Origin of the sequence: Nitratireductor arenosus (assembly GCF_009742725.1) — a bacterium.
Classification (GTDB): domain Bacteria; phylum Pseudomonadota; class Alphaproteobacteria; order Rhizobiales; family Rhizobiaceae; genus Mangrovimarina; species Mangrovimarina arenosa.
This window is the reverse complement of record NZ_WPHG01000001.1, coordinates 1,370,333-1,425,695: the sequence shown is the minus strand read 5'-3', so window position 1 is coordinate 1,425,695 and position 55,363 is coordinate 1,370,333. Positions and strand designations below refer to the sequence as shown.

Below are 55,363 nucleotides of genomic sequence, written 5' to 3'. Positions count from 1 at the left end.
GGCTGCCGGACATATAGCCCCCGCCGTGGAAGTAGAGGATGGTCGGTTGCCGGCCGTCCTGTTTTGGGCGGTAGATCCTGATCGGGATTTCGCGTCCCGGCGCTGCGACGAACCAGTTTGTGACCTCGATGGTCTCGGGATGGGGCTGTTTGAAGACATCGGCATAGGCCTCGAACTGCACGCGCCGGATATTGGGGTCGGTCGGCCTCGGTCCGCCGCCGACGGCGCGCACCGCCGCCACCCGCTTCTTGTACTCGCTCATGGCGTTGTCAGTCATGGATGCCTGTCTCCGTGGCTAGGGTTGGATGGATAAGTTTATCGTATAACGATAACTAAAGCTATACAAAGGCGCTTTCCAATTATAATTCCATTGAAAATACCATAATGCAATATATGATAGCGTAATTCGATAAAATGAGAAATCCCATGTCCATCTACGTTGACGACGTTAAGTTCACCCCCTTTTGGTGGGAAGCCGCGCCCCTTGCCGACGAGCCGCGTCGGGCGCTGCCGAAAAAGGCGGATATCGTTGTGGTCGGCTCGGGTTATGCCGGCCTGTGTGCCGCGCTTCGCCTGGCCGAAAGCGGTGTCGACGTCCTGGTGCTCGAGGCTGAAGAGCCCGGCCGTGGCGCGAGTACGCGCAATGGCGGCGCAATCGGGGCGACGCTGCGCTACTCGCTCGCCGTTCTGATCGGCAAGGTCGGTCTGTCGAGGGCGCTGGCTCTTTATCGCGGGGCCGTGGCCTCGCGGGAATTCGTCTTCGACCTGACGCGCAGGCAGGGCATCGACTGCGGGATCGTACGGTGCGGTCGCTTTTATGGCGCCCACAAGCCGGGCGATCTTGCCGGTCTCCAGGCCGATCTGGAGCAGCGGGCGCAACATCTCGGTTCCGAGGCGATCATGGTCGCGCGCAAAGACCAGCGTGCCTATATCGGTTCCGACGCGTATTTCGGCGGTCGCTTCCATCCCGAGGACGGACACTTGCATCCGGGCCTGTATCACCGTGGTCTGCTGGCGAAGGTGCGTTCCGCCGGCGCTGCGGTGATCGGCAAGACCCGGGTCTGCGGCGTGCGCCCGCGACCGGGGGGCTATTTGGTCGAGACCGTCCACGGCACGGTCGCCGCGCGCCAGGTGATCGTCGCCACCAACGCCTATACCGACCGCGCCTTCGGATGGTTTCGCAGGCGGTTGATACCGATCCAGAGTCAGATCATCGCCACCCAGGAGCTTCCCGCCGAACTCCTCGACGAGGTAATCCCGAACGACTATCAGATCGGCGACACGTGCAAGCTGCACAATTATTACCGGCGCTCGCCCGATCGCCGCAGGCTGCTGTTCGGCGGCCGGTCCGGCGCCTCGCAGGTCAACGATTTCGCCAAAAGCGGCCACTCCCTGCACCGCCGCATGACCGGCATCTTCCCGCAACTGGCCGAAACCAAGGTCACTCACAGCTGGGGCGGGTTCATCGCCTTCAGCTTCGACCATATGCCGCATATCGCCGACAAGGACGGGATTCACTATATCGGCGGCTGTTGCGGCAGCGGCGTGGCGATGATGTCGTATCTGGGCGATATCGCCGCCCGCAAGGCGCTCGGCCACGCCTACGACCCCACTTTTGAGGTTCCCTTCAAGAGGCAGCCCTTCTACACCGGCGATCCCTGGTTCATGCCGGCCATCATCGCCACCCTGGAACTGCGCGACCGTCTGCGCATGTGAGGCCGGTCGAGGCTCAGGGGTCATCCGCGCGCGGCACCCCGCGCACCTTCGTCGGCAACAGCGGCTGGATCACCGGCCACTCGAAATCCGTCAGATCAAAACGCGCCATGTTCACCTCCTGCTCATCGCAGGGAAGGAACCACATGAGGCTTCGATCGGGAATCTCGTTTGTGGGTATGTGGCCTGGCGAAATCGATAGGGGGGCGCTAAAGCGCGCATTGATCGCCTGGACTCGGTCGGGATCTTACCGAGTTTGGGAACATGCACATCGACAGCATCAGCTTGTTGATGCGATCTCGTACGTCCATACCCTAAACCCCTTCAGGACATGCGGGCCGAACGAGTTGATGAGGGGTATGTCGGCTGCATCGCGGCCGCGTGCGACAACGATCCTGCCGATCCGCGGCGCATTGTTGCGGGGATCGAACGTATGCCAGGCGCCATCGAGGAAGACCTCTATCCATGCGCTGAAATCCATTGGGTCGACAACCGGTACCCCGATGTCGCCAAGATGGCCGTTGACGTAGCGTGCGGGGATGTTGAGGCAGCGGCACAACGTTACGGCGAGGTGCGCAAAATCGCGACAGACACCGACGCGTTCGTGGAAGGTCTCGAAAGCCGTCCGTGTCGACCGGGCCTGCATGTAGTCGAAGTGGATATGGTTGTGGACGAAATCGCAGATCGCCTGCACCCGGCCCCAACCAGGTGTGAGCGCACCGAAGGTGTCCCATGCCATCTGGCTCAGACGGTCGGTCTCGCAGTAGCGGCTGCCCATGAGGTAGACGAGGCAGTGGTCGGGCAATTCCGATACCGGCATTTCCCGTGCGCCCGGCACCATCCTGTCAAGCGCGCCGTCATCCTCGATCGTGGCGTCGCCCCACATCGTCAGGTCGCCTACCGGCGCAACGAGCCGCCGGCACCGGTTGCCGAATAGGTCACGGTAGGTCGACACCGCAGCGCCGGGAGTGGTGAATGTCGTTTCGGGAACCCTGATGTCAGCGGCGCGATCCTCGTGGACCGAAAGCAGGCATACCAGCGCCGTCGGCTGCTGGCAGGTCAAAATGATCTCATAGCCGTAGCGGATCAGCATCGCGAGCCGCCTAGCGGAAATCCGCAACGGTCAGAGTGTAGGACGGCTGACGCCCGCGCGAATAGGCTTTGCGTGCGATATCGTGGATGGAACTGCGCGCTGCGTCGAAAGCGCTGAGGAAATCCGCTTCGGATCGTGAGGTCGTGACAGCTCGATGCAGGGCGGCAGTCTCGACAAGGAACGGCACCTCGAACATGCCGTCATGGCCGATGAACCGAACGGCGTGGCGCGCTTCATCGAAGCTGCGGCTTCTGTTGGGAAACTCCAGCGTCATAGCTCGCAATCCTCGATTGGAGAGCGTTCGATCGGTGTGCGTGGCCGGACGCCGCCCTCAGCCATGAGACGTCCCTGGTTGCGACGGTTCAGGGACAGCATGCTTTCGGTTGCGTCGACCCGACTGAGGTTGGTCATGTTCTGACCCCCTGCCCTCACAGGAACACCACTGAACACATGGTAGACGGTCCAGGAACGATCGGGTTCAATGCGACGGCCATATTGGTCGTCCAGAGCGTGGCGACCGGCAGCGCCACCTTCATTGTCCCAGACGCTAATTGCCAGAAGATTGCGCAGACGTTCGGTATTATCATCCTGTGGGTTCATGATCGCGAAGGTCCTTCGTTCGTCGCCTCGGCATCAAGAGCGCCGGTATAGAGCACCGCGCCGGTCACGCCGGTGATCGTCATTGCATCCGGTCGTTGCGGCATGGCGAGGGTCTGCGAAAGCTGCCGCGCGAGTTCCATTGCGTCATCGAGATCCGCGGCCTCCATGGTCTCGCGACCGACGACGGCATGCGCGTCGTCAGTGCCCCGCGTGCGGTAGAATTCGATTACGATCCGCATCACTATCCTTCTTCGTTCCGCAGAAGCGTCATTGTTGTCAGCTCTTGCCTTTGCCGCGTGGGGCGTTGGCCTCCGCGGCGAGCTTGATCTGGTTGCCGAAGGTGCTTTCAGGCTTGGGCGGAGCCTTTTCCTGCTTCGGCTTTCTGATCTCGCGATTGCTTCGTTTCTGTCCCTTGGCCATGGTCAAACGTCCTTTCGATGAGAGTTGCGTCATCACCGGACCGCGTCATGCCTGCCGGCTGGAGACTGTCCTGTGTCGTCACCCGCTCATGACGTTCGTCGTCATTGCGGATGCGGTATTGGGGTGAATCGCCCGCAGGCGGCAGCGTGGCTGTCACGTGGTAGATGTCCGCGGGCAAGGCCGAAGTTCCAAAACCGCCCTTCAGGCGGACGCTCTGCCCGATGGCAAAGAGATGCGTCGGGGCCTCGCGCCGGGTCGGTCGGGCGGTGCGTCGGATAGGGCTCGTAGAGGTCATGGCTGTTGTTGGTCCTTTTCAAGTACTGCTTCGAGATCGGCGGGGTCGATCGGCACCATCTGATGCGTCTGACCATTCATGCAGATGGCGGGCAGGTGGACAAAGGCGCCGACACGTCGCCAGGCAAGACGGGACAAGATTTCGATCAGTTCCTCGTCCTGGTCGACGCGATAGTCGCCTGCAGGCTGCGGGGCGTCGAAGCCGGGCAACTGGAAGGGCGAGGAGAACCGGACGACGGTCTGCGTGGTACGGGTGGTCATGGTCAGATGTCTCCGCAGGAGCACGCGGATGCGCCGCCTGCATTATTCCCACCCGAACCGGAACACTCTCGATGCTGCCAGTACATCCGTGGTCAGCGCCGAGTTCATTCCAGGGTTCGAACGGGCGGCATGGGCGCCGGATTGGCACCATGCACATGCTCTCGAGAATCTGGGCGGTGATTGGCGGGTCGAAGTCTCTGACACCGCGTAGCCAAATCGGCCAAATCAACGTGCCTTATAGATACGCTTCAATCTTGCTCCAAACAAGGGGCCTTCCCAGTTTTATTTACATTCCGGTCATGAACGCCTTGAATTTTGGTATTCTAGAAAAGTTTTCGTTGAAAAAATAGGCCCAATCCACCAGAAAAACACATGGTCCGGCCAAAAATTACTGAACTCTATATTATTGGGTTCCCAAGAATAAATTCTGGCACTCCTATCATTCGAGTGCCAAAGGCGCTATATTGGTGAAGTGGTCGCCCTAAGCGCCGACCTCAGAAAGAATCCGATGAAATTGCGGCCACTCCACGATCGTGTCGTCATTCGACGCGCGGAAGGCGATTTGACGTCCAAGGGCGGCATAATCATTCCCGACACGGCGAAGGAAAAACCCCAGCAGGGCGAAGTGATAGCCGTCGGTCCCGGCTTGCGTGATCAAAACGGAAAGCTGATCCCGCTCGACGTAAAAGCAGGCGACACGATCCTGTTCGGCAAATGGTCCGGCACCGAGGTCAGGATCGATGGCGAAGACCTTCTGATCATGAAGGAGGCCGACCTGCTGGGCATCGTCGAGAAAACCGAGACAGCCACCCGAAAAGTGGCCTGACTAATCCCCGATCTCAACACCGAACTGGGTGAACATTCATGTCTGCCAAGGAAATCAAATTCTCCACCGACGCGCGTGACCGCATGCTGCGCGGCGTCGAATTGCTCAACAATGCCGTCAAGGTGACGCTCGGCCCGAAAGGGCGCAACGTCATCATCGACAAGGCCTATGGCGCGCCGCGCATCACCAAGGACGGTGTAACCGTCGCCAAGGAGATCGAGCTTTCCGACAAGTTCGAGAACATGGGCGCGCAGATGGTGCGCGAGGTGGCCTCGAAGACCAACGACCTTGCAGGCGACGGTACCACCACGGCGACCGTGCTCGCCGCTTCCATCCTGCGCGAAGGCGCCAAGCTCGTCGCAGCCGGCATGAACCCGATGGATCTGAAGCGCGGCATCGACCTGGGCGTTTCCGCTGTCGTCAAGGAAATTCAGGCGCGGGCTAGCAAGGTCAAGTCGTCCGGCGAGATCGCACAGGTCGGCACGATTGCAGCCAATGGCGACGCATCCGTCGGTGAGATGATTGCCAAGGCAATGGGCAAGGTCGGCAATCAGGGCGTGATCACCGTCGAGGAAGCCAAGACCGCCGAAACGGAACTCGACGTCGTCGAAGGCATGCAGTTCGATCGCGGCTATCTCTCGCCCTACTTCGTCACCAATCCCGAGAAGATGCGCGCGGAGCTCGACGACCCCTACATCCTCATCCACGAAAAGAAGCTCGGCAATCTTCAGGCCATGCTGCCGATCCTCGAAGCGGTTGTGCAGAGCGGCAAGCCGCTGCTGATCATCTCCGAGGACGTCGAGGGCGAGGCGCTCGCCACGCTGGTCGTCAACAAATTGCGCGGTGGCCTGAAGGTCGCCGCTGTAAAGGCTCCGGGTTTCGGCGAACGCCGCAAGGCCATGCTGGAGGACATCGCCGTGCTGACCGCCGGCCAGATGATCTCGGAGGATCTCGGCATCAAGCTCGAGAACGTTACGCTCGACATGCTCGGCCGGGCCAAACGCGTGGTGATCGAGAAGGACACGACCACGGTGATCGATGGCGCCGGCGACAAGGCCGGCATCGCCGCCTGCATTGCCCAGATCAAGGCGCAGATCGAAGAAACGACCTCGGACTATGACAAAGAGAAGCTCCAGGAGCGGCTCTCCAAACTCGCCGGCGGCGTCGCGGTGATCCGCGTTGGCGGGGCGACCGAAACCGAGGTCAAGGAAAAGAAGGATCGCATCGATGATGCACTCAACGCCACCCGCGCGGCGGTCGAAGAAGGCATCGTTCCCGGTGGAGGCGTGGCGCTGCTGCGCGCCAGGGCTGTCCTGGCCACGCTGACCGGCGGCAATGCCGATGTGACCGCCGGCATCTCAATCGTGTTGAGAGCACTAGAAGCCCCGATCCGGCAGATCGCCGAGAATGCCGGCGTCGAGGGTTCGATCGTCGTTGGAAAACTCACCGATAGCAAGGATCGCAGCCTAGGCTTTGACGCCCAGACTGAAACCTATGTCGACATGATCAAGGCCGGCATCGTCGATCCTGCCAAGGTCGTACGAACCGCCTTGCAGGATGCCGGCTCGATCGCGGCTCTGCTGATCACCGCCGAGGCGATGATCGCCGACATCCCGCCAAAGGATACGACCCCAGCCGGTAACGGCGGGGGCATGGGCGGGATGGGATACTGAGCGATGCCGAAGCCCATTCGGTCATCGTGGCCGGAAGGTCGATCCTCAAGAGCAATCAGGAAGGAATATGGCCATGCAAAACAATAGCAAGAAATCGGTCACTCAACGCTGGGACGAGTACCAGCCGACAAAATCGACGATCCTCTGGGCATGTGCCGGGGCGGCTGTCGCCACCATGATTGTCGGATTTACGTGGGGCGGCTGGGTCACCGGCGGCACATCGCGCGATCTTGTCTCGACGGCGGAAAACGCGGCGCGCGGCGAACTGGCAGGCGACATCTGCGTCGAGCGCTTCAATGCCGCGCCCAACTCGGCTGCACGCCTGGTCGAACTGAAGGCGATAACCAGCGCATCCGCCAAGCGGCAGTTCGTCGAGGCCGGCGGCTGGGCAACGATGCCCGGACAGACCAATCCCGACAGGCGCGGCGCCGAAGCTTGCGCCGGCGCTCTCGCTGCTTGACGGTCGCCAGAACTAAAACGGCCACCGCCGGGGCATCCGTCCCGGCGCACATATCCGACCAACTGAACAAGGAGTGCGATTGATGATCACCTTCATAAAGAAAGCCGAGTCTCAACCTGCGCCTGACGAAAGCGAACAGAACCGTTTCGAACAGATCCGCAAGGCTGCAAATGAGAGGCATCGGAAATCCGACGCCGACGGCACCCGGCGCCGCGCCCGCCAGACGGCCGAGGACAACCGGCTGATCTGAGGTGTCCGAATTTTCGGGATGAGCTCCCTAGCGGCATAACCTTCGACCTCACTCGCACGGCTCCCGATAGACAGAATACTTCCGGTGAGTTCGGCGCGGCAAAGGATCGCTCCATGCACCTTAAAGCTGGCGCCCGACAGTGCCGTTCGTCATCGGAGGTGATGTCGCTGCTTTCCTTTCGCTCGGAATAGCGATCCGTCAGGCGCGCCGAAGCGTCGCGCGTCAGCAGCGCGAACTTGACCAGTTCCTCCATCACATCGACCACCCGATCATCGTAGGAGGAGGACGGTCTCATCCGGCCAGCCTCATTGAACTCCTGATATACTTTGGCCACGGAGGACTGGTTGGGGATCGTGACCATGTGCATCCAGCGGCCAAGCACGCGCATCTGGTTAACGGCATTGAAGCTCTGTGAACCGCCGGACACCTGCATTACCGCGAGAGTTCGGCCTTGCGCGGGCCGGATCGCGCCTACCGAGAGCGGAATCCAGTCGATCTGGCCTTCATGACCGCACTCATCGCGCCACGACGTTCGGGAGTGGTCCAGACTTGCCCTTCGGACCACAGCGATAGTTCGCGCAGTTCCTGAACCTTGGGATAATTGACATCAGCCCCATCAGGCAGCGGCAGGCCGTGCGGATCGAAGATGCGTGTTTCCGCTCCGAAGTGCTTCAGCAGCCGCTCGGCCTCGAATGTCAGAAACCGGCTGTGGGATCGCTTTCGGAGCGATCCATAAAGCAGCAGAATACGCGGCGGATAGGTACATGGAGTGGCATCGCGCAGCCGGTCAATGCCGGGAATATCAACGCAGCCAGCATCGAGATTGGGAAGATCGTCCGGCATCAGCGCTACGCTTCCCCCAGTTTGGATACTTTGCCCCCGCGCTCATACCAGCCTTTCGAGCGATCCACGATCCAGACAACCGAGAGCATCACGGGCACCTCGATCAGCACACCCACCACCTTGGCGAGCGCCGCGCCCGAGTGAAAGCCGAACAGGCTGATGGCGGCAGCAACCGCCAGTTCGCAGAAGTTCGATGCGCCGGTCAGAGCCGAAAGGTCGGCGACGCAATGCTGCTCACCCGCCAGCCTGTTCAGCAGATAGGCAAGGCCAGAGTTGAAATAGACCTGAATCAGGATTGGCACTGCAAGCCGGCCGATGATCATCGGCTGCGCGAAGATCCGCTCCCCCTGAAACCCGAACAGAAGAACCAATGTCGCCAGCAGCGCAACGAGAGAGGCTGGACCGAGCCTCGCAAGAAGTCTGCCGAGTGCAACCTGCCCACCGCCTGCCAGAAGCCGGCGACGAATGAGCTGCGCGGATAATGACCGGGATGACGATATAGAGCACGACGGACAGAACCAGCGCGCCTATGGCACGGTGATGGCCGACAGGCCCAGCAGCAGTCCGACAATCGGCGCGAAGGCGACAACCATGATCGCGTCGTTGAGCGTGACTTGGCTCAATATGAAATGCGGCTCGCCTTTCGTCAGGTTCGACCGGACGAACACCATGACCGTGCAGGGCGCGGCGGCAATATAGCTGTCGATCTGATCCGCTGGCAGATAGGGCCGGAACAGCAAGTCCACGAACAGCCAACCCAGCAGAGCCGTCGAGAACGGCTTCACCGCCCAGTTGATGAACAGCGTCAAGCCGATACCGCGCCAATGGCGGCCGACTTCCCCGAGCGCGGCGAAGTCGATCTTGAGCAACATGGGGATCACCATCAGCCAGATCAGCACCGCCGCCGACAGGTTGACGCTGGCGATCTCGGTCGACCCAATAATCTGGAACACACCCGACAGCAGATGGCCGAGCGCGATGCCGACGACGATACACAGTGCGACCCACAGGGTAAGATAGCGTTCAAAGGTAGACATGAAATTCCCTCAGGCCGTTGCGACACACCGACCGTGTTCGTCGATCAAGCGCTCGCCATCTTCCTTGACGAATTCGCCGCGTTGCGGGGGCAACAGATCGAGCACCTCCTCAGAAGGGTGGCAAAGCTTCACTCCCTTCGGACTGACGACGATGGGACGGTTGATCAGGATCGGATGCGCAATCATCGCGTCGAGCAATTGCTCGTCATTCAGAGCCGGGTCGCCGAGGTTCAGATCGGCATAGGGCGTTCCCTTCTCACGCAGCCTCGCCCCCGCCGACGTCTACTTCGGGCGCGGCGACATCATCATGCTGGAAAGGGAAAGGATCAAACGCGAAACCATCACGCGACGTCGCTTGCTTCACCGGGAAGCAGCCGCATAAAATGACAACCCTGATGGGCCAAAGCCTCTGTTAGCTCAACACGCCACCGGTCCGAAAAACTCTGACGACGGACACTTCTTCGATTTCATAATCTCTGCCATCGAGGCCGTGAGACCGGTCCTGACAGGACGGCCTTGCTCGCGCCACCGATCGCCATGCACGGGGAAAGTCTTTTTTGTTCTCCGCCTCGCATTCGCGCCTGCGCGGGGGCGCCGAGCCCTCGGCTTTGCTAGCCGGCCAGCAACCCGTTGATCCCTTGCCGCACCAGTTTCTCGGGATCGGCCCACGGATAGCCTCCAATCGTGATCAAGGTATGCGCGATCCCGTTGAGCATGCATGCAAGCAATTGGGACTTGTGCTCCAGGTTCTCGGCATCGACGTCTCCGCCCAACGCGGCATGCAGGGTCTCGCCAAGCAAGTCGAACCGGGCAAGTGTCTCGTTGCTGGAGACGAAGCCGGTCACATCGGTCTGGCTGACCCCTCCCGACATGAACACCATGAAATAATGGTCCCGGTGTTCGAGCCAGTAGGTGACGTAGTTCAGCGCAACCGCCTTCAACCGCGCTTTCGGGTTGCGTTCCGCTGCAGCCGCGCGGTTCAGGTCGTCAAACAGCCGGGCGAACACCTCGGCCCACAATGCGCCCAGGATATCGAACTTGCTGTCGTAGTAGCGGTAGAGCGTCATGGCCGTGCACCCCGCCTCCCGCGCCAGCCGGCGCATGGATATGGCTTGATAACCTTCCCGCAGGAACAGCTTCAGGGCGCACGCGGCGATGTGGGCGCGCATGTCGGCGACCTGCTGGCTCGAGCGGACCGGCCGCCCACGGGCTATGCGCTCGGGTTTCTTTGGTGGTGTCATGGTCGGAGCTGAATCTTCGAACGCGCGGAATTGACAAGTTGATTTATTTATAACACGTATATTTAATTAAAGCCAACGTGGCGGCGTATCTTTTTGGAGTGGCAAGCGATGACGACAGACAACGACCCCAAGGACATGGCCGGGCGCGAGCTGCGACTCTTCCGGAGCTTTTTCACGATCGCCGCATTGTGGAATTTCGCCGGAGCCGTGCCGGGTCTGTTCGATACCGCGGGCATGTTCGCACGCGAATTCGGTCGTGACCTGTCGGATCCCGTAATGATTGCCGTCTACCGTGGCGCGTGGGGCACGGCGCTGCTTTATGGCTTCGGCTTTCTAGTAGTCGCCTGGAGCCCGGTTCGACAATCCGGCGTGGTCCTGATGGGTGGACTGGGCAAGGCGCTTTTCGCGCTTAATCTCGCCTATTTGTTTTTGAATGGCTGGACGTCCGACTTCGCAATCGTCGTCATTGGCGGCGATGTCATCTTCTGCTCGCTGTTCGTTGTCTATTTCGCGCGGCTCCGGCGCCTCGGTCATGGCATCATCTGACCATCAAAAAACCTTCGCCGAGGCAGGCAGGCCCCCGGAGACCCGTCCCTTTTCGCAAGCACCCCGAATTTCGTGACGGACGTGACCCGGGCTACCAGCGATACGCGTTCTCCGCCTAGGCGACGAAACGCATATTCGTAAATTTCGAAGCTGACTCTTAGCCGGCTTTCGCCGCGGCCGGGTCAGCAACCGCGAGTTCGCCGCCGAACGCACTGCCGATCAGGAAGCGACTGGCGTCGCGGTCGACGACGGTGCGGCCATTGAGCATCACCCGGCGGATGCGCGAGGGTTCACGCAAGATCGCGATGTCGGCGAGCGGATCGCCGTCAACGACGACGAGGTCGGCCAGCTTGCCAGCCTCCAGCGAGCCGACCTTGCCTTCGAGCTTGAGCATGCGAGCGCTGTCCAGCGTCGCTACCCGGATCGCCTCAAGCGGCGCGAGCCCCATCTCGACCAGATAGGCGAGTTCGTCGAGATTGTTGCCGTGGCCGGTGAATGGAACGCCGGAATCGGTTCCCATTGCCAGTTTCACGCCCGCTCGATGCGCCGCCTTGAAACCCGCGACATGCGCCTCTATCGCCGAGCGCGCCTTGGCCACGGAATGTTCGGGTATGCCAGCGGCGGTGCCATGATGGACAACATTGCGCACCGCCGCCGAGGTGGCGACCAGCGTGGTGCCGTGTTCCAGCATCAGATCGATGCCCTCGGGATCGATGAAATAGGCGTGCTCGATCGAATCGACCCCGGCGCGCGCGGCGTTTTTGATGCCCTGCGTTCCATGGGCATGGGCCGCCGCGATCTTGCCGGCATTGTGCGCCTCCTCGACGGCGGCCCGCATCTCGGCGACGGTGAGTTGGGGGCTGCCGATCTCGGTACCCTGGGTGAGAATGCCACCGGTCGCGATCAGCTTGACATTGTCGGCGCCGGCCTTGAGCTGCGCGCGGGCCGCGCGCCGCGCCGCGTCGGGGCCGTCAACCTCGAGCCCGAGCAATTGCCAGCCGTGCCCGCCCGTCATGCACAAAGCGCGACCGCTGAGTACCAGGCGCGGCGTGATGCAAAGCCCGTCGGCCGCAGCCTCGCGCAAGGCGAAATCGATTTCCCCCGGCGTGCCGCAGTCGCGCACCGTCGTCACGCCGCCATGCAGCGACCGCAGCGCGTTTTTCGACGCCGTCATCAGACCGACAAGTTGCGCGCGCCGCGTGCCCAGCGCCACCGGCGCGGCGAGCGCGTCCATCGACAGGTGGACGTGGCAGTCGATGAAACCCGGCATTACGGTGCGACCCGCCAGGTCGACGACCGCCGAGCCGGTGTCCGCCACCGTTCGCGGCGCCTGGCCGGCGCCGACGGCGAGGATGTGCGCACCCTCGACCGCCACATAGCCGGAGAAGGCGCCACCGCGGCCGTCGATGATTTGGCCATTGTGAAAGACTGTGCGCTTGGGAGACTGCATCGACCGTCCTCGCAGGTTGGCGGCTTCGTGGAATCGTGGATCATTGTGCTGCCCGGCCCGCATGCGGCCGGGCGGGGGGCGCTTATTCCAGCATCTGCGACGGCAACCACAGCGACAAGGCCGGGATGGCTATCAGAAGCGCCATCACGATCAGATTGCAGATGATTATCGGCACCGCGGCGCGCATGATCGCGCCCATGCTGGTATCGCGCAGGATACCTTTGGCGACGTAAAGCAGCACACCGAAGGGCGGCGTTATTTGCGCAAGCTCGACATTGATCAGCATCGCCACGCAGAACCAGATCGGATCGTAGCCGAGCGCCATGACCACCGGGATGAAGATCGGGATGGTCATCATGATCAGCGGGATGCCGCCGATAGGACCGCCCAGGAACAGGGTGATCAGATGCATCAGCACGATGATCCAGATCGGCGGGATCGGCAAAGCCGTCGCCCAGCCAATGAGTTCGCGTGTCGCCCCGGTATAGGCGAGAAGCTGCGTGAAGGCCTTCGACGCGGCAAGGATCGCCAGCACCATCACCGAGATGCGCAACGTCGAAATCAGCGCTTCGCGCGTCACCGCCCAGGTAAGCTGCCCGTAGCAGGCGGCCAGGCCGAACGCACCCGCCGTACCGAGCGCGGCCGCCTCCGTCGGCGTGGCGATGCCGAGGAAGACTACGCCGATGACCAGGAAGATGATGATCGACAGCGGCAAGATGTATTTGACCGTCAGCACGAGGCGCTCGCCGAGCGGCACGGTCTCCTCGCTATAGCGCGGCGCGGCATCCGGATTGATGCGGCAGGCAATCACGACATAGGCGATATAGGCGAGCGCCAACATAATGCCGGGAATGATGATGGCGATCAGTAGCTTGCCGACCGACACCGATGCGACCACGGCCAGGATCACGCCAAGTGCGCTCGGCGGAATCATGATCGCCAGGCCACCGCTGCCGAGCAGCGGGCCGATGCTGAGCGAGGTGCTGTAGCCGCGTTCCCGCATCACTGGCGTCAGCGTGCGGATCAGCATGGCGGTGGTGCCGATGCTGGCGCCTGAAAGCGTGGCGAGCAGCGTGCCTGAGCCGATCGCCAGCAACGACAGCCGGCCGGGTATCGCGCCCATCCACGTGTCGAGCGTGTTGATCATCTTCATGGCTATGCCGGTGCGAAACAGCACCTCCCCCATGAGGATGAACAGCGTGATCGGCAACAGCACGAATACCGAAAGACTGCCGTAGACGCCGTCGATCAGGAGCTCGAAGCCGGCATCGCCCATGAAATAGCCGAGATAGATGATGTTGACGCCGAAGAAAGCGAACACCACCGGAACCCCGAGCAGGATAAAGAAGAAGAAGGTGCCGATCAGAAGAAGAAACGCGGTGTACCACTCCATGAGGCTCACATGTCCGATGGGTTCTGGGGATCGTCATCCCGCTTGCCGGAATGGGCTTGCAGGATCGAGCGCAGCACCTGGATCAGCCACAGGAAGCCGCCGAAGGGTATGACCGCGTAGATGTAGAACAGCGGCACTTCCCTGATCTTGAAGAAGTCGTAGGCGTTGCTGAGGTAGTTTTGCCAGGTGACCCGGACGCCATACCAGGTGAGCACACCGCAGGTGATGAGGGCCAGGGCCCAGGCGACGTAGCGCGCGATCAGCCGGATCGGCGCCGGAAACATCTGGATGATGGAATCGTCGCTGGTGTGACCGCCCTCGCGCTGCAGCCACGCCGCGCCAAGAAATGTCAGGAAGACCAGGCTCCATTCGTTGAGTGAGGTCACCCAGCCGAACGAAATGCCGAGGAAGTAGCGCGCGGTCACCTCCAGGGAGACGCTGATCACCTGGAACATGATCAGCGCGCACCCCAGCAATGCCAGGCAATCGAGCAGGCGGTCGAAGCCGCGGCCAAGGCGCGCGCCGATACCCATGGGTTCCCCTCCCTCGCGGTCGCGCCGGCGCTACTGGCGCAGGATCAACGCCTTGATCTCGGCGACGCGGTCGGCACCGAGCACATCGTCGAGAAACTCGAAGCGGCTGTCGGCGGCCATGCGGCGAAAGCGCTCCGCCTCCTCGGGCGGCAGATGCGTGAAGGTCATGCCGGCATCTTCCAGCCGCTTGCGCTCCTCGCCGGCCATCCTGGCGACGATATCGGCCATCTCCGCCTCGATCTCGATCTGCGCGTCGATCAATACCGACTGCAGCTCCGGCGTCAGGCTTTCGAACTTCTTGAGGTTCATCAGCGTGATTGTGGTGTGCGAGGGCCAGAACGCATCGGCAAGCCCATAATCAGTGACCTCGTGCAGGCCAAGATCGTAGACGAAGATATTGTAAGGCGCGGCGGAAACCACGCCGCGTTCCAGCCCGCCATAGATCTCCGAGATATTCATGCCGACCGGATTGGCGCCGAGCTTGTTGAAAAAGCTCTCGTAACCGGAATGCGAACGGATCTTCATGCCTTCAAAATCGGCCAGTTTCTCGATCGGTGTCTTGGAGAAGATGTAGAAGCCGGAATTGGTGGCGGTGCGGCCGATAACCTTGATATTGATCTTCTTGTGCGCCTCGTCGAGCAGTTCCAGATAACCGTCCGCACGCTCTTGCGCCGGCGTGATGCCGGACAGCCCGAGCGTGTCGATCTCCGGCACCAGCGCGGCATGCGCGGTAAAGGTCATGGTGATGTCGGCCAAGCCCTTGCCGACCGCGTTGACCTGGTCGCCGACCGGGAAGACCTCCGGACCGCCTAGTATCTCGATGCGCAGCTTGCCTTCGGCCTTGGTGTTGACCTTGTCGATCCAGGCGTTGAACACAGCCACGCTGTCCTCGACCTTGGACGGCTGCGAGAAGGTCAGCGCCTTCAAAACGATTTCTTCGGCATTGGCGTAACCGATGCCGGCCAGCACGACCGAAGCGGCCGCCAGCGACTTGATTGTCAGGTAAATTCCACGCATGTCGATAGTCCTCCCTTTTTGCAACAAGTATCGCGGCGCGGCGTGGCGCCGATCCTCCTCAGGTCATCTTGAACAATGTGCCCGTCCCCGCGGCGGCCGCGCGCCTGAATATCTCCCAGCCGATCACGACATCCGTGCTGGCAATGCCGCACACACCGACCAGCGTGCGCGCGGCCGGGTCGGCCCTGGCGCCTCCGCCGGCGACGATCTCCTGCAAGCGCTCGACCCGCGCCGGATCGAAGGCTGCGCGCGGACGCGCGCGGGCGAAAAGCCCGGTCAGATTATCCGGATTGTCGGCAACGATACGGTCCATGGCGCCCGGCACGTCGTCGTGCCAGGCATTGGTCAGATCGAGCGGCACGTAGAAACTGCCCGGCGCCAGGCAATCGGCCGTTACCGGCCGTGCCTCGCCCGGCGGGACCGACGACACGACGATGTCGCTCTGCGGCCCGACATCGCGAATGTCCTCGACGGCAACGACGGAGAACGGTCCCTCCCCGGCCATGTCGGCGGCGAAACGCTCGCGCGTCTCAGCGCGTCTGGAGGACACGTAGACCGTGCGAAGCGAGGGAAAGGCGGCCGCCATCACCCGGAGCGACCATTTGCCGAGCCCGCCGCACCCGACCAGAAGCAGCGTTTCAGGGTCGCGCCGGATCAACGCGCGTACCGCCACGGCCGCGCAGGCCGCCGTCCTCAGGAAGGTGACATACATCCCCTCCATGATGCAGACCGGATGGCCGTGATCGGGATCGTTGAGGACGATGATGCCGGTGGAATCGGCCAGGCCGCGGTCGAAATTGCCCGGGAAATACGAAACCCATTTCATGCCCAGCGCCCGAGTGCCATCCGCCCAGGCCGGCATGGCATGCAGGAAAGAACCGGGGTAGTCGGGATGGACGCCGATCTTGGTCGGCACTTCGACCCGGCCCTCGGCATCGAGACAATAGGCCTGCTCGGTCAAGCGCAGGGTCTCGTCGAGAGACAACCCGACCGAGCGGACGTCATTTTCACTGAGCAGCCGGATCGTCGTCACCGTTCAATGCACCTCAAATAGTCGCCAATGGGGGATGTCGGACATGATCTCGGGTCCCGCGGCCCGCACGACCACCTGTTCTTCCGGATTGACGAGGCCATCCTCGCTCTCGATCTTGGGTTCGGGCGTCAGCACCATGTTCTCGGCCAGAACGGTCATGTCGGTGCCCGAGATCGACGGCGGCTCGTTCTCCAGGCCGATGCCGTGACCGATACGCTTGGCGGGGTGGTCGGAATAGTTGCGCCATTGCGGCCGCGCGGCGAGCCGCGTCTGGGAAAATTCGAACAATTCGCGCACCGGCATTCCCGGCACCATCCGCTCGATAATCTCGTTGAGCAGGTTCCACATGCCGTCATGTTCGGCGAGCTGACGCGCCGACGGTTTGCCGAACACCGCCCGACGGGTGATGTCCATCTTATAGCCGGCAAAACTGCAGCCGCCGTCGATGTAAAGAATGTCACCCTTCTGGAAGGTCCGTCCGGCACCGGTGGCGCCAAACACCATCGGCGGCTCTGAACTGAGGTCGGCACCCTCCTCGGCGTAGAAGGCCAGCACCTGGCGCTGGACCTCGGGCACGGATATGCCGGGCCGTAACGCCTCGAAGACGCGCTGCCAGGCCCTGCCGCCGATGGCGCAAGCCTCGCGCATGCAGTCGATTTCCCATTCCGACTTGATCAGCCGGCATCCCCACAGGACGGGACCGGAATCGACAAAGCGGGCCTGCGGCAACTGCTCGCGCAACAGCTCGTAGTCGACCAGCGAAATGCCGAGCCAGGTCTCGCGCCCGAGCTCGATGCCGAGTTGACCGCCCGCCAGACCACGTTCGCGCACGATGTCGGCAATGCCCCAATCGACGCGCGGCGCGGTGGTGAACGGGACTTCCGGATAGATCCGCCGGTCCTCCACCCATGACGGAAAGGGCATGTGGTAGAGGCGCGAGAACATCTCCGGACCGGACCAGGTGATCAGCGCCGGCTCGCCCTCGAGCGGCAGCACGAGGATCGCGGGACGCGACTTCATCCAGCCCGGCACCTTGTGGGCGGTGAAGTAGCCGTAATGCACCGGATCGGTAACGATCAGCCCGTCCATGCCGTGCTCGCGCATCAGCGCGCGGGCGCGGGCGACCCGGTTCGTGTACTCGTCTGACGGTATCGTCGACATGCGGCCGCTCGCCTCCTTTACACGTATGTCAGCCACTCCGGGCGGCTTTTGCTGCGCCCGTAGACCGTATCGAAATAGGCGTCCTGGACCCGCTTGGTGATCGGACCGCGCTTGCCGTCGCCGATCCTGCGGCGGTCGAGCTCCACAAGCGGGGTGACTTCCGCCCCTGTGCCGACGAAGAACGCCTCGTCGCTGGTCAGCACGTAATCGCGCGAAAACAGTTCCTCGCGCACCTCCAGGCCCATGTCGCGGGCCAGAACGATGACGGTTTCGCGGGTGATGCCGGCGAGCAGGTGGGTGAGCGGCGGGGTCACCAGGCTCCCCTCGCGCACCAGGAAGATGTGCTCGACCGAGCCTTCGGCGACATGTCCGTTGGCATCGAGCAGCAGCGCCTCGTCATAACCGTCGCGCCGCGCCTCGGTGCGCGCCATTTGAAAAAGCATGTAGTTGCCGCACGCCTTGGCCTTCGACATGTTGGTATTGATGTGGTGTCTTGAATAGGTCGAAACGCGGGCCCGGCTGCCGTTCTCGATGGTCCCCCTACCAACATACTCGCCCCAGTACCAGACGGCGATCGCGACATTCACCGGGCATTCCTCGTAGGCCAGCCCCATACCCCCCTCGCCGATATAGGCGAGCGGCCGGATGTAGCATTGCTCGAAGGCGTTGGCCTTGATGATCTGCCGCGTGGCCGCGACGAGTTCGTCCACCGAATAGGGAACTTGAAAGCCGAGGATCTCGGCCGAATTGGCCAGCCGCGCGAGGTGCTCGCGCAGGCGGAAGACGGCCGGGCCATCCTCGGTCTTGTAGCAGCGGATGCCTTCGAACACACCGAAACCGTAATGCAGCGTGTTGCTGACGAGATGGACCTTGGCGTCGTCCCACGGGACCACCTCCTTGTTGACCCAAATCTTGTCGGCTTTCTCCATCGGGTATACTCCGGTCTGTCGTATTTGGTCTCGGGAGATGGCCGGCCTCAGCCGGCGACGCTTCTGTCCACGACGGCGTCGCCGTCGATCACGACGAGCCGGATACGGGACCTGTCCTGCAGGATCGAAATATCGGCCAGCGGATCGCCGTCGACGACCACGAAGTCGGCACGCTTGCCTGCCTCAAGGCTGCCGATCCGGTCGTCCATACGCAAAAGCCGGGCGCTGTTGAGCGTGGCGATCGAGATCGCCTCCATCGGCGGGACGCCCATCTCGACGAGGTAGACGAGTTCGTCGAGATTGTTGCCATGATCGGTGAAGGGCACGCCCGAATCCGTGCCCATCGCCATCCTGACGCCCGCCTTGTAGGCGCGCTTGAACCCGTCGATATGGCGCTCGATGGCCGCCTCGGCCTTGGCCACCACTTCGGGGCGGATGCCGGCGGCCACGCCGTGGCGCACAACGTTGCGCACCGCCGACGAGGTCGCCACCAGATAGGTACCGCGCTCGAGCATCATCTGGATACCCTCGTCGTCGATCAGGTAGCCGTGCTCGATCGAATCGACACCGGCCCGGATCGCGTTCTTGATCGCCGTCGTGCCGTGGGCATGGGCGCAGGATGTCTTGCCGGCGGCGTGCGCCTCCTCCACCGCCGCCGCCATCTCCGCGATACCGAGTTGCGGCGCGCCGATCTCGGAACCCGGCGTCAGGATGCCGCCGCTGGCCACCAGCTTGACGTTGTCGGCGCCCGCCTTCAACTGGCCGCGGGCAGCGCGGCGTAGGCCGTCGGCCCCGTCCGCCTCCAGACCGAGGCTCCAGCCGTGCCCGCCGGTCATGCAGATCATCACGCCGCTGAGTACGAGACGCGGCGTGACGCACAGGCCCTGGGCGGCGGCCGTCCGCAGAGCGAAATCGATACCGTTGCGCGAACCGCAATCGCGGATCGTCGTCACCCCGGCCTCCAGCGTGCGGCGGGCGTTGCGCGCCGAGCGCAGCACCGCGACCGCGTCGGTGTCGGCGGCGGCCTGGGCGCGCGGATCGGCGACACCGTCATTGCGCAAATGAACGTGGCAGTCGATCAAGCCCGGCAGCACCGTCCGCCCGCCGAGATCGCGTCGCTCAAGCGACGCATCAGCCTGCGTAGGAAATCCTTTGGCAATTGAAGAAATAACCCCGCATTCTACAACAAAATGCCCTTGAAAATCTCCGCCATTACCATCGATAATCCGGCAATTGTCATAAATAATCGGCAAATTAGGCTCCCTTCGCCAAAATAAACTTGACGTTGTTTTTTCTTATGCTTTTATCGAGTATGTCGGAAAGCCGGCACGCTGCCTAATGCGTTTTGCCCCCGCGCTCATACCTTTTGCGCATGGCTTCGTGTCGCGGGGCCGGCGCGCCGGCTCTTGCAATTTGCCGCACAAGCCATGACTATTCCGCATGGACTTGAATCTACGAGAGATTTCCTACTTTTTGAAAGTCGCGGAGTTGGGCAGTCTCGGCAGCGCCGCGGCGGCACTGGCGGTCAGCCAGCCGGCCCTGAGCCGCGCCCTCAAACGACTCGAGGACAGGCTCGGCGGCGAATTGTTCGTCCGCCACACGCTCGGTATGGATCTGACGGCGTTCGGCGACGCGTTCGTTCCGCACGCGCGCATCCTGCGCGCCGACGCCAACCGCACGATCGAGGACCTGAACCTTCTCAAGGGGGCGGCCAGGGGTGTGGCGCGCATCGGCATCGTACCAAGCGCGGCGAGCTATCTGCTGCCTCCGGTGTTCGACAACGCGCTGCGGAAATCGCCCGACATCCAGATTCATGTCGTCGAGGCGGCAAGCAGCCAGCTCGTTGCCGAGCTCGAGTACGGCAATGTCGACTTCGCCATCGCCAGCGCCATGCCGGCTCAAAACAGCGAAAGCATCGCCGCCACGGACCTGCTGAGGGAGCAGATGTTCGTGGTCGGCCGCCCAGGCCATCCGATCACCGCGGCCGGACGGTGCGCCATCGCCGATCTTTTGGCCTATCCGTGGATTGTGCCGGAAAAGGGTAACGCCATCCTCCTCAAGCTGCGCAGAATGTTTCTGCGCGCCGGGATGGAGCCTCCGCGCGCCAGCGTGTCGGCCAACTCCGTGCACACGCTGAAACTGACCGTCGCCTCCTCGGACTTCCTGACCATGCTGCCCGCCATGGGGTTCCGCCGCGAGGAGGAAAGCGGTCTGCTGCAGTCAATCGACGTCAACGTGCCGGCCGCGTTTCGCGATCTGAGCGTGCTGCGGCGCGCGGCCCGGCCCCTGCTGCCCGCCGCGACACTCGTCCTGTCGGAGCTCCGCAAGGTCGTCGCGCCCGCCACCGGCTCGGTGCAATCTCTGATCAAGCCGACGGCTCCGTAAGATCCGGGGCCGTTTCCGGACCCGACACGGTCCCGATCACGCCGGGGCGTCAGGAGGCCGCGCGGGGGTCGGCTGACCGCGCGGCTGTGCCCGTCGCGGGAGCCGGCATGTTCGAACTGACGGCGGTGCTTGTCGCCTTTCTCGTCCCGCTCGCCTACAGCCCCACCCGGGCAATATGCTTTGTGGCGCCTGCGGTGCGCGCTTCGGCGGGCGGGCCACCCCCTTACCCGCCCCGACAGGCTGCCATGTCGCGACCTGGCCGGTGACGGTTGTGATCGGCGACGCCGCCACGCTTGCCCCACCAGTCGAGTGCCGGCGCGATCAACCTCGTCTTCGGCACCGTTCTCGCCGCGATGGCGATCTGGATGGTGCCGCCATCGGCTGCAAGACCAGTGTACCTCTTGCGGAACGGCGCGGGTTTTCGTCCTATGCGGGTGCAGGACGCATCGGGATTTTCGCATGACGGACGATCGGGAAACGGAGATCGCGACCAGTTGGGAGCGCAATGCCGGGCACTGGTCGCGGGCGATCGCGGAAAACCGGATCGCAAGCAGGCGGGCCGGCACCGACCGGGCGATGGTGGAGACTGTCGCGCGACTGCGACCACGACGCATGCTCGACCTCGGCTGTGGCGAGGGCTGGCTCACGCGCGCGCTCGTCGAAGCCGTTGGCTGCACGGTCGTCGGCGTCGACGGAAGCGGCGATCTGGTCGAGACCGCGCGGCGCCTCGATGCCGGCTCGGCCTATCTTCATCTTTCCTATCAGGCGATCGTCGCCGAGCCTGGACGCCTGCCGGGGCCGTTCGACCTGATCGCATGCAATTTCGCGCTTTTCGGCAAGGCGGTCTCGCCGCTGCTTTCGGCACTGACGCATGTGCTGGAACCGGGCGGCGCCATCGTCATCCAGACGCTGCACCCCTGGCGGAGCCGCCCCGCCGAGGGCTATCGCGACGGCTGGCGAAAAGAAACCTTTACCGGTCTGGGAGACGAAGCCTGGGATGCGATGCCCTGGTATTTTCGCACGCTTTCGTCCTGGACCGGCGAACTCGGCGCGGCCGGGCTCGCCCTGGTCGAGATCGCCGAGCCGCTCGACGCGGATGGCGGCGAGCCGTTGTCGCTGGTCATGGTCTGCAAACCGGTCGCCGGCTAGCCACGCCACCCACGCCGCCATCCGGCCTCCGTCCATTCGGAACATTCGTGTCGGTCGGACGTTTGCAAGGCGAAAGGAGGCACAACATGGCACAATCGAAAACAGCCGCCACCAGAACCGGCAACGGCTCCGCGCAGCCCTCGGCCGAACAGATCGAGGAACAGATCGCGCAACTGAAAACGGACATTTCCGAACTCACCAGAACCATCGGTGCCCTCGGGACGCGCAAGGCCGATGCGGCAAAAAGCCGTGCGGTCCAGACCGGCGAGGCGATCGCCGCGCTGCCTAAGGAAGCCGTCAACATGCTGCGCACCGACATCGACCTTCTCGAACGCAAGCTCACAGCGAGCGTGAAGCGCAGTCCGTTGCGCGCGCTCGGCCTCGCGGTCGGCGCAGGGTTCCTGCTCGCACTCGCCGCCAGGCGCTCGTGACAAGCTGACGGTCGCGTCGGGCGCCGGGCGATACGCCGCCGGCGCTTGACGACCGGACCTTTAAACCCCTTTCGCAAACCGCACTCGCGCGATTTGCGTCATTCAACAAAGGAGACGGACATGGCCCAAGTCGCCACGGTGCTGAAACCGGAAGCCCATGAGGAAAAGATCAATACCGGCCTGAAAGACGCCTATCGCGCCGAGATGGCCAAAGCCCTTACATCGATCCTCGCATCGACATACAAGCTCACGGTCAAAAGTCACCTCTATCATTGGAACGTCGTTGGGCCTCTGTTCAAGCCGCTGCATGAGCTGACGGAGGATCACTACAACGCGCTGTTTTCGGCGGCCGACGTGATTGCGGAGCGCATCCGAGCGCTCGGCCATCTCGCGCCGGCCGGGCTCGGCAAGGCCGCGAGCTTTGCGCCCGATTCCGACGATGTCGACCATACGTCGGCGATCGGCATGATGAAGGACCTGATCAGGGACCATGAGGCGGCGACGCGCGAATTGCGCAAAGCGGCGACCAAGGCCGGCGACGCCGACGACGTGGTGACGGAGGACATGCTGACACAGCGCCTCACTTTCCACGAAAAGGCGATCTGGATGCTGCGGGCGACGGTCGCAGACTGAGCCGGCGCGTCGGCGGTGCTTGCCGGCTTATCCTTGCCCACGCAACCAGTTTGGAGGACGCCGGCCGAACACTCTAGGGAAGGCACATCATGACCGAGACATCGATGCATACCGAACTACGCGAGATCATGGCCGACGAGAAGCTGAGCCGGGACGAGCGCGTCTCACGCTTGGAGACGCTGCGCCGCGAGGCACGCGACAGGCAGCGCGCCGCGTCCGAGGCCGACATGATCCCCGATGACGGCCTGAACGACGACCTGCACGAAATCGAGTTGGCGTTGCAGCGGCTCGGCGTGGAGACCGTTTCGCGCGAGGACGGAGGCGCGGCGACGCTTTGAACCGTCGGCGCGGCTATCAGCCCCCCGACGACGATTGTCGACGGCCCGACGATGACCTTCCGGTCGCCGTCGGGCCGTTCGTTTGCCAGCGCCCAGTAGGCCGTTTCGTGGTCAGATGAACGGGCGCTTGCCTGAGGTGGAATCCGTCCAGCCCGCGATCTTGCACAGTCCGTCTTCGTCCAGAACCTCGCAGCCGCGGTCGAGCCAGCGCACAAGCCCGCGCGCCGCGATCTTGCGCAAGGTTTTGTTGGTATGCACGATCGACAGGCCAAGCGTATCGGCGAAATGTTGCTGCGAGACCGGCAGCATCTTCTTGCGCCCGTTGTCGAACAGGCCGGCAGAGCGCGCGCGCCGATTGAGGAAGGCGAGCAGGTAGGCCGCGCGCTCCAGAGCGGAGCGTCGGCCGAGGCTGAGCAAATGCTCGTCCAGGATGCGTTCCTCGCGCGCCGCGATCCATGTCAGGTCGAACCCGAGGTCGGGATAGCCGGAAAACAGCGATCCGAGCCGCCCGCGCTCGAATACGCACAGGGTCAGCGGTGTCAGCGCCTCGACGGAATGCTGCATTTCCCCCATCAGCGAGCCCTGAAGTCCGGCGAGATCGCCCGGCAGGATGAAATTCAGGATCTGGCGACGCCCGTCATCGAGGATCTTGTAGCGGAAGGCCCAACCGTCGAGAACGGTGAACAGATGAGCGCTATGCGTTCCTTCGACCAGGATGGTCGCCCCGGCATCGGCCGTCAGTTCTCCCGTCTTGAAGGAAGACACAAAGTCAAGTTCATCCACCGCGAAGTCGCGAAAATGCTCGCGTTTGCGCAGCGGACAGGCCGAACACTTCGTCCGCGGGGCACTCAGCTTGCCGTTTTTTGCCATGGAACCCCGCTGACTGCGCACGCACCCTTACCGATATCGCCCGCAACCGTGTCTTTTTTAAATGACATCGCGCGCCGCGGGAGGCAGTTGAAACGGTCAAAAACCGGCTGACCGTCGTTCGTGGTGAGGCCGAAAACAAACTGGACATATGCCTTGCCCGACCAAAAGACCAACATTCTGGTGATCGATTCGGAATATCTGATAGCCTTCGATACGGCGCAAATCCTGGCCGAGGAACTCGGCTGCGCCGTGGAGACGGCGACGCCGGAGACCGGCCACGATATGCTGCTTGCGCGACGTTTCGACATCGTCGTGATCGAGGTCCAGGACGACCGGGCAATGACCGAGAGGCTAGTGGCTGCCGCGCGCGCAGCCGGCGGCGCGGTGGTGTTTACCTCCACCTCTGATGAAGACCGCGACGGCGTTGACGGCTTTGCAGAATGGCCGGTCGTGCTGAAACCCTTTCCCTCAGCACAGATCACCCGGTCCGTCACCGCCATGCTGCCTGCCAGGCGCCCCACCCCCTGTTAGCCGGCGAATGCGCGCGAGACGATCGATGCCGAATCGCGATCGGGCCCGTAGTCGGCCTCGCCGGATACCGCCAGAAGCTCCTGCAGGCGCTGGCGAGCCCGGCTGACACGGCTCTTGATGGTGCCGACAGCACAGCCGCAGATCGCGGCTGCTTCCTCATAGGCGAAGCCGGACGCGCCGACCAGGATGATCGCTTCGCGCTGATCGTCGGGCAATTCCGCCAGCGCCTTGCGGAAATCGGCGAGGTCGAGCGAGCCGTATTGGGCCGGATGGGTCGACAGCCTTTCGGTGAAGACGCCGTCGGTGTCCTGCACCTCGCGACCGCGTTTGCGCATCTGGCTGTAGAATTCGTTGCGCAGGATGGTGAACAGCCAAGCCTTCAAATTCGTGCCGGGCTCGAAGCTGTCCTGTTTCGCCCAGGCTTTCATTATCGTGTCCTGCACGAGATCGTCAGCCCGGTCATGCCGACCGATGAGCGAAACGGCGAAAGCCCGCAAATTGGGCAGTGAGGCCAGCAGTTCGCGTTTAAAAGCCGGCTCCTCGCTGGAAGAAGAACTCATCTGCGGTCCTTTCTTCCCATCGGGGTGGAAGCCGATTTTTCGGCCTCGTCCAGTTTCTCAAGTAGGTCGAGGAACCGATCGGGGACCGTCTCCTCCTTGATGGAGTCGTAAAGTTCACGCAATTTCAACGATATGCGACCGCCCGTTTCAGACGATCCGGCAAAATCGGCTTGCACTGGATCGATTGCCGGCATCTTTTTTCTTTCCTTCATTTTCGACGGTTTCCCAAGCCCTGGTTCGATCTAAAATGCAAAAGCCGACAAAAAGTTCCATTACCGGGAACTTTTTTGTTCATCATGCGTTGACCAGCACTTTGAACGCCCAACCAATGTCATGACAAGGGAGACCCGTCACGATGTCGCTTTCAACCCGCATCGCCCCCCACCTGCCACTGCTGCGGCGTTACGCGCGCGCGGTAACGGGCTCGCAGACCTCGGGCGATGCCTATGTCGCTGCCGTGCTCGAAGCCTTGATCGCGGATGTGTCCGCCTTCCCCGACACCTCAAGCGACCGGGTTGCCCTTTATAAACTCTTTTCAACCGTTTTCGGTTCCACCACGGTGGAGATAGCACCGCCGCAGTCGCCGTTCGCCTGGGAGCAGCGCGCCGCGTCCAACCTGGCCACGATTCCGCCGGTGGCGCGCCAAGCATATCTCCTGGTGGCGGTCGAGGGGTTCAAAACCTCCGAGACGGCCGAGATACTCGATCTCGACGAAGCCGAGATTGGCGTCCTGCTCGAAGCCGCCGCCACCGAGATCTCGCGCCAGATGGCGACTGAGATCATGATCATCGAGGACGAACCGCTGATCGCGATGGATATCGAGCAGATCGTCGAAGAGCTCGGTCACACGGTGACGGGCATCGCGCGCACCCATGGCGAGGCGGTTACGCTCTACCGCAGCAGCAATCCCAAAATGGTGCTTGCCGACATCCAGCTCGCCGATGGCAGCTCCGGCATCGACGCCGTCAACGACATCCTGAAGACGGCGAGCGTGCCGGTGATTTTCATCACCGCCTTTCCCGAGCGCCTTTTGACCGGCGAGCGACCGGAACCGGCCTTTTTGATGACAAAGCCCTTCAATCCGCAGATGCTCAAGGCACTGATCAGCCAGGCGCTGTTTTTCAACGAAAATGCCGAAGCCGCCGCGTGATAGCGACTTCGTGAGCCAGGTTGACAATAATTTCAACGCGTTCAGCGGAACATAACGCGACCAGAGCCGTTTCTTCTCCGGCCAATTCGAAGGAGAACGTCTATGCTTTATTATGCCCTGGTCTTTCTCGTGATCGCTATCATCGCCGGCGTCCTCGGTTTCGGGGGCATCGCTGGTGCCGCAACGGGAATCGCGCAGATTTTGTTCTATCTGTTCCTGATCTTGCTGGTTATTTCATTGGTAGCGAGCTTCATTAGGCGGACATGAGACCGATCCGAAACCGGTCCGGCCGCGACATGGGTGGCCGGACCGTCTGCGGGGAATGGCGTTGAATAGAAAAGAGACCGACGAAACGGGCCGGAACTGGGAACGGCCGGATCAGGATGGCCAGAAATTCCAGGGACATCTGGTCACCGCGCTTCTGCGTTCGGGCGTCTGCCTGACCCTGCAGGATGCGCGCGGTCGGTATGTCTTCATTACCAATCTTCCCGATAGCTGGGCTTTGCCCGACCGGTCAGAACCGCGGGACGTCGACATTTACGGCGCCGAGTTCGCCGGGCGTCTCGACGAGGCCAAAGCCAGGGTACGCAACAGCGGCAATGCAGAGCGCGTCCACGCCGAAAGGGCGGACGGGCGCTTTTTCGAGTTTTTCATCGAATCCTATCCTGACGGCGCGGATATCGCGATCCTGACAACCGTGACGGAGCTGACTGAGGAACGCCGGCGCGAAAAAGTGCTGAAAAGCCTGTTGCGCGAGGTCAGCCACCGATCGAAGAACCTGATGGCGATCATCCAGAGCATCGCCTCGCAGACGGCGCGCTCGTCCGGGTCGCTCGCCAGTTTCCTGCCCAATTTCTACGGCCGGCTGCACTCGCTGTCGAAATCGCAGGACCTGATCACCGATTCGAGCTGGCGTGGCGCCAAGTTCCGCGATCTGGCCCATCAGCAGGGCGCCAAGTATTTTCGCGACGTCGCCAAGGCAATGCATCTCAGCGGCGACAATCCGAATCTGTCGCCGAACGAGACGGTTCATGTCGGCCTGGCCCTGCACGAGTTGATCGTCAACGCTCTGGCGGCGTCCCGGCTGAATGGCGGTACGCCGCGTATCCAGCTCGAATGCACGGTCACCGACAAGGCCGGTGTCGAAACGGCATCGATCGACTGGCGAGAGCTTCGGAATTTGCAAGACATCCAATCCGACAACGAAGAGGAACAGGATGCCTTCGGCAGCGCCGTCCTCAATCGCATTGCCCCGTCCGCGCTCGACGGAACGGCGCGCTACGGCGATGTGGAAGGCATCATTTCCTACACGCTGACCTTTCCGCTACATGCGAACCATTGAAGCGATGGGCGCGAACGTGGCGGACCACGGTCGCCGACGGGATTCCGCGCGCAAAAAAGCGGACCCGACCGGGTCCGCTCCTGAGCAACCGAAACGCCCGCGTGCGTCCGGTGGCGGTGCCCGGTCAGTGGCGACCCAGCCAATCATCGATTTCGCGTTCGGCCTCTGCCTCGGCCTTGCCGTAACGTTCCTGCAGCTTACCGGCGAGCTGCTTGCGGTTTCCCGCCACTACATCAAGGTCGTCGCCGGTCAGTTTGCCCCACTGTTCCTGCACCTTGCCCTTGAATTGCTCCCAGTTTCCTTCAACCTGATTCCAGTTCATGCCAGTCTCCTTTTTTCGTTTGACAATCGACCGTGTGATCGTCGTCCTTAAAACGCCCGGCGGGCGACGCGGTTCCACCGCCGACGTCGAAATGGACTGGCCAGAACAGCGTGGCCGAAAAACGCCGCGTTCGGCGCGCATGAAGGGACCGGCAGGGACCCGACAAGAATCAAGCCGTTGCAGCGGCCTGTAACGATGCTAACACTCACCGGCTGCGAACGCGGATGCATTACGTGAAACGATACCTGCCATTAATCGCCTTTCTCCTGGTCACCCTGGTCGGAGCCGGCGTCGCCTCCGCAGTCTACCGGACCGAGGAAGCGGCCAACCGCGCCCGTTTCGAGGTCATCGCCAACGAGGCGGTCGACCGCATCAGCAACCGCGTTAATCAGCATATCGCCCTTCTGGTCGCAACAATGTCGTTCTTCGAGGCAAATGGGGGCAAGGTCACCCAGCGGGCATTCGCCCGGTTCGTCAACGGGCTCGATCTCGACGGCGAGTTCGACGGTATCCACGGCATCGGCTTCGCACGATTGGCCACGCCGGCCGACGATGTCGAGATCGCCCGAGAGATCGAGCGCAATTACGGCCTTGCCCGCGTCGTAAGGCCCGAGACCGACCAAAAGCTGCGCGCGCCGATCATCCTGCTGGAACCGCAGGACGCGCGCAACCGCGAAGCTCTCGGCTACGATATGTATGCCGAGACCACGCGACGCGACGCGATGGAGCGCGCCATGGCCAGCGGCAAGCCGCGCGCCAGCGCACCGGTGGAACTGGTGCAGGAAATCACCAACCAGAAGCAGGCCGGGTTCCTGGTCTACCTACCCCTGCCGGCGAAAGCCGCGCAGGGCGCGGGCCCGCGCGACGACCATGCCGGCTTCGTCTACGCGCCGTTCCGGGCCGGGGACCTGCACGTGGCCGCGTTCAACACGAGTTACCAACTGCCGGTCGAGGTCGAGACGACCGACACGACCGGCGACGACGCCCGGTCTCTCTATCGCTCGAAGGCTTTCGGCAGCGACGAGACGTCCGCCCAGTACATGATCAGCCGCTCGATCGAGGTCGCCGGCCGGCAATGGACACTGAGAATGCACGAGAGTCCCGGCTTCCTGCGCGGCCGGACCAATTTTTACACCTTCATCGTCGGCGCGATCTCGCTGCTTCTGGCCGCCGCGATCGCCGCCTCGGCCCGCTGGCAGATCAGGGCGGTCGAAAACGCGCACGCGCTTCATGCGCTTTCCGAGCAAGCGGTTAAGGAAAAGGAGCTGATCCTCCAGGAGATGAAGCATCGCCTGAAGAACGCGATCGCCCGCATCCTGGCCATGGCGCGCCAGACCGGCGCGCGGGCGGCCTCGGTGGAGGAGTTTTCGGACTCCTTCACCGCCCGCCTGCAGGCCATGGCCAATGCCCAGGACATGCTGACGCGCTCGCGCTGGCAAAAGGCGGATCTGCGCGAATTGCTGTGTACCGAACTCGACCAGGTGTTCGGCGAGGCGCTGGGAGAGGATCGTGTCGCCGGCCCGGCCGTCGAGCTCGACGAAAAACAGAGCCAAGCCTTCGCGCTCACCTTCCACGAGCTGGCGACCAACACGCTCAAATATGGCTCGGGGGCGGAACGGCAAGGGCGGCTGAAAGTGACATGGCGCGTCGAAGGACCGCCCCGCAGCCGGTTGCTGCGCCTGATATGGGCCGAACAGACGGAAAGTGCCGTCCACGAACCGGAAACCCGCGGCTTCGGCAGCCGCCTTATCGACGCCAACATTATCGGTGAACTCGGCGGCCGCGTCGAGCGCAGCTATGGCGAGGCCGGGTTTTCGGTCACGATAACGGTTCCGTACCGCCGATCGCGGCGATGATGCCGGCCGGTCGTCCGTAGGGCCGGCGCGCCCTGTCGAGCGGGGTTGACGGCGAAGGCGTTGCGCCCCCGCACCACGAAACGTTTCGCCACGACCATTCGCACCCGATACCGGCGATACGCGACGCATAAACAGCGAAGCATGATAGATTCAATGCCCCTGTTCCAGGATAATGCCGCCAAAAGCTCCGGCTTGACAAGCGCATAGCCCGATAGTTATTGATGCGATCAATAGCCAATGAGTTATCAATTGAAATGCCACAGCCGTACGAGATTCTTTTCAAGACGCTCGCCGATCCGACCCGTCGGGCGATTTTCGAGCGGCTGTGCCGCGACGGGGAGCAGACGGTCAAAACCCTGACGGCTCGGGCAGGAGTCTCGCAACCGGCCGTCTCGAAACATCTGGGCGTTCTACGGCGGGCAGGGATGGTGCGCGATCGCCACGAGGGTCGCCAGACGCATTATAGCGCGCAGCTTGGCGCGCTTGCCCCGCTCGTCGACTGGACACAGCAGATGGCCGGCTTCTGGCAAAGCCGGTTCGACGACCTCGAAGATCTGCTCGAAAGGATGGACCAATGAGCGACACCGCGACGGGCACGCAAAGCATCGTCGTCGAGCGCGAGATGCCGCATCCGCCCGAAAAGATCTGGCGCGCGCTGACCCAGCCGCACCTGATCGCCGAGTGGCTGATGACAAACGATTTCTCGCCTGTCCTGGGCCACCGCTTCGGTCTGCGCGCCGACTGGGGCGCCGTCGCCTGCCAGGTTGAAGCTATCGAGCCCAACCGGACGCTGTCCTACACCTGGGACACCAAGGATCTTACGAGTATCGTCACCTGGAGCCTCACACCGACATCGGTCGGCACACGGCTGCGTATGGAGCAAACCGGCTTTCGGCCCGAGCAGCAATCCTACTATCGAGGCGCCAAGGCGGGGTGGCCGCGGTTTCTGGCCAATCTTGAACGGGTGCTGGAAGGGCTCGACTGAAAACCGCCGACCGGCCCGCTAGCGTACATCTTCAAAAAGGAGGTTTCCTTGGCCTGGAGCATATGGATCAGACAATTGCACCGCTGGTTGTCGATCGCCTTTACAGCAGGCTTCCTCGTCAACATATACGCCATGAGCGGCGGGCAGGAGCCGGCCTTCTGGGTGTACCTGTTGGTGCTGGTTCCGCTCTTCCTGCTGCTGCCGACCGGATTGTATATGTTCGTGCTGCCCTACGCCGCCAAATGGCGCGGCAGGCGTGGCGCGGCGTGAACGCGACGGGCCCGGCTGGCAGCGCGATGTCGCATACGCCCGGTCCATCCGCGAGGCGGTCGGGCGACTGAATATCAGGCGACAGGTCCGCAACGGAACTTCGAGGTACGATTATCCAATGAACCCATCGCAACGTATCGACCGGATGATCGCGGACCTCGCCGACTGGCGTGGCAGGACATTGGCCGAAATCCGCAAAGCCATTCTGGAGGCCGACCCGGAGATCGTCGAGGAATGGAAGTGGATGGGCAGCCCGACCTGGTCGCGCGACGGGCTGATCGCGGTCGGTAACGCTCACAAGAACAAGGTCAAGCTGACCTTCGCCCACGGGGCCGGCCTGCCGGATCCCGACGCGCTTTTCAATGCGGGGCTGGAAGGCAATGCAAGGCGGGCGATCGACCTTTTCGAGGGCGACAGCATCGATGCGCCCGCGCTGACGGCACTGGTGCGCGCGGCCATCGACTATAACTGGACCAAATTGAAGAAAAACGCTTCCACAGGCGCGACCAGACATGGCGGCAAGAAGGCATGAAGAGAACCGGGCCGCCCGCTGGCCCGGCCATTCACCCCCGTCATCCGCTAATCGCTTTCGCCGTCGAGCACGGGCACGCTCAGCCCGGCCAGTTCGGCATTGGTCAGCCGCGCCGCGCCGGCGCGCGCGAAACGCAGCATCAGCGCGCGGCGGGTCGCCGGCGCCAGCCGATGCTCGGGTGCCTCGCGCAGGATTTCGGCGCCATAGCCATCGGCGAGGATGAAACCGCATTCGGGCGGAAAGATCGACGCCGGCACCTCGGGATGGGTGGCGAAGAAGAACCGGTCGGAATGGGCCCGATAGTCCGGCCATTTGCGGTCGACCCGGAAATCCTCCACCGATGATTTGATCTCGATAATCCAGAATTCGCCATTGCGCATTATCGCTACCAGATCGGCCCGGCGGCCGCTGGCCAACGACAATTCGGGCAGGACATGCGCGCTCATCTGGGCGAGCATGCGTTGCACGCCGCGCCTGACGAGAAGCGCGTTGTGCGACTGGCGGCCGTCGGCCAGCGGGTTGGATGGGACGGGGGTCACGATCGGCATGGCGGCACAATGCCATGATCGTGCCGGCGCGCAAACCGGCCAAGCGTAGGGGACCATTCACTCCCGACAGGACAAGCCGACCGGCAATTTTCTATCACAACCGTGTGAAAATGTTGCCGAAATGCAATGATTGCGCACACAAATGCTTCTCAAGGCGGGTCGGGCGCGTTTCCCGACTTGGCAAACATGCTTGATAGCAGTTTAACGAACGTGGCATAAACATGGCTTGAATCGGGCGCAATTGCGCATGGTGGGGAACGCGCGGATCGTGAGCATGACAATCAGATCATTTGTAACCGCCGCCGGGCTGGCATTGGTCGTCGCCCTGGCCGGGTGTACGAGTACGTCCTTCCGGGTGTTCACGTCGGACTACGGATCGAAGCGCGACGCCGGCTACAGCCTGCCGTCGATCCCGATCAGCAAGGTCCCGCGCAAATATCACCGCCAGATCGTGCGCTACGACACGAAGGAAAAGCCGGGTACGATCATCGTCGATACCTCGGACAAGTTCCTTTATTTCGTCATGCCCGAGGGCAAGGCGATGCGCTACGGCATCGGCGTCGGGCGCGAGGGTTTCGAATGGAGCGGCACGGCGCGCATCGCCGCCAAGCGGGAATGGCCGGTGTGGACGCCGCCGGCGGCGATGATCAAGCGGCAGCCGGAACTGGCCAAATATGCCGGCGGCATGCCGCCTGGCCTCAACAATGCGCTCGGCGCGCGCGCGCTCTACCTGCATAACAAGCGCGGCGACACCGGCTACCGTCTGCACGGCACGCCGGAATGGGCCTCGATCGGCCGGGCGATGTCGTCGGGCTGCATCCGTATGATCAATCAGGACGTGATCGATCTTTACGACCGGACCGACATCGGCGCCAAGGTCATCGTCAAATAGCCCGCGGACCGTCCAGGCAACACGGACGTCCAAAAAAGGCCGGGTTTCGCAACCCGGCCTTTTTGATCGTGAATGTGGCGGCCAAGCACCGGGGTGCTGTCAGACGACCTGCTCGACCTGCTGTACCTCGGGCACGAAATGGCGAAGCAGGTTCTGGATGCCGTGCTTGAGCGTGGCGGTCGAGGACGGGCAGCCGGCGCACGCGCCCTTCATATGCAGGAAAACCGTACCGTTTTCGAAGCCCCGGAACGTGATGTCGCCGCCATCCTGCGCCACGGCGGGGCGCACCCGCGTATCGAGCAGTTCCTTGATGGTGGAGACGATCTCCTCATCGGCCTGGTCGTAGAACTCGCCTTCCTCGACCGGTTCGGCGCCGGCGGCCGGCGTCGCCATGGCCGGCTGGCCGGACATGAAATGCTCCATGATCGTGCCGAGAATGGCCGGCTTGAGATGCTGCCAGTCGGGTCCGTCCTTGGTGACGGTAACGAAATCGTAGCCGAAAAACACGCCCGTCACGCCGGGGACCTCGAACAGACGCCCGGCGAGCGGAGACGCTTCGCGCGCCTGGCCGGCGTCGCGGAAGTCGGCGGTGCCCTCATTCATCACCACCACGCCGGGTAGAAATTTCAACGTCGCGGGATTGGGGGTCGCCTCGGTCTGAATGAACATGGCGGGACTCCAGCCTTTCCAGTTTTGAATTATTCTAAATAGTGGCAGCGGCCGGTTTGATCAAGCGATGACCGGGCCGCAACGCGCAGGTGCGACGAAAAAGTTTTCTCAGGCCAGGCTTTCAATATCCGCGTCGCTGAGGTTCAGCGGCACAACGGTGACGGGGATGGGGAAGGCTGCGCCCTTGCCGGCGATCGATGACACCAGCGGACCGGGTCCCTCCTTGGCCGCGCCGGCGGCGAGCACCAGGATGGCGATGTCCTGGTCCTCCTCGATCAGCTTGTGGATCTCCTCGGCCGGCTCGCCCTCGCGCACCACCAGTTCCGGTTCGATGCCGAGTTGCTCGCGCACCCGGCGCGCCGCCGTGTCGAGCGCGGCGGTGGCGGCGGCGTTCGCCTCCTCGCGCATGATCTTTTCGACGCCGAACCATTGCTGGAAATCGGTCGGCTCGATCACGAACAACAGCACCAGCACCCCGCCAGTGGCCTGGGCGCGGCGCGAGGCATAGGCGACGGCGCGCTCGGATTCCGGCGTCTCGTCCACGATCGCGAGGAATTTACGCCGATGGCCGGCTTCGCGGCTCAGTCGTTTCGAAACCATTCAGTCATCCCGGAGCACCATGCCCGGGGCGCAATCTGCCATCAGGCGCCAGGCACGGCAAGACATGCCTTCACGGACCCTGAAGCATGGGTCGTCCCGGCGCCCGCAGCGGCGCGGCCTCCGTATCAGTCGCCCAGCAGTCCGACGATCGCGCGCACGGATTTCATCGTCTGTTCAGCGAGTACACCGGCGCGTTCGCCGCCATCGCGCAGGACACCGTCGACAAAACCCGGATCGGCCGAAATCCGGCGCATTTCGGCGGAGATCGGAGCCAGCTTGTCGACCGCAAGTTCGGCCAGGGCCGGCTTGAAGACCGAAAACTGCTTGCCGCCGAAATCGCCGATCACCGCGGCGCGCGACATGCCCGACAGCGCGGCGTAAATGCCGACCAGGTTCTCCGCCTCCGGGCGGGCGGCCAGCCCGTCGACGTCCGACGGCAGCGGCTCCGGGTCGGTCTTGGCCTTCTTGATCTTCTTGGCGATCGCGTCTGCGTCGTCGGTCAGGTTGATGCGCGACAGGTCCGACGGATCGGATTTCGACATTTTCTTGGTGCCGTCGCGCAGGCTCATCACCCGCGTGGCCGGCCCCTCGATCAGCGGCTCGGTGAGCGGGAAGAAGCCGTTGACCGTCTCCTCGCCCATCGCCATCTCGACCCCGAGACCGCGCTCGGCGATGCGCTTGGAAAAATCATTGTTGAACTTGGTGGCGATATCGCGCGTGAGTTCCAGATGCTGTTTCTGGTCATCGCCGACCGGCACGTGGGTGGCGCGGTAGACCAGGATGTCGGCTGCCATCAGGCTGGGGTAGGCGAGCAGGCCGAGCGAAGCGTTCTCGCGGTCCTTACCGGCCTTGTCCTTGAACTGCGTCATGCGGTTCATCCAGCCGATGCGGGCGACGCAGTTGAAGACCCAGGCCAGTTCGGCGTGCTGCGGCACCCGGCTCTGGTTGAAGACGATGTGTTTTTTCGGATCGATGCCGGAAGCCAGAAAGGCCGCGGTGATGGCGCGGGTCTGGCCGGCGAGGTCGTCATGGACGAGCTGAGCGGTGATCGAGTGCAGGTCGACGACGCAATAGATGCAGTCATGGCTATCCTGCAGCGCCACGAATTTCTGCAACGCGCCGAGATAGTTGCCGAGATGCAGGTTTCCGGTCGGCTGGACGCCGGAAAAGACGAGCGGCTTGAAGGACGACATGGCTGTTGGTCTCCGGGGCTTGTGGAGGGCCTCGTGTCTGGCGAGGGCATCGCGAATGCGAGGCGCTTATGAACGAGGCCGGGCGCGCTTTCAAGCCGGATATGGTGCCGGAGCGTCGGCCGGACGCCCCGAACGACATAGCACGCGGCCGAACCAAATCGCGTCCGGCGGGTTATCCCCGCATGGCTGGACGGAGCAGGCAACATGTCAACGACGAACACACGGCCAGGGCCGCGGTCTACGCGCAGCTCGCGCTGGGGATGATCGTTTTCGGCTCGGCCACCCCGGTCTCCAAGATCGTCACCGAGGCGATGCCGGTTTTCGTCGGCGCGACCTTCCGCGTCGCTCTGGGCGCGGCCGTGCTCGCGCCCTTCGCCTGGGGACAGCGCCATCGGCTCGTCGCCTTTAGCCGATACGATTGGCTGCTTTTGTGCCTGATCGCGCTGTTCGGCATGTTCGGCTTCACCGTCTTCATGCTTTATGGCATGCGGCTGGTTTCCGGTGTGGCCGGCGCGATCGTGATGGCGACCACGCCGGCGGTGACCGCGGGCGCGGCCATACTGGTGTTTGGCGAACGGGCCAACTGGCGCAAGCTGCTGGCGATCGCGCTTGCCGTCACCGGCGTGCTGGTGCTACAACTGGGCGGCGGCCGCGACGGTCAACAGGCGTCGGGCGGCGCGCTGGTCGCCGGCTCTTTGCTCGTCCTGGCGGCCGTATGCTGCGAGGCCGCCTATACGCTGCTCGGGCGCAAGATGAGCCGCGATCACGATCCACGCCTGATCGCCTTCCTTGCCGCCGCGCTTTCCGTCCCCGTCTTCCTGCCGTTTGCGGTACTGCAATGGCCAGGCTTCCAGCCCGCCGACATCGACCCCGGCGCCTGGGTGGCGGCAATCTGGTACGGCGCTGGAACCCTGGCGCTCGGCAGCCTGCTCTGGTACGCAGGCATCGCCAAGACGCAGGGCTCTATCGCTGCCGGGTTCATGGCGCTGATGCCGGTTTCCGCGCTCGTCCTGTCTTATGTGCTGCTCGGCGAAGAATTCCGCCTCATGCATCTCGCAGGCTTCGCGGTCGTGTTTGCCGGTGTCGTCGTGATGTCGTGGGAACATGGCCGCATGGAGGGCAACTGAACCGACGACGGCGCCGCGCCCGCCGCTCAGTCCGTTTCGGTCGGAGCGGCGGGCGCCCCGACGCGACGGCGACGGACGAGCCCCGCCAGCTGCTTGCGGTCGAGCGCGCCGGTGGCGATCGCGATGCCGAAATAGACGACCGCGCCGGCGCCGATCACCCCGGCAACGGCGACAAGGCGGATCAGCAGAGGCGCGCCGACGAGGCTGGACGAAAACGTCTCCTGCAGCCGCCAGACCACCCCGCCCATCATCGCGCTCGCCAGAACGATCAGCGCGACGCGGCGCAGCGTCACGGGCGACGGCCTAAACAGATCGCGCCGCCAGAGCGTCACGACCAGCAGCATGACATTGGCCCAGGCCGCGATCGAGGTGGCCGCGGCGATGCCGACATGGCCGTAAACCGGGAACAGGGCGAGGCTGAAGGAAATGTTGAGCGCGACCTCGACGCCGGTGAACCACATCGGCGTCTTCATGTCCTCGTGGGCGAAAAAGGCCGGCTGAAAGACCTTTCTCAACACGAAGGCCGGCAGCCCGACGGCGAAGGCGGCAAGGGCGGCGGCGGTGAGAGCTGTGGTCTCGGCGGTGAAGGCGCCGCGCTCGTAGAGCAGTCCCACGATCGGTGCCGGCATGACGGCGAGGCCGACCGCGGCCGGCAGGGTCAGAGCGAGCGCGAATTCCAGCGAACGGTTCTGCAGGTGCTGCACGTCGGCCGCGTCGCCTGCCTTGAGCGCGCGCGACAGTTCCGGCAACAGCACCACGCCGACGGCGATGCCGATGACGCCGAGCGGGAGCTGGTTGATGCGGTCGGCATAGTTCAGGAGCGCGATCGCGCCGTCCTGGGCCGAAGCGATGATCTGGCCGATCAAAAGGTTGATCTGGGTGACACCGCCGGTCAAAAGCGCCGGCCCCATCAGAACAAGCAGGCGCTTGACCGAGGGCGACAGGCGCGGCCGACGCAGGCGCATGGCATAGCCCTCGCGTGCCGCCGCCCAGACAAGGATACCGAGCTGCGCGATGCCGGAGGCGAGCACGCCCCAGGCAAGCCCCAGGCCGACGACGTCCTGTTCGGCCCCCATGACCAGCGCGGCGACAAGCACGGCGATCAGGATGATGTTGAGCAGCACCGGCACCGCGGCGGCGAGGAAATAGCGGCGCATGGAATTAAGGATGCCCGACAGCATCGCCACCAGCGACATGCAGAACAGATAGGGGAACATGATCCGCGTCAGAACAACGGTCAGATCGAACTTGTCCGGCGTATCGGCGAATTTGGGCGCAATGATCGTCCCGACCAGCGACGGCATGAACAGGATCGCCAGCACCGACAGCACGGCCAGGCTCAGCACCAGCACCGAAAGCACCTCCTCGCCGAAGCGGCGCGCGCCGTCGACGCCGCCGCCTTCCAGTTCCTTGGCGAACAGCGGAATGAAGGCGGTGTTGAAGGCGCCCTCGGCGAACAGGCGCCGAAACAGGTTGGGAAAGCGGAAAGCGGCGTAAAAGGCGTCGGCGACCGGTCCGGCGCCCAGCGTGGCGCCGATCAGCGCCTCGCGCGCGAAACCAAAAACGCGGCTTGCCATCGTGCCCGAGGCCACGCTGGCGAACTTTCTGATCAGGCTCATGCGGGCAGGCACCTTGCGGTCGTGGCGGGGCGTTGAATAAAGCGAGGAAAGAGTGGCCGGCTCATCGGGCGCGCACCTTCTTACCTATTCCGCCGCCGCGGCGCGGCCGCCGCGCGCCGGGCGGGACGGCGCGGACCCCGTAAGCGTAGCGACCAGGCGCTCGCGGATCGCGGCCTGACGGGTCGGGTTTTCGATCTTCTGGCCCGTCAGGTCTGTAACGTAGAACGTGTCGATCACCTTTTCGCCGAACGTGGTGATGTGGGCCGAGGCGATGTCGAGGGAGAGGTCCGACAGCGCGCCGGTGATTTCCGACAACAGGCCCGGCCGATCGAGGCCCGAAACCTCGATCACCGAAAAGCGGTTGGACAGCGTGTTGCGGATCTCGGCCTGGGGCGTGATGCGGAAGGCGCGCGCACCACGCCGCCGCTTGGCGCGCTTTTCGATGATCTCCGGCAGCCAGGACTTGCCCGACAGCGCCTCCTCGATCAGCTTGCCGACGCGCTCGGCGCGCCGGCGCTCGTCCTCGTCGCGGTCGAATTCCCGATTGATCAAAATGGTGTCGAGGGCACGCCCGTCCGAGGTGGTGAAGACCTGTGCGTCGACGATGTTGGCGCCGGCGGCCGCGCAGGCGCCGGCAATCACCGACAACAGGCGCGGATGGTCGGGCGCGAGCACGGCGATCTCGGTCACCGCCTCGAATTCGTGCGTCCGGATCATGGTCGCCAGGCGGCGGCCGGCCGCGTCGGCATCGCGCACGAAGGCCGCGTGGCGGAGCTGGTCGTCGAAATCGACGGTCAAAAGGTAGTTTTCGTAATGCAGACCGACATAACGCCGGCTTTCGGCCTCGGGCCAGTCGTCGAGGGCGGCAGCGAGTTGCGCGCGTGCATGGGCCGCGCGCTTGTCGCGGGCGACCTCGGAAAAGCCGCCCGTCAGAAGCAGCTCGGTCTCGTAGTAGAGCGTGCGCAGCAACTGCCCCTTCCAGCCGTTCCATACGCCCGGGCCGACACCGCGTATGTCGCAGACGGTCAGCACCAGAAGCAGTTTCAGCCGCTCCACCGACTGCACGACGGCGGCGAAATCCTCGATCGTCTTGCGGTCGTTGAGGTCGCGCATCTGCGCCGTGTTCGACATCACCAGATGGTTTTCCACCAGCCAGGCGATGGTCTCGGTATCGGCGGCGGAAAATCCCATATGCGGGCACATGCGCCGGGCGATGCGCGCGCCGGCGATCGAATGGTCCTCGGGCCGGCCCTTGGCGATATCGTGCAGCAGAACGGCCGTGTAGAGCACTTCGCGGTGCGGCCGCAAGCCCGGCATCAGCTTGTGCGACAGCGGATGGACGCGGGCGTCGTCGCCGTGCTCGATCTCCGACAAGACGCCGACACAGCGCACGAGATGCTCGTCGACCGTGTAGTGGTGATACATGTTGAACTGCATCATCGCGACGATCTTGCCGAAATCGGGGATGAGCTTGCTCAAAACGCCGGCCTCGTTCATGCGGCGCAGGTTGAGTTCGGGATTGCGGTCCGAGGTCAGCACGTCGAGGAACAGCCGGTTGGCCTCGACGTCGCGGCGCAGATTGCGGTCGATCAGCTTCAACGAACGGCGCAGCAGTTTCAGCGCCTCGGGATGATATTCCAGCCCGTGCCGGTCGGCGAACCAGAACAGGCGCAGCATGTTGACGGGATCGCGCTCGAATGCCTGCGGGTCGGCGACGTTGATGCGGTCGTTGTCGATGATGAAGTCGGTCGTGCCCGGGACCTTGCGGCGGCGGCGGGAGAAGGACTGGACCAGGCGGTTGAAGCCCGGCACGTGCCTGGCCTGTTCTTCTTCCAGGGCCGCGCACAGGATCCGGGTCAGGTCGCCGACATCCTTGGCGACCAAAAAGTAATGTTTCATGAAGCGCTCGACGGCCGAAAGGCCCGGATGGCTGGTATAACCCAGCCGGTCGGCGATATCGCGTTGTATGTCGAAATGCAGGCGTTCCTCGGCCTTGCCGGCATGGAAATGCATGTGGCAGCGCACGGCCCACAAGAAATCCTCAGCCTTGCGAAAGACGAGATATTCCTTGCGGGTGAAGACACCGCGTTCGACCAATTCCTCGCCGCCGCGCACGCGGTAGTAGTATTTTCCGATCCAAAACAGCGTGTGCAGGTCGCGCAGGCCGCCCTTGCCGTCTTTGACATTGGGTTCGACCAGATAGCGGCTTTCGCCTGCCTTGGCGTGGCGGGCATCGCGTTCGGCGAGCTTGGCCTGCACGAACTCGCCGCCCGACTGACGCATCAGCTCGGTGTCGAAGCGATGCAAAAGCTCGTCATAAAGCGGGGACTCACCGCACAGGAAACGGGCTTCCAGAACCGCGGTGCGGATCGTCATGTCGGTGCGCGACAGGCGCACGCACTCATCGACATTGCGGGTGGCGTGGCCGACCTTCAGGCCCATGTCCCACAGCATGTAAAGCACATATTCGGTGACCTGCTCGCCCCAGGGCGTCTGCTTGTAGGGCAGCAGGAACAACAGATCGATGTCGGATCCGGGCGCGAGCGTGCCGCGGCCGTAGCCGCCGACCGCCACGATCGCCATCTTCTCGGCCGCGGACGGGTTTTTCGAGGCGTAGACATGCGAGACGGCAAAATCGTGCAGCGCGCGGATGATCTCGTCCATCAGATGCGACAGCCGCGCCGCGCAGGCGGTCCCGCCCCCGTCCTTCATCAACATCGCCTCGGCCTTGGTCCGGCCGGCCGCGAGTTCCTCGCGCAGCGCCTTCAACACCGCGGCGCGCACCGCCTGGCCCGAGCCGTCCCCGCCGGCCTCCAACGCAAACGCCGACAGCCGCGCGCGAAGGAGCGGACCATTGATGATTTCGCCGAGCTTGAGGGGTACCTTGGCCATGCCTTAGTGCCGTTCGGGATCGCCGCGGGGCGTCTATAGCCTGAAACGCGCCGCAGCGATACGGGCGACGGCGGCCGGGCGGATTTTCACGAGGCCGCCCGCCAGCGCCTGGCCTGGACGAAATCGGCCAATTCGTCCGCAGGCATGGGGCGGGCAAAAGCGTAGCCCTGTAGCGCGTGGCAGCCGATCTGGCGCAGCATGCGCGCATGCGCCATTGTTTCCACGCCCTCGGCCAGCACCTCGATGCCGAGCGACGATCCGATGTCGATGATCGAGCCGACCAGGTGCCGGCGCTGCTCGTCGTCGACGATTGGCAGGATGAACTGGCGATCGATCTTCAGGCGGCTCGGCTTCAGCTTGAGCAGGCTGACGATCGAGGCGTAACCGGTACCGAAATCGTCGATTTCCACGTCGATGCCGAGCTCCTTGATGTGGTCGACATTCCACGCCACCACCTCGTCCTGCTCGTCGAGGAAGATCGATTCGACCAGTTCGAACGAGATAGTGCCCGGCGCGATGTCGAGGTCGCGCAGGCTGCGAACCAGGTCCTCGTCGCGCAGCCGGCGCGCGGACACGTTGACCGAAGCTTTCGGGACCGCCAGCTCGGCGTCCCGCCAGGTCTTCATGTCGGCGAGCGTCCTTTCCAGGATGATGCGGTCGATCATGTCGACGACGTTGAGTTCCTCGGCAATCTTCATGAATCGATCCGGCGTCAGCATGCCCTCGCGCGGATGCCGCCAGCGCGCAAGCGCCTCGACGCCGATCAACGCAAGCGTGTCCGCGTCGAACTGCGGCTGGTAGTAGGGCGTGAATTCACCCCGCTCGATGCCGGTCAGGATCTCGTCGGCCACGCGCTTGGTCGTGACGATCTCGGCCTGCAAGGCCTCGTTGAAGAATTGGTAGCGGTTGCGACCGCGGCTCTTGGCCCGGTAAAGCGCGATATCGGCATTGACCAGCAGCTTCTTCGGATCGGCCCCGGCTTCGGCCGTAAACGCGATCCCGATGCTGCCGCCGACGCGGCATTCATGGCCTTCGTAGACGACCGGCCGCTGGATGCGGGCGATGATCCGCTCCGCCAGCCGTGACAAATCCTCGATCAGTGCGCCGCCCGCGCGCAAGGGGCGACGGCACAGCACCACGAACTCGTCGCCCCCGACACGCGCGACGAAATCGCCCGCCTCGACAGTGTCGGCCAGAGCTGAGGCCGCATGGGTCAAGATCGCATCGCCGGCGGCATGGCCAAGCGTGTCATTGATTTGTTTGAAGCGGTCGAGATCGATGTGCAGTAGCGCGGTGGCATCGGTCCCGTCGCCGTCCGCGCCAGGGCTTTCGGACAGAATTTCATCGAGATAGCGGCGATTGGCGAGGCCGGTGAGCGAATCGTGCAACGCGTTGTGCTCGATGCGCGCCTTGGTCGCTTCCAGCTCGCTGTTGCGCGCTTCGGTCAGCTGGTTGGCTCGCTTCAGGTCCTCGGTCAGCAAGATATCGCTGGAGACATCCCAATTCACGCCAACGATGCGGGTCGGCTCACCGTCGTCGCGATAGACGACGCCGATCGCGCGAATGTGCCGCACGGAGCCATCCGGCAGGCGCAGCCGGTATTCGGAATCGTAGTGTCCGCGTTCTTCCACGGCGAGGCGAAACTCCTCCTCCGCGCGGGCGAGATCGTCGGGATGGAGCCGCCGCGCCCAATGCTCGTAGCCGCGCGCGCCGCCATCGAGCTCATAGCCGTAGAGTTCGTTCATGCGATCGTCCCAGAACAACTCATTATGGTCGATGTCCATTTCCCACACGCCAACCCGAGACGTGGCCAGTGCCAGCCCGAGGCGACGCGACAGGCGCGCAAGCAGCTTTTCGCGATTGCGCAGCTCGCCAATGTGGCGTTGGCGTTCCTCGATCAGCCTGCCGGTCGAGAAGGTCGGCACGAGGATCAACGCACCGGCGGCGAAAACCAGCAGCCGCAACGGCCACGGGTTCGGTGAAACGGTCTCCCAGCCACCTTTCGGAACGGCCGCGACCTGCCAGGAACCGGTTGGCAGATTGACGTCGACGACGACCGGGTTTTGCGACAGGACGGTTTCGGCGCCGTAAAACGGCAGGCCGGCGGCTCGGATACCGTCCTTGCCGCTGATCACGACATCGAGCCTGTCGGCAACGTCGTTGAGGCCGCTGGCGGCGTAAAGCCGCTCGACGTCGATCACCGCCGAAACGATGCCCCAGAACCGATCGTGATCCTGGCCGGTGAAAACCGGGAAGCGGCCGACCAGCGCCTTTCCGCCCTGAACGAGGTCGACTGGACCCGCCACAACGATCTTGCCGGAATCGCGCACGCGGAAGGCCGCCGCACGCTGGGCGTCGTTTTTGCGGTAATCGAGCCCGAACGCCTTTTCGTTGCCTTCAACCGGATAGACCATCGAGACGATCAGGCCGGGCGCGGCCGCGAGGTGACGAATCTGGGAGTCGCCGGCCAAAAGTCGCCGCGCCAGCGCGGCGAATTGGATCTGATCGGCGTCCGGTTCCGTCTCCAGCACGCTGACCAGGCCGCGAACGAGTTCGATATTGCCCTTGACATTACCTTCGAGCTTGGCGCGGATCAGGCTGATGTCGCCGAGCACGTCAGCGCGCAGGTCGCGCCGGAAGGCCTCGCGGTTCTGGCTTTCGGCGAAGACGCCCGCAGCGGCAACCACGACGAAAACGATCACCGCGGGAATATTCGTGAGCCGAAAAAGCCCATTCCAAATCCGGGCAAGGACTGAATTCATACTGTCCAACTGTTCAAACGGCATCCTCGTTCGGCAACGATGCCCACACATCCAACGACGATAGTTGGCAGTCCTTAAATTTGCATTGAGCCGGAGACACCGGGGTACGGAACGACGCGTTCAACGCTTCTGCCGCGCCATTCCCTTCAGGCGATAAAGCGCCTCGAGCGCCTCCTTCGGCGTCATGTCGTCGGGATCGAGCGCGTCGAGCGCCCCCGCCAGCGGCTCCACGGAGGCGCGCGGCGGCGCCCGGTCTGCAACGGCCGAAAACAGCGGCAGATCGTCGACGAGGCGACCGGCCTTGCCCGATACCTCGCTAGCCTCGAGTTGGGAAAGCACAGCGCGGGCGCGGGCCACCACGGCATCGGGCAGGCCGGCGAGGCGCGCGACCTGTACGCCGTAGGAGCGATCCGCCGCGCCGCGCCCGACCTCGTGCAGGAACACGACGTCGCCTTCCCACTCCTTCACCCGCATGGTGACGTTGGACAAGCGGTCGAGCTTCTCGGCGAGCGCCGTCATCTCGTGGAAATGGGTGGCGAAGATGGCGCGGCAGCGATTGTTCTCGTGCAGATGTTCCACAGCCGCCCAGGCGATCGACAGGCCGTCGAAGGTCGAGGTGCCGCGGCCGATCTCGTCAAGAATGACCAGCGCGCGTTCGCCGGCCTGGTTGAGGATGGCCGCGGTCTCGACCATCTCGACCATGAAGGTCGACCGGCCGCGAGCCAGATCGTCGGAGGCGCCGACACGCGAAAACAGCCTGTCGACGACGCCGATGCGGGCCTCGGCGGCCGGCACATGGCCGCCCATCTGGGCAAGAATGGCTATCAGTGCGTTCTGGCGCAGGAAGGTCGACTTGCCGCCCATATTGGGTCCGGTCAAAAGCCAGATCGCGCCGGGCCGGCCGGCGTCGGCCGGCGACAGATCGCAATCATTGGCCACGAACGGCTCGCCGTCCTGGGCGCGCAACGCCTTTTCCACCACCGGGTGCCTGCCGGCGACGATCCGGAAATCCAGGCTGGTGTCGACCACCGGGCGGGCGTAGCTCTCGTCCTCGGCCAGCACGGCAAGCGCCGTCGACAGGTCGAGCACGGCGAGCGCGCGCGCCCCGGCCCGGATCGAATCCGCACACACCACCGCCTCGGCGACCAGAGCCGTGAAGATATCCAGTTCGATCGTCAGCGCGCGATCGGCCGCGTTGGCGATCTTGGTTTCGAGCTCGGCCAGTTCGGTGGTGGTGAAGCGCATCGCATTGGCCATGGTCTGGCGGTGGATGAAGCGCGCCTTGGCCGCGTCCGTCCCGGCCAGCGCCGCGTGATGGTTGGCGGTGACCTCGATGTAATAGCCCAGAATGTTGTTGTGGCGGATCTTGAGCGAGCGGATGCCCGTCTCCTCGACCAGGCTCGCCTCCATCGCCGCGATCACCCGGCGCGCCTCGTCGCGCAGAGCGCGCATCTCGTCGAGTTCGGCATGATAGCCGCGCCGCACGAAGCCGCCGTCGCGTTTTAGCAACGGCAGTTCGTCGGCGAGCGCGGCGGCGAAATGATCGCGCAGCTCCGTCGGCAGCGCCGCGATCGCTTCCAGGGCACCGGCGATTTCGGCCGGAGGGGCGGTGTCCGAAAACAGCGCCGCCGCCTCGGCGGCGGCGGCCATTCCGGCGGCGAGCGCGCCCAGATCGCGCGGTCCGCCGCGATTGAGCGCCAGGCGGGCCAGAGCGCGCGGCATGTCGGCCACGCCCTTCAGGCTGGCGCGCACGGCGTCGGCAAGGCTCCGCTCGGCACGGAAATAGGAGACCGAATCGAGACGTTCGTTGATGGCGTCGGGCTCGGTGAGCGGCGACATCAGCCGCTCGGCGAGCAGGCGTCCGCCACCCCCGGTCAGCGTACGGTCGATGACGTTGAACAGCGAACCTTCGCGCTTGCCCGACGGGGTGCGCGTCAACTCCAGATGGGCGCGCGTTGCCGGATCGATGAACATTGTCGTGCCGGCATCCTGACGCGCCGGGCGCATCAGGGGCGGCCGTTCGGCCTTCTGCGTGCGCTCGACATAGGCGATCACCCCGCCGATCGCGGAGAGTTCGGCGCGACCGAAATCGCCGATCCCGTCGAGCGTGACCAGGCCGAAAAACCGCGACGCGCGCTCGGCGGCGGCGGTCGATTCGAACAGGCTCGGCGGCAGGGGTGTGACGATGCGGCCGAGCACGTCGAAGACCGGCTTGAAATCCGGGTCGTGGAAGACCGGATCGGCCACGATCAGTTCACGCGGCTCGATACGCAATATGTCGGCCAGAAGCCGATCGGGCGCGGTGGCGGCAACCAGGAATGTACCGGTCGAGATGTCGATCCAGGCAAGCCCCAGCCGGTCCTCGCCGCGCACGCGCCCCAGCGCCATCAGATGGTTGGCTTCCGACGGCGCCAACAGCTTGTCCTCGGTGATGGTGCCGGGCGTGACCAGCCGCACCACGTCGCGGCGTACAACCGATTTGGAGCCGCGCTTCTTGGCCTCGGCCGGGTCCTCGGTCTGCTCGCACACCGCCACGCGGTGGCCGAGCGCGATCAGCTTTTGCAGATAATCGTCGGCGGCATGGACCGGCACGCCGCACATCGGAATGTCCTCGCCGAGATGCTTGCCGCGCTTGGTCAACGTGATGCCGAGCGCGCGCGACGCCACCAGCGCGTCGTCGAAGAACAGTTCGTAGAAATCGCCCATGCGATAGAAAAGCAGCGAATCCGGGTTCGCCGCCTTGATCTCGGTATATTGCTCCATCATCGGCGTAGCCGCCGGAGAAGCGTTTTTGACGGGGCGATGCTGGTTCACAATCGGGCCGCGACCAAAGGTCCGTTTTCACGTAAATTCTGAAACTGTTTCCTGCTTGGCGATTTACAGGCTTGAAGTGTAGCCTTAATCGAAACGCTCCACAAAAGAAGCGCCGAAAAGGCGCGACAACGGGCAGGAAACGCACGACAGTCATGGCCGAAAAAAGCAAGAACGATCAACAAGGTCCCTCGGTCTCGGCGGCAGAGGCGCTCGACTTCCACGCCGCCGGCCGACCCGGCAAGCTCGAAATCAACCCCACCAAGCCGATGGCGACCCAGCGCGACCTGTCTCTGGCCTATTCCCCAGGCGTGGCCGCGCCGGTCAAGGCCATTCACGAGGACCCCAGCCGCGCCTTCGACTACACGACCCGCGGCAATATGGTGGCGGTGATCTCCAACGGCACCGCGATCTTGGGCCTGGGCAATCTCGGCGCACTGGCGTCGAAGCCGGTGATGGAAGGCAAGGCGGTGCTGTTCAAACGCTTCGCCGACGTCGATTCGATCGACCTGGAGGTCGATACGGACGATGTCGACGAATTCATCAATTGCGTACGCTTTCTCGGCCCTTCCTTCGGCGGCATCAATCTGGAGGACATCAAGGCGCCGGATTGCTTCATCATCGAAAGCCGCCTGCGCGAACTGATGGACATCCCGGTCTTTCACGACGACCAGCACGGAACCGCGATCATCGCCGCGGCAGGGCTGATCAACGCGCTGGAGATCACCGGGCGCGACATCAAGACGTCGCGGCTGGTGTGCAATGGCGCCGGTTCGGCCGGCATCGCCTGTATCGAGCTGATCAAGGCGATGGGCTTCCCGCCCGAAAACGTGATCCTGTGCGACACCAAGGGCGTCGTCTATCAGGGCCGCAAGGAGGGCATGAACCAGTGGAAGTCGGCGCACGCCGTCAAGACCGAACTCAGGACATTGTCCGAGGCGCTCGACGGCGCCGACATCTTTTTCGGTCTGTCGGCCAAGGGCGCGCTGACGCCCGCCATGGTCCAGTCGATGGCCAAGAAGCCGATCATCTTTGCCATGGCCAATCCCGACCCGGAAATCACGCCGGAGGAAGTGGCCGAAATCCGCACCGACGCCATCATGGCGACCGGCCGGTCGGACTATCCGAACCAGGTCAACAACGTACTCGGCTTTCCCTATATTTTCCGCGGCGCGCTCGACGTGCGTGCCACCACCATCAATGACGACATGAAACTGGCCGCCGCCCACGCGCTGGCCGCGCTCGCCCGTGAGGACGTGCCCGACGACGTGGCCGCCGCCTATCAGGGCAACCGGCCGAAATTCGGCGCCAACTACATCATTCCCGTGCCCTTCGACCCACGTCTGATCTCGGCCGTGCCCGTCGCCGTCGCCAAGGCGGCGATGGAATCGGGCGTGGCCCGCCGGCCGATCCTCGACCTTTTCAACTACGCGCGGGACTTGTCGGCCAGGCGCGATCCGATCGCCTCCACCCTGCAGCGAATCTACGACCGCGTGCGCCGCCAGCCCAAGCGCGTGGTGTTCGCCGAGGGCGAGGAAGAACAGGTGATGCGCGCCGCCGTCTCCTACGCCAACCAGCGCCTCGGCACGGCGATCCTGCTTGGGCGCGACGAGCAGATCAGGGAAACCGCCAAGCAGGCAGGCGTGGATCTCGACAAACCCGGGATCGAGATCATCAATGCGCGCCTGTCGCGCCGCAACGGCATCTATGCCGACTATCTCTATGAGCGCCTGCAGCGAAAGGGCTTCCTGTTCCGCGACTGCCAACGGCTGATCAACAACGACCGCAACCATTTCGCCGGCGCCATGGTCGCGCTGGGCGATGCCGACGCGGTGGTAACGGGCGTGACCCGCAACTATTCCACCGTGCTCGACGACGTGCGGCGGGTGATCGACGCCAAGCCCGGCCACCGGGTCATCGGGGTTTCGATCGCGCTGTGCCGCGGGCGTACCGTGATCGTCGCCGACACCGCCGTGCACGATATGCCCAACTCGGAGCAGATCGCCGACATCGCCGAGGAGGTGGCCGGTTTCTCGCGGCGCATGGGCTACGAGCCGCGCGTGGCCATGCTCGCCTATTCGACCTTCGGCCATCCGCCGGGCGAGCGCTCCGAGCGCGTGCAGGAGGCCGTCAAGATCCTCGACAAGCGCCGGGTCGATTTCGAGTATGACGGCGAGATGGCGGCCGACGTCGCGCTCAATCCGAAGCTGCTGGCGCAATATCCGTTCTGCCGGCTCTCCGGCCCGGCCAATGTGCTGGTCATGCCGGCCTTCCACTCGGCGTCGATCGCCACCAAGATGCTGCAGGAACTCGGCGGCTCGATGGTGATCGGCCCGCTGCTGGTCGGGCTGAACAAGCCGGTGCAGATCGTCTCGCTCAACGCCAAGGACAGCGACATCGTCAACATGGCCGCGATCGCGGCCTACAATGCCGGGGCATGACCGTTCCGCCCGGCCCTTAAAAAGGGCCGGGCAAGGCCGCCATCAGTGTCCGGGCCTGTCGTCCTCGACGTCGTCATCGGCGGCGGCGGGCTCGAAGCGAGCCTGCCATCGCGCCAGCAATCGCATTTGGCCGGTCTCGCCGAGATGGCCGCAGCGGTGCATTTCCTGACGCAAGGCAAGCCGCAGGGCCGAGCGCGCGGGGCGGCTTTCGGACGGCGTGAAGCCGTCGGGCGCTTCACCGCGCGCCAGGGCGGCGAGCGCCCGGTTCTTCTCCGCGACCGCCTCGGGAAGTCCATAAATTTCCAGAAAAGCCTGGAATTGCGCATGCAGCGCGGCATCGAAGGCCCGGTCCTCGCCCATTGGGCCGATCACCGGATGGCCCGGATGCAGCGATGCGAGCGGCATCAGCCCGTCGGGAATCGGGGCATTGGCGGAATGGGTGCGGCCCGACTTGAGAAGTCTGGGCAGAACATGGGTATGCGGTCCGGGCGGCGACACCCCGCCCGTGTCGGGACCGCCGATCTTCTGGAACACCTCGACCCGGCCGATGCCGGTGACAGCGACGCGATGCGGATGGGCGGCAAGAATTGCCGCCATCGCCGGGTTGCCGGGCTCCAGCAGCGAGCGGCCGACCGACGACCGCAGCACGGCAAGCAGCGCGGCGTCTCGGGTCCGAATGCAGAAATCCGACTGCGGCAACGACAAGCCCATATCGAACAGGATCGCGCCGCGATCCGCCTCGCGAATGGCACCGTCGTCGGGGCCGAGTTCGCTCAGCGTCGCGCGGCAGGCGCGGCGGGCGGCGACCTCGGGCAGGCACAGCGCCAGCGCGTGGCTCCAGCGATGCCGTTTCGGGCTCAGCATCTCGTAGGCGACGGGAACGACTGCCGCCAGCGCAGCGCGGTCGAGCGCGACGCCGCCGCGCGCGGTGGCGCGCGTCAGGGTGGCTGGATCGTCCACGACCGCCGCCTCGCCGTCGTCGTGATGAAATTCGGCGATGGCGCCGAAGGTGCCCATGCTCCAGCCGCACTGCCAGTCCGCCAGTGCGCGTCGCAACAGATTTTCAAGATCGTTCACCGGTGCACGGTCCTTTCGTTCTTGGCGTTCGACGCCACTAGGTCCAACGGCTGCACGACGAGACCGCCGGCTGCCTCGCCGAAAAAGGCTTCGACGGCATAGATGTCCCGCAGCCGTTGCGGCGTCAGCACCTGCCGGGGCGGGCCGTCGGCGACGATGCGGCCACGGTCGAGCAGCACCAGCCGCGTGCACCAGCGCGCGGCAAGCCCGAGATCGTGCAGGGAGGCCACGACGCCGCGGCCCTCGCGGGCGAGATCCGCGAAGAGGCGCATCAGGCCGATCTGGTGCTCGGGATCGAGGCCGGCGGTCGGCTCGTCGGCAAGCAGCAGCGGCGCCTCCTGCGCCAGCGCGCGGGCGATCAGCACCCTGGCCTTCTCGCCGCCGGATAGCTGGGTCGCCGGGCGGTGACGGAAGGCGGCGATCTCCATGCGCCCGAGCGCGGCTTCAACGGCCGCGCGATCCTTCGCGCCGGCGGCGGCGAACGGGCCGCGATGCGGCGCGCGGCCGAGCCCGACCAGCATGTCGACCGACACCGGCCAGGCGATCTCGCGCTCCTGTGGCAGATAGGCGATGCGCAGGGCGCGCTCCCGCGCCGAAAGCCGCGCCGCCGGCATGCCGCCGATCTCCACCGTGCCGCGCGCGGCAACCAGTCCCAGCGCCGCGCGCAGCAGGGTCGACTTGCCGGCGCCGTTCGGCCCGATCAGACCGACGAATTCGCCCGCATCGACGGTCAGCGACACGTCGCCGAGAACGTCGCGTCCGCCAAGCGCGACGCCGATCCCGGACAAGGTGAGCAGGCTCATGTCAGCCTCCCGCGGCTGCGCCAGATCAGCCAGAGGAAGAACGGCGCGCCGACGATCGCCGTCAGAACGCCGAGCTTCAGGTCGCGGCCGGGCGCGATCAGCCGCACCAGAATGTCGGCCGCTATCAGGACGCTGGCGCCACCGAGCGCGGAGGCGGGCAGGAGTCTGGACGGGCGGGCGCCGACCAGAGGCCTGAGCAGATGCGGCACGACGAGGCCGACAAAGCCGATCGCGCCGGCCACCGCCGTCGAAGCGCCGACGCAGGCGGCGGTGCCGAAAACGGCCAGGAAACGTACCCGGCGCATGTCGACGCCGAGGCTCGATGCCGCGTCGCCACCCAGCGTCAGCGTGTCGAGCGGCCGGGCGAGCATGGCAAGCATGGCCCAGCCGAGTAGGATGAACGGGCCGGCCAGCCAGACATGCTCCATGGAGCGGTCGGTGAGCGAGCCCAGCATCCAGAACAGGATTTCGAGCGCGGCGAACGGGTTGGGCGACAGGTTAAGCGCCAGCGAGGTCATCGCGCCGGCGAAGCTCGACACAGCGACGCCGGCCAGAATGATGGTCAGCGTGCCGCCATGCATGCCGGCCAATGCCTGGACGACGAGCACGCCCGCGACCGCGGCCGCCAGCGCCGACAGCGGCAAGGCGAGCGGAAAGGCGGCCGACAGGCCGGTATAGATCGCCAGCACGGCGCCGAGCGAGGCCGAGGCGCTGACGCCGATCAGCCCCGGCTCTGCCAGCGGATTGCGCAGGTAACCCTGGAGCGCGGCGCCCGACAGGCCGAGCGTGGCGCCGATCATCAGGCCGAGCAGCGCGCGCGGCAGGCGTATTTCGCGCATGATCAGAACGATCGCGCCGCCATCGCCGGAGACGAGCGCGGCAAGCGAATCGCCAAAACCGATCGCCGCCGGCCCGACCGTCAGCGACAGGACGAACAGCACCGTCGTCGCGCCGCCGAGCAGCGCCAGCAACAGGCGGTAACGCGCCGGCTCGCTCATTCCTGTCCCGCCTCCAGCCTTCTCGCGGCCTGTTTGAGGATACGCGCGGCAATCAGCGTGAACGGCGCGCCGCACAGCCAGTATTTGTCGGGGATGTCGACCTCGACAGCCTGGCGGGCGAAGGCGCGGAAGGCCGGATGGCGGAAATTTTCCTGGGCGAGTGCGGGATTGTCGAAGCGCCGTGCGCCGGTCACGACCAGGTCGGGATCGGCGGTGATCAGGCTTTCGAGCGGCAGCCGGCCGGCTCCGGAGATGCCAAGCGAAGCGGCGATGTTGTCGAGCCCGGTTTCGGCGATGACGGCGTCGGCGAGCGAACCCGGCCCGACCGTGTAGCTGTTGGAGGAATAGACCGCCACCGAGCCCTGCGCCGGCGATGCCGCCAGCGCCGCCAGCCCGGCGTCGAGCGCGGCCGTCAGCGCCACCGCCCGGTCCCGCCGCCCCAGAATCGCGCCCATGCGGGCGATGTTTTGCCGGATGTCGTCGAAACCGGTTTCCGGCGCGAACTCCTCGACGCGAAAGCCGAGCCGGCGCAGCAGCGCCACCGTCGTGCGCGTGGTGTAGGTGCCGGCGATCACCAGATCCGGCCGCATCAGGAAGATTTCCTCCGCCAGGCCGTGATTGACGACATAGGCTCCGGCGCGCTCGGCAAGCACCGAGGCGCCCGGATCGGCGGCCAGATGCGAAACCGAATGGAGCTGATCCTCGTCCGCGATCAGCATGGCAAGTTGGTCGGTGCACAGATTCATCGACACGACGCGTTTGGGTACAGACTCCGCGCGCGCCGGCGCGCAGGCCGCCAGGGCGGCCATGCACGCCGCCCCGAGCCATCGACAAAGGAAAAGCCGTTGCGTCATCGCGCTCAGAAACTGCCCTTGAGGCCGAAAAAGGCGACCAGGCCCTGGGTGTTGTAGCCGAGCACGTCCTCATACTCCTCGTCGAACAGGTTCTCGATACGGGCAAACCCCTCGACGGTTTCGTTGAAGCGGAAACTGCCGCCGACATTGACCACCGTATAGGGCTTCAGCCTCACACGGGAGGACGGAAAGGTCGAGAAGTCGAGATCGAACATCTCGCCATTGACGACGACTTCGCCGAAGACGCGGGCGCGGTTGTCGTAGAAACGATAGGCCGCGTTCAGCGAACCCGAATGTCTTGGCCGACGCACCTCCACCAGGCGCGGCCCGCCGGCAACCGTCTGCTCAGTGGCGTCGGTATAGGTATAGGTCGCGGTGGCGGTGAAGCCGTTGAAGAGATCGACCGTGGCGGCGACCTCGACGCCCTGGCGTTCGCTGCGGCCGTCGAGATTGACCGGCGTCGGCAAAGGCCCGTCATAGGCGGTGGCGATCTCGTTGGTGAGATCCTGGTTGAAATAGGTCAGGTCGACGATCAGCATGCCGCCGAAAAAGCCCTGCTCGACGCCGACATCCCAGCCGAAACTCTCTTCGGGCAACAGGCCCGGATTGCCGATGAACTGGGTCGGCAGATAACCGAACTGCTCGAAGAAGGTCGGATTGGTGACGCCGGTGCCCAACGAGGCATGCAGGCGGGTGTCGGTGCCGGGAATGCGCCAGGCGCCGCTGAGGCTGTAGGTGGTGGCGTCGCTGAAGGCGTCGTTGTCGTCGCGCCGCAGCGCGGCATTGACGGAAAACTGGTCGAGGAACTCGCCGCGATATTCGCCGACGAAGGAATTGGTGGAGCGGGCGAGCTTGTTGGCCAGATGCGAGGGCAGGAAGGTTTCCCGCTCCCACTCATAGCCGCCGGTGAGCCGGTGGCGCGCTTCCAGCAGGCTCGGCGTGTCGAATTCCCAGCTCGCCTGGTAAAGCCCGTTATAGCGGCCGCCCGAATTGGACGACGTCACCGCGCCGCCGGCGGAATATTCGCGGAACGTGTCGCTGCCGGTGAAGCGCAGGCGCTGGGTCAGCGCGCCGTCGAGCGCGACATGGGTCGCGCCGAGCGAGCCGAACAGTTCGCGGCTCGCGACCTGGTCGTCGGTGTCGAGCACCTGGCCATAGGTCGGGCTGCCCCAGACATAGTCCTGCGCGTCGAGGTCGCTCTTGCGGTCCACGTAACGCAGCGTGCCGTCGACGCTGAGCGCGGGCGTCAGATCGACGGTAAAACGACCGTTGAGCGTGGCATTGCGGTCGCCGTCGCGTTCGGTGCCGTAATCGGAGACGTTGAAGCCGCCGGTATTGCGCAACAGGCCCGACAGCGCCACGTCGTAGTTCTCGCCGCCGCCGCGCATCGACAGACCGCCGAGCCAGGTGCCGTCGGTGCCGGCCTCGGAGCGGATGGAGGTCGAAAAACCGTTGCGTTCGCCGCGCTTGGTGATGATGTTGATCACGCCGGCGGTGGCGTTGGAGCCCCAAAATGCGCTCTGCGGGCCGCGCAGCACCTCGATGCGCTCGATGTCGTCGACCAGAAGGCTGCCGAAATCGAACTCGCCCGAGGAGGTCTCGCTCATCTCGATGCCGTCGATCATCACCAGCACGTGGTTGCCCTCCGCGCCGCGCATGCGCAGCTGGGTCAGGCCGCCATAGGAACCGGTGCGCGACACGGCCACGCCCGGCACCATGCGCAGGGCGTCGGCAACATAACGCACCCGGTTTTCCTCCAGCGCCTCGCCCGAAATCACCGTATGGGCGCGGCCGGATTTCTCGGCCTCCACAGGCGTGCGCCCTTCGCTGATCAGCAACCGGTCGAGCTTGGTGATCTCGGTGTCGGCATCCGCCGGTTCCTCGGCCTGTGCGCCCGTCAGCCCGACGAACGCCAGCGTGCCGGCAACGATATATTTCCTGACCATACCT

General features: G+C 64.1%; 56 protein-coding genes and 4 pseudogenes (1 of these 60 only partly in view). 23 read left to right on the top strand and 37 right to left on the bottom strand.

The features are described 5' to 3' along the window. A protein-coding gene (locus tag GN330_RS06855; protein ID WP_156711854.1) for an alpha/beta hydrolase crosses the window boundary here: on the bottom strand, window positions 1-277 show its start. 671 nt of this gene lie to the left of the window's left edge; 277 of the gene's 948 nt are visible here — the first part of the coding sequence; its start codon is at window positions 275-277; its stop codon lies off the left edge, out of view. A 149-nt stretch (window positions 278-426) separates the two neighbouring features. Between GN330_RS06855 and GN330_RS06850 the strand changes: the two genes are divergently transcribed. Beyond that, window positions 427-1,716 (top strand): NAD(P)/FAD-dependent oxidoreductase, encoded by a 1,290-nt coding sequence (locus GN330_RS06850; RefSeq protein WP_197435066.1) that lies wholly within the window; start codon window positions 427-429, stop codon window positions 1,714-1,716. A gap of 19 nt (window positions 1,717-1,735) precedes the next feature. Here the strand turns inward: GN330_RS06850 and GN330_RS06845 are convergent. From GN330_RS06845 to GN330_RS06815, 7 genes and pseudogenes are all read right to left on the bottom strand, one after another. Further along, a pseudogene (locus GN330_RS06845) lies at window positions 1,736-1,825 on the bottom strand (IS5/IS1182 family transposase); the annotation flags it as partial. 168 nt (window positions 1,826-1,993) lie between these two features. Next, a complete protein-coding gene (locus GN330_RS06840; protein ID WP_156711852.1) occupies window positions 1,994-2,806 on the bottom strand; it encodes a transglutaminase-like domain-containing protein in 813 nt (270 codons plus the stop codon). A gap of 10 nt (window positions 2,807-2,816) precedes the next feature. Next, window positions 2,817-3,080, bottom strand: coding sequence for a DUF1488 family protein (locus tag GN330_RS06835; RefSeq protein WP_156711851.1), 264 nt, complete (start codon window positions 3,078-3,080; stop codon window positions 2,817-2,819). After that, window positions 3,077-3,406 carry a hypothetical protein gene (locus tag GN330_RS06830; RefSeq protein WP_197435065.1) on the bottom strand — a complete coding sequence of 110 codons (330 nt, stop codon included), beginning with the start codon at window positions 3,404-3,406 and terminating at the stop codon, window positions 3,077-3,079. The genes GN330_RS06835 and GN330_RS06830 overlap by 4 nt, the downstream gene beginning before the upstream one ends. After that, window positions 3,403-3,645: a hypothetical protein gene (locus tag GN330_RS06825; protein ID WP_156711850.1), complete on the bottom strand. Its 243-nt coding sequence runs from the start codon at window positions 3,643-3,645 to the stop codon at window positions 3,403-3,405. Before GN330_RS06825 ends, GN330_RS06830 begins: the two co-directional genes overlap by 4 nt. A gap of 107 nt (window positions 3,646-3,752) precedes the next feature. After that, the gene (locus tag GN330_RS24195) at window positions 3,753-4,121 is read right to left on the bottom strand and encodes a hypothetical protein (protein ID WP_156711849.1); all 369 of its coding nucleotides are present in this window, start codon (window positions 4,119-4,121) and stop codon (window positions 3,753-3,755) included. Further along, complete coding sequence (locus tag GN330_RS06815) at window positions 4,118-4,381, bottom strand: hypothetical protein (RefSeq protein ID WP_156711848.1); 264 nt, start codon at window positions 4,379-4,381, stop codon at window positions 4,118-4,120. The genes GN330_RS24195 and GN330_RS06815 overlap by 4 nt, the downstream gene beginning before the upstream one ends. A 508-nt stretch (window positions 4,382-4,889) precedes the next feature. Here GN330_RS06815 and GN330_RS06810 point away from each other — a divergent pair. From GN330_RS06810 to GN330_RS23415, 4 genes are all read left to right on the top strand, one after another. Then, entirely contained in the window at window positions 4,890-5,207 is a 318-nt protein-coding gene (locus GN330_RS06810) for a co-chaperone GroES (protein ID WP_156711847.1), read from the top strand. A 38-nt stretch (window positions 5,208-5,245) separates the two neighbouring features. Beyond that, window positions 5,246-6,880, top strand: coding sequence for a chaperonin GroEL (gene groL / locus GN330_RS06805; RefSeq protein WP_156711846.1), 1,635 nt, complete (start codon window positions 5,246-5,248; stop codon window positions 6,878-6,880). A 67-nt stretch (window positions 6,881-6,947) separates the two neighbouring features. Continuing rightward, entirely contained in the window at window positions 6,948-7,340 is a 393-nt protein-coding gene (locus tag GN330_RS06800; protein WP_156711845.1) for a hypothetical protein, read from the top strand. A gap of 79 nt (window positions 7,341-7,419) precedes the next feature. Next, a complete protein-coding gene (locus GN330_RS23415) occupies window positions 7,420-7,590 on the top strand; it encodes a hypothetical protein (protein ID WP_210252318.1) in 171 nt (56 codons plus the stop codon). Between the two features lie 166 nt (window positions 7,591-7,756). Here GN330_RS23415 and arsH read toward each other — a convergent pair. The 4 genes and pseudogenes from arsH to GN330_RS06780 form a co-directional block, all read right to left on the bottom strand. After that, window positions 7,757-8,433: pseudogene (gene arsH, locus GN330_RS06795) on the bottom strand (arsenical resistance protein ArsH); the annotation flags it as partial. Between the two features lie 5 nt (window positions 8,434-8,438). Then, window positions 8,439-9,470 (bottom strand): annotated as a pseudogene (gene arsB / locus GN330_RS06790) (ACR3 family arsenite efflux transporter). A 9-nt stretch (window positions 9,471-9,479) separates the two neighbouring features. Continuing rightward, a pseudogene (locus GN330_RS06785) lies at window positions 9,480-9,734 on the bottom strand (ArsC/Spx/MgsR family protein); the annotation flags it as partial. A gap of 347 nt (window positions 9,735-10,081) precedes the next feature. Next, window positions 10,082-10,639: a TetR/AcrR family transcriptional regulator gene (locus GN330_RS06780; protein WP_197435062.1), complete on the bottom strand. Its 558-nt coding sequence runs from the start codon at window positions 10,637-10,639 to the stop codon at window positions 10,082-10,084. Window positions 10,640-10,819: 180 nt separating this feature from the next. Between GN330_RS06780 and GN330_RS06775 the strand changes: the two genes are divergently transcribed. Beyond that, complete coding sequence (locus GN330_RS06775; protein ID WP_156711842.1) at window positions 10,820-11,257, top strand: hypothetical protein; 438 nt, start codon at window positions 10,820-10,822, stop codon at window positions 11,255-11,257. A 157-nt stretch (window positions 11,258-11,414) separates the two neighbouring features. On the opposite strand, the gene GN330_RS06770 is transcribed toward GN330_RS06775, so the two are convergent. The 8 genes from GN330_RS06770 to GN330_RS06735 form a co-directional block, all read right to left on the bottom strand. Beyond that, window positions 11,415-12,707: a metal-dependent hydrolase family protein gene (locus GN330_RS06770; RefSeq protein ID WP_197435061.1), complete on the bottom strand. Its 1,293-nt coding sequence runs from the start codon at window positions 12,705-12,707 to the stop codon at window positions 11,415-11,417. 82 nt (window positions 12,708-12,789) lie between these two features. Then, entirely contained in the window at window positions 12,790-14,100 is a 1,311-nt protein-coding gene (locus GN330_RS06765) for a TRAP transporter large permease (RefSeq protein ID WP_156711840.1), read from the bottom strand. Window positions 14,101-14,105: 5 nt separating this feature from the next. After that, window positions 14,106-14,633 (bottom strand): TRAP transporter small permease, encoded by a 528-nt coding sequence (locus GN330_RS06760; protein WP_156711839.1) that lies wholly within the window; start codon window positions 14,631-14,633, stop codon window positions 14,106-14,108. 30 nt (window positions 14,634-14,663) lie between these two features. Beyond that, the gene (gene dctP, locus GN330_RS06755) at window positions 14,664-15,650 is read right to left on the bottom strand and encodes a TRAP transporter substrate-binding protein DctP (RefSeq protein ID WP_156711838.1); all 987 of its coding nucleotides are present in this window, start codon (window positions 15,648-15,650) and stop codon (window positions 14,664-14,666) included. Between the two features lie 58 nt (window positions 15,651-15,708). Beyond that, window positions 15,709-16,683, bottom strand: a complete 975-nt coding sequence (locus GN330_RS06750; RefSeq protein WP_156711837.1) for a hypothetical protein — start codon at window positions 16,681-16,683, stop codon at window positions 15,709-15,711. A 3-nt stretch (window positions 16,684-16,686) separates the two neighbouring features. Next, entirely contained in the window at window positions 16,687-17,844 is a 1,158-nt protein-coding gene (locus tag GN330_RS06745; RefSeq protein ID WP_156711836.1) for a M24 family metallopeptidase, read from the bottom strand. A gap of 17 nt (window positions 17,845-17,861) precedes the next feature. Next, complete coding sequence (locus GN330_RS06740) at window positions 17,862-18,773, bottom strand: branched-chain amino acid transaminase (protein WP_156711835.1); 912 nt, start codon at window positions 18,771-18,773, stop codon at window positions 17,862-17,864. Window positions 18,774-18,820: 47 nt separating this feature from the next. Beyond that, window positions 18,821-19,867: an amidohydrolase family protein gene (locus tag GN330_RS06735; protein ID WP_197435060.1), complete on the bottom strand. Its 1,047-nt coding sequence runs from the start codon at window positions 19,865-19,867 to the stop codon at window positions 18,821-18,823. Window positions 19,868-20,213: 346 nt separating this feature from the next. Here GN330_RS06735 and GN330_RS06730 point away from each other — a divergent pair, with 346 nt between their 5' ends. From GN330_RS06730 to GN330_RS06710, 5 genes are all read left to right on the top strand, one after another. After that, on the top strand, window positions 20,214-21,158 hold the full coding sequence (locus GN330_RS06730; protein WP_156711833.1) for a LysR family transcriptional regulator: 945 nt from the start codon (window positions 20,214-20,216) through the stop codon (window positions 21,156-21,158). A gap of 459 nt (window positions 21,159-21,617) precedes the next feature. Continuing rightward, the gene (locus GN330_RS06725) at window positions 21,618-22,307 is read left to right on the top strand and encodes a class I SAM-dependent methyltransferase (protein ID WP_156711832.1); all 690 of its coding nucleotides are present in this window, start codon (window positions 21,618-21,620) and stop codon (window positions 22,305-22,307) included. 47 nt (window positions 22,308-22,354) lie between these two features. Beyond that, window positions 22,355-22,738 (top strand): hypothetical protein, encoded by a 384-nt coding sequence (locus GN330_RS06720; protein WP_156711831.1) that lies wholly within the window; start codon window positions 22,355-22,357, stop codon window positions 22,736-22,738. A gap of 120 nt (window positions 22,739-22,858) precedes the next feature. Beyond that, window positions 22,859-23,371 carry a Dps family protein gene (locus GN330_RS06715; protein ID WP_156711830.1) on the top strand — a complete coding sequence of 171 codons (513 nt, stop codon included), beginning with the start codon at window positions 22,859-22,861 and terminating at the stop codon, window positions 23,369-23,371. Between the two features lie 89 nt (window positions 23,372-23,460). Continuing rightward, window positions 23,461-23,709 carry a hypothetical protein gene (locus tag GN330_RS06710; RefSeq protein ID WP_156711829.1) on the top strand — a complete coding sequence of 83 codons (249 nt, stop codon included), beginning with the start codon at window positions 23,461-23,463 and terminating at the stop codon, window positions 23,707-23,709. 111 nt (window positions 23,710-23,820) lie between these two features. Here the strand turns inward: GN330_RS06710 and GN330_RS06705 are convergent, their stop codons facing one another. Then, the gene (locus tag GN330_RS06705) at window positions 23,821-24,579 is read right to left on the bottom strand and encodes a Crp/Fnr family transcriptional regulator (RefSeq protein ID WP_156711828.1); all 759 of its coding nucleotides are present in this window, start codon (window positions 24,577-24,579) and stop codon (window positions 23,821-23,823) included. A gap of 153 nt (window positions 24,580-24,732) precedes the next feature. On the opposite strand from GN330_RS06705, the gene GN330_RS06700 reads away from it, so the two are divergent. After that, entirely contained in the window at window positions 24,733-25,110 is a 378-nt protein-coding gene (locus tag GN330_RS06700; protein ID WP_156711827.1) for a response regulator, read from the top strand. Here the strand turns inward: GN330_RS06700 and GN330_RS06695 are convergent. Beyond that, complete coding sequence (locus tag GN330_RS06695; RefSeq protein WP_156711826.1) at window positions 25,107-25,670, bottom strand: RNA polymerase sigma factor; 564 nt, start codon at window positions 25,668-25,670, stop codon at window positions 25,107-25,109. The genes GN330_RS06700 and GN330_RS06695 overlap by 4 nt on opposite strands. Then, window positions 25,667-25,882: a NepR family anti-sigma factor gene (locus GN330_RS06690; RefSeq protein WP_156711825.1), complete on the bottom strand. Its 216-nt coding sequence runs from the start codon at window positions 25,880-25,882 to the stop codon at window positions 25,667-25,669. Before GN330_RS06690 ends, GN330_RS06695 begins: the two co-directional genes overlap by 4 nt. A gap of 143 nt (window positions 25,883-26,025) precedes the next feature. On the opposite strand from GN330_RS06690, the gene GN330_RS06685 reads away from it, so the two are divergent. From GN330_RS06685 to GN330_RS06675, 3 genes are all read left to right on the top strand, one after another. Continuing rightward, a complete protein-coding gene (locus GN330_RS06685) occupies window positions 26,026-26,820 on the top strand; it encodes a response regulator (protein WP_156711824.1) in 795 nt (264 codons plus the stop codon). Between the two features lie 102 nt (window positions 26,821-26,922). After that, window positions 26,923-27,087, top strand: coding sequence for a DUF1328 domain-containing protein (locus GN330_RS06680; RefSeq protein ID WP_156711823.1), 165 nt, complete (start codon window positions 26,923-26,925; stop codon window positions 27,085-27,087). Between the two features lie 61 nt (window positions 27,088-27,148). Then, window positions 27,149-28,162: a sensor histidine kinase gene (locus GN330_RS06675; RefSeq protein WP_197435059.1), complete on the top strand. Its 1,014-nt coding sequence runs from the start codon at window positions 27,149-27,151 to the stop codon at window positions 28,160-28,162. A gap of 124 nt (window positions 28,163-28,286) precedes the next feature. Here the strand turns inward: GN330_RS06675 and GN330_RS06670 are convergent, their stop codons facing one another. Beyond that, complete coding sequence (locus GN330_RS06670; RefSeq protein WP_156711821.1) at window positions 28,287-28,484, bottom strand: CsbD family protein; 198 nt, start codon at window positions 28,482-28,484, stop codon at window positions 28,287-28,289. Between the two features lie 233 nt (window positions 28,485-28,717). Between GN330_RS06670 and GN330_RS06665 the strand changes: the two genes are divergently transcribed. The 5 genes from GN330_RS06665 (at window position 28,718) to GN330_RS06645 (ending at window position 32,127) form a co-directional block, all read left to right on the top strand. Next, a complete protein-coding gene (locus GN330_RS06665; RefSeq protein WP_197435058.1) occupies window positions 28,718-30,340 on the top strand; it encodes a CHASE domain-containing protein in 1,623 nt (540 codons plus the stop codon). Window positions 30,341-30,594: 254 nt separating this feature from the next. After that, window positions 30,595-30,918, top strand: a complete 324-nt coding sequence (locus GN330_RS06660; RefSeq protein ID WP_156711985.1) for an ArsR/SmtB family transcription factor — start codon at window positions 30,595-30,597, stop codon at window positions 30,916-30,918. Next, window positions 30,915-31,325 (top strand): SRPBCC family protein, encoded by a 411-nt coding sequence (locus GN330_RS06655; RefSeq protein WP_156711819.1) that lies wholly within the window; start codon window positions 30,915-30,917, stop codon window positions 31,323-31,325. The genes GN330_RS06660 and GN330_RS06655 overlap by 4 nt, the downstream gene beginning before the upstream one ends. 48 nt (window positions 31,326-31,373) lie before the next feature. Then, window positions 31,374-31,595 (top strand): hypothetical protein, encoded by a 222-nt coding sequence (locus tag GN330_RS06650; protein WP_156711818.1) that lies wholly within the window; start codon window positions 31,374-31,376, stop codon window positions 31,593-31,595. A gap of 118 nt (window positions 31,596-31,713) precedes the next feature. Beyond that, the gene (locus tag GN330_RS06645) at window positions 31,714-32,127 is read left to right on the top strand and encodes a DUF1801 domain-containing protein (protein WP_156711817.1); all 414 of its coding nucleotides are present in this window, start codon (window positions 31,714-31,716) and stop codon (window positions 32,125-32,127) included. 47 nt (window positions 32,128-32,174) lie between these two features. On the opposite strand, the gene GN330_RS06640 is transcribed toward GN330_RS06645, so the two are convergent. Beyond that, window positions 32,175-32,675, bottom strand: coding sequence for an MmcB family DNA repair protein (locus tag GN330_RS06640; protein WP_156711816.1), 501 nt, complete (start codon window positions 32,673-32,675; stop codon window positions 32,175-32,177). Between the two features lie 274 nt (window positions 32,676-32,949). Between GN330_RS06640 and GN330_RS06635 the strand changes: the two genes are divergently transcribed. Continuing rightward, entirely contained in the window at window positions 32,950-33,567 is a 618-nt protein-coding gene (locus tag GN330_RS06635) for a L,D-transpeptidase (protein WP_156711815.1), read from the top strand. Between the two features lie 99 nt (window positions 33,568-33,666). On the opposite strand, the gene GN330_RS06630 is transcribed toward GN330_RS06635, so the two are convergent. From GN330_RS06630 to trpS, 3 genes are all read right to left on the bottom strand, one after another. Then, a complete protein-coding gene (locus GN330_RS06630) occupies window positions 33,667-34,236 on the bottom strand; it encodes a NifU family protein (protein ID WP_156711814.1) in 570 nt (189 codons plus the stop codon). Between the two features lie 108 nt (window positions 34,237-34,344). After that, a complete protein-coding gene (locus GN330_RS06625; RefSeq protein ID WP_156711813.1) occupies window positions 34,345-34,836 on the bottom strand; it encodes a universal stress protein in 492 nt (163 codons plus the stop codon). A 125-nt stretch (window positions 34,837-34,961) separates the two neighbouring features. Next, entirely contained in the window at window positions 34,962-36,029 is a 1,068-nt protein-coding gene (gene trpS, locus GN330_RS06620) for a tryptophan--tRNA ligase (RefSeq protein ID WP_156711812.1), read from the bottom strand. 182 nt (window positions 36,030-36,211) lie between these two features. Here trpS and GN330_RS06615 point away from each other — a divergent pair, with 182 nt between their 5' ends. Then, on the top strand, window positions 36,212-37,156 hold the full coding sequence (locus GN330_RS06615; protein WP_197435057.1) for a DMT family transporter: 945 nt from the start codon (window positions 36,212-36,214) through the stop codon (window positions 37,154-37,156). 26 nt (window positions 37,157-37,182) lie between these two features. Here GN330_RS06615 and murJ read toward each other — a convergent pair whose 3' ends face one another. From murJ to mutS, 4 genes are all read right to left on the bottom strand, one after another. Beyond that, window positions 37,183-38,775, bottom strand: coding sequence for a murein biosynthesis integral membrane protein MurJ (gene murJ, locus GN330_RS06610; protein ID WP_156711810.1), 1,593 nt, complete (start codon window positions 38,773-38,775; stop codon window positions 37,183-37,185). 84 nt (window positions 38,776-38,859) lie between these two features. Next, a complete protein-coding gene (locus tag GN330_RS06605) occupies window positions 38,860-41,667 on the bottom strand; it encodes a [protein-PII] uridylyltransferase (RefSeq protein WP_156711809.1) in 2,808 nt (935 codons plus the stop codon). An 86-nt stretch (window positions 41,668-41,753) separates the two neighbouring features. After that, entirely contained in the window at window positions 41,754-44,429 is a 2,676-nt protein-coding gene (locus GN330_RS06600) for a bifunctional diguanylate cyclase/phosphodiesterase (protein WP_156711808.1), read from the bottom strand. A gap of 120 nt (window positions 44,430-44,549) precedes the next feature. Further along, complete coding sequence (gene mutS / locus GN330_RS06595; protein ID WP_156711807.1) at window positions 44,550-47,195, bottom strand: DNA mismatch repair protein MutS; 2,646 nt, start codon at window positions 47,193-47,195, stop codon at window positions 44,550-44,552. A 200-nt stretch (window positions 47,196-47,395) separates the two neighbouring features. On the opposite strand from mutS, the gene GN330_RS06590 reads away from it, so the two are divergent. Beyond that, on the top strand, window positions 47,396-49,681 hold the full coding sequence (locus GN330_RS06590) for an NADP-dependent malic enzyme (protein WP_156711806.1): 2,286 nt from the start codon (window positions 47,396-47,398) through the stop codon (window positions 49,679-49,681). A gap of 42 nt (window positions 49,682-49,723) precedes the next feature. Here GN330_RS06590 and GN330_RS06585 read toward each other — a convergent pair whose 3' ends face one another. Genes GN330_RS06585 through GN330_RS06565 form a run of 5 tightly spaced genes read right to left on the bottom strand, consistent with a single transcriptional unit; the run spans window position 49,724 to window position 55,359 of the window. Continuing rightward, window positions 49,724-50,758 (bottom strand): DUF6925 family protein, encoded by a 1,035-nt coding sequence (locus GN330_RS06585; RefSeq protein ID WP_343040335.1) that lies wholly within the window; start codon window positions 50,756-50,758, stop codon window positions 49,724-49,726. After that, complete coding sequence (locus GN330_RS06580; protein ID WP_156711805.1) at window positions 50,755-51,561, bottom strand: ABC transporter ATP-binding protein; 807 nt, start codon at window positions 51,559-51,561, stop codon at window positions 50,755-50,757. The genes GN330_RS06585 and GN330_RS06580 overlap by 4 nt, the downstream gene beginning before the upstream one ends. Further along, window positions 51,558-52,559, bottom strand: coding sequence for a FecCD family ABC transporter permease (locus GN330_RS06575; protein ID WP_156711804.1), 1,002 nt, complete (start codon window positions 52,557-52,559; stop codon window positions 51,558-51,560). Before GN330_RS06575 ends, GN330_RS06580 begins: the two co-directional genes overlap by 4 nt. After that, entirely contained in the window at window positions 52,556-53,368 is an 813-nt protein-coding gene (locus tag GN330_RS06570) for an ABC transporter substrate-binding protein (protein WP_197435056.1), read from the bottom strand. Before GN330_RS06570 ends, GN330_RS06575 begins: the two co-directional genes overlap by 4 nt. 50 nt (window positions 53,369-53,418) lie before the next feature. Continuing rightward, on the bottom strand, window positions 53,419-55,359 hold the full coding sequence (locus tag GN330_RS06565) for a TonB-dependent receptor plug domain-containing protein (protein WP_156711802.1): 1,941 nt from the start codon (window positions 55,357-55,359) through the stop codon (window positions 53,419-53,421). Window positions 55,360-55,363: the final 4 nt, after the last annotated feature.

What these genes read in the sequence shown, in the direction of transcription:
- GN330_RS06570 (WP_197435056.1), bottom strand. Translation starts at nt 53,368, where the DNA reads ATGGCCGCCCTGGCGGCCTGCGCGCCGGCGCGCGCGGAGTCTGTACCC.
- murJ (WP_156711810.1), bottom strand. Translation starts at nt 38,775, where the DNA reads ATGAGCCTGATCAGAAAGTTCGCCAGCGTGGCCTCGGGCACGATGGCA.
- GN330_RS06710 (WP_156711829.1), top strand. Translation starts at nt 23,461, where the DNA reads ATGACCGAGACATCGATGCATACCGAACTACGCGAGATCATGGCCGAC.
- GN330_RS06830 (WP_197435065.1), bottom strand. Translation starts at nt 3,406, where the DNA reads ATGAACCCACAGGATGATAATACCGAACGTCTGCGCAATCTTCTGGCA.
- GN330_RS06730 (WP_156711833.1), top strand. Translation starts at nt 20,214, where the DNA reads ATGGACTTGAATCTACGAGAGATTTCCTACTTTTTGAAAGTCGCGGAG.
- GN330_RS06640 (WP_156711816.1), bottom strand. Translation starts at nt 32,675, where the DNA reads ATGCCGATCGTGACCCCCGTCCCATCCAACCCGCTGGCCGACGGCCGC.
- GN330_RS06740 (WP_156711835.1), bottom strand. Translation starts at nt 18,773, where the DNA reads ATGGAGAAAGCCGACAAGATTTGGGTCAACAAGGAGGTGGTCCCGTGG.
- GN330_RS06850 (WP_197435066.1), top strand. Translation starts at nt 427, where the DNA reads ATGTCCATCTACGTTGACGACGTTAAGTTCACCCCCTTTTGGTGGGAA.
- GN330_RS06635 (WP_156711815.1), top strand. Translation starts at nt 32,950, where the DNA reads ATGACAATCAGATCATTTGTAACCGCCGCCGGGCTGGCATTGGTCGTC.
- mutS (WP_156711807.1), bottom strand. Translation starts at nt 47,195, where the DNA reads ATGATGGAGCAATATACCGAGATCAAGGCGGCGAACCCGGATTCGCTG.
- GN330_RS06565 (WP_156711802.1), bottom strand. Translation starts at nt 55,359, where the DNA reads ATGGTCAGGAAATATATCGTTGCCGGCACGCTGGCGTTCGTCGGGCTG.
- GN330_RS06825 (WP_156711850.1), bottom strand. Translation starts at nt 3,645, where the DNA reads ATGCGGATCGTAATCGAATTCTACCGCACGCGGGGCACTGACGACGCG.
- GN330_RS06695 (WP_156711826.1), bottom strand. Translation starts at nt 25,670, where the DNA reads ATGAGTTCTTCTTCCAGCGAGGAGCCGGCTTTTAAACGCGAACTGCTG.
- GN330_RS06625 (WP_156711813.1), bottom strand. Translation starts at nt 34,836, where the DNA reads ATGGTTTCGAAACGACTGAGCCGCGAAGCCGGCCATCGGCGTAAATTC.
- GN330_RS06600 (WP_156711808.1), bottom strand. Translation starts at nt 44,429, where the DNA reads ATGAATTCAGTCCTTGCCCGGATTTGGAATGGGCTTTTTCGGCTCACG.
- GN330_RS06745 (WP_156711836.1), bottom strand. Translation starts at nt 17,844, where the DNA reads ATGTCGACGATACCGTCAGACGAGTACACGAACCGGGTCGCCCGCGCC.
- GN330_RS06840 (WP_156711852.1), bottom strand. Translation starts at nt 2,806, where the DNA reads ATGCTGATCCGCTACGGCTATGAGATCATTTTGACCTGCCAGCAGCCG.
- GN330_RS06670 (WP_156711821.1), bottom strand. Translation starts at nt 28,484, where the DNA reads ATGAACTGGAATCAGGTTGAAGGAAACTGGGAGCAATTCAAGGGCAAG.
- GN330_RS06770 (WP_197435061.1), bottom strand. Translation starts at nt 12,707, where the DNA reads ATGCAGTCTCCCAAGCGCACAGTCTTTCACAATGGCCAAATCATCGAC.
- GN330_RS06815 (WP_156711848.1), bottom strand. Translation starts at nt 4,381, where the DNA reads ATGACCACCCGTACCACGCAGACCGTCGTCCGGTTCTCCTCGCCCTTC.
- GN330_RS06775 (WP_156711842.1), top strand. Translation starts at nt 10,820, where the DNA reads ATGACGACAGACAACGACCCCAAGGACATGGCCGGGCGCGAGCTGCGA.
- GN330_RS06575 (WP_156711804.1), bottom strand. Translation starts at nt 52,559, where the DNA reads ATGAGCGAGCCGGCGCGTTACCGCCTGTTGCTGGCGCTGCTCGGCGGC.
- GN330_RS06780 (WP_197435062.1), bottom strand. Translation starts at nt 10,639, where the DNA reads ATGCGCGCCCACATCGCCGCGTGCGCCCTGAAGCTGTTCCTGCGGGAA.
- GN330_RS06605 (WP_156711809.1), bottom strand. Translation starts at nt 41,667, where the DNA reads ATGGCCAAGGTACCCCTCAAGCTCGGCGAAATCATCAATGGTCCGCTC.
- GN330_RS06800 (WP_156711845.1), top strand. Translation starts at nt 6,948, where the DNA reads ATGGCCATGCAAAACAATAGCAAGAAATCGGTCACTCAACGCTGGGAC.
- GN330_RS06760 (WP_156711839.1), bottom strand. Translation starts at nt 14,633, where the DNA reads ATGGGTATCGGCGCGCGCCTTGGCCGCGGCTTCGACCGCCTGCTCGAT.
- GN330_RS06835 (WP_156711851.1), bottom strand. Translation starts at nt 3,080, where the DNA reads ATGACGCTGGAGTTTCCCAACAGAAGCCGCAGCTTCGATGAAGCGCGC.
- GN330_RS06810 (WP_156711847.1), top strand. Translation starts at nt 4,890, where the DNA reads ATGAAATTGCGGCCACTCCACGATCGTGTCGTCATTCGACGCGCGGAA.
- GN330_RS06630 (WP_156711814.1), bottom strand. Translation starts at nt 34,236, where the DNA reads ATGTTCATTCAGACCGAGGCGACCCCCAATCCCGCGACGTTGAAATTT.
- GN330_RS06660 (WP_156711985.1), top strand. Translation starts at nt 30,595, where the DNA reads ATGCCACAGCCGTACGAGATTCTTTTCAAGACGCTCGCCGATCCGACC.
- GN330_RS06690 (WP_156711825.1), bottom strand. Translation starts at nt 25,882, where the DNA reads ATGAAGGAAAGAAAAAAGATGCCGGCAATCGATCCAGTGCAAGCCGAT.
- GN330_RS24195 (WP_156711849.1), bottom strand. Translation starts at nt 4,121, where the DNA reads ATGACCTCTACGAGCCCTATCCGACGCACCGCCCGACCGACCCGGCGC.
- GN330_RS06645 (WP_156711817.1), top strand. Translation starts at nt 31,714, where the DNA reads ATGAACCCATCGCAACGTATCGACCGGATGATCGCGGACCTCGCCGAC.
- GN330_RS06655 (WP_156711819.1), top strand. Translation starts at nt 30,915, where the DNA reads ATGAGCGACACCGCGACGGGCACGCAAAGCATCGTCGTCGAGCGCGAG.
- GN330_RS06685 (WP_156711824.1), top strand. Translation starts at nt 26,026, where the DNA reads ATGTCGCTTTCAACCCGCATCGCCCCCCACCTGCCACTGCTGCGGCGT.
- GN330_RS06590 (WP_156711806.1), top strand. Translation starts at nt 47,396, where the DNA reads ATGGCCGAAAAAAGCAAGAACGATCAACAAGGTCCCTCGGTCTCGGCG.
- groL (WP_156711846.1), top strand. Translation starts at nt 5,246, where the DNA reads ATGTCTGCCAAGGAAATCAAATTCTCCACCGACGCGCGTGACCGCATG.
- dctP (WP_156711838.1), bottom strand. Translation starts at nt 15,650, where the DNA reads ATGCGTGGAATTTACCTGACAATCAAGTCGCTGGCGGCCGCTTCGGTC.
- GN330_RS06705 (WP_156711828.1), bottom strand. Translation starts at nt 24,579, where the DNA reads ATGGCAAAAAACGGCAAGCTGAGTGCCCCGCGGACGAAGTGTTCGGCC.
- GN330_RS06765 (WP_156711840.1), bottom strand. Translation starts at nt 14,100, where the DNA reads ATGGAGTGGTACACCGCGTTTCTTCTTCTGATCGGCACCTTCTTCTTC.
- GN330_RS06725 (WP_156711832.1), top strand. Translation starts at nt 21,618, where the DNA reads ATGACGGACGATCGGGAAACGGAGATCGCGACCAGTTGGGAGCGCAAT.
- GN330_RS06715 (WP_156711830.1), top strand. Translation starts at nt 22,859, where the DNA reads ATGGCCCAAGTCGCCACGGTGCTGAAACCGGAAGCCCATGAGGAAAAG.
- GN330_RS06615 (WP_197435057.1), top strand. Translation starts at nt 36,212, where the DNA reads ATGGCTGGACGGAGCAGGCAACATGTCAACGACGAACACACGGCCAGG.
- GN330_RS06680 (WP_156711823.1), top strand. Translation starts at nt 26,923, where the DNA reads ATGCTTTATTATGCCCTGGTCTTTCTCGTGATCGCTATCATCGCCGGC.
- trpS (WP_156711812.1), bottom strand. Translation starts at nt 36,029, where the DNA reads ATGTCGTCCTTCAAGCCGCTCGTCTTTTCCGGCGTCCAGCCGACCGGA.
- GN330_RS06580 (WP_156711805.1), bottom strand. Translation starts at nt 51,561, where the DNA reads ATGAGCCTGCTCACCTTGTCCGGGATCGGCGTCGCGCTTGGCGGACGC.